Raw genomic sequence first — 51005 nt, forward strand, 5'->3', positions numbered from 1 at the left:
TCGGGCTGTCTCTCAGTGCGAACAGGGCAAGCCATCGTCCGCTTCGGGTACGGGTCGCCGCCACGCTGGCTGAGCTTGTCGAAGCCAGCCGACCCAGCATTGCAACCTCAATGCTCGCGTGGGTACCTTCAGGGCTCGCTTCGCTGAGGCACCCTTCGACAGGCTCAGGTTGCGTCAAGGCGATTCCATCGCTGCCGCCCTCGGACTCTTATCCGCCCTTCGGGCTGTCTCTCATTGCAACCTCAATGCTCGCGTGGGTACCTTCAGGGCTCGCTTCGGTGAGGCACCCTTCGACAAGCTCAGGGTGCGTCAAGGCGATTCCATCGGTGAGGCACCCTTCGACAGGCTCAGGGTGCGTCACGGCGATTCCATCGCTACAGCCTTCGGACTCTCATCCGCCTTTCGGGCTGTCTCTCAGTGCGAACAGGGTAGGCCATCGTCCGCTTCGGGTCGCACTGCGCCCCTTAGATCACGACACGCCGTTCCATCAGCCGTAGCGCGCTGTGCGGCGGGGCTCAGTTCTTTAGTCTGCAGGGCTTTGGGAGGTCGTGACAGGAGCAATGCGTAACTCCATTCCGAGGCGTCGGGCTAGTCCTGAGCCACACGGATGTCTTGACGTCGGCGTGAACGAGCGATCAACGGGACCTCTGCTGCCGCTTCGACGACTACGTCAGGATTCTCCAGCGGCATACCGATGACATGCACATTGCGGGAAAGGCATACCCTCATCTTGGAAGTCATCGATCCGAATCAACTATGGGTTCTGCTTGCCGCATGGCATCAACAACCAGCGACCCTCAAATGTGTTGAGGCGTCTACGCGAGGGTTCTCCGCAGGTTGAACTGCGTCAGTTCCGGATCCACTTGTGGCGCAGATTCGCTGACTGCGGAACCATAGTGTGGTTCTCAGGCACGAAAAGAAAACCCCGACCCACACGGAGGCGGGCCGGGGTTCCTCGACAACCAAACCTATGGTTCAGGCCGGGTCCGCCCGGGGCGTATCAACGCAGTGGATTGCCGTCGGCGTCCATTACCTTGACTTCGCCCAGCTTGAGATCACGAATGGCTTGCTCGATCTTGCCAAGGTCGCCGACCACCACCCAGGTCAGGGCGGCAGGCTGGATCGTCGCTGCGGCGGCCTGGACTGCGTCCAGGCTGATCTTCTCGTTGTGCTGCTTGTACAGCTCGACGTAGTTATCCGGGCGCTGGTAGCGCAGGATGCCGCCGATCTGGTTCATCACTGAACCGGCCGTTTCGTAGGCGCCGGGTAGTGAGCGCACGTTGTTGAGCTTGATTTTGTCGGCTTCGGCGGCGCTGATCTTGGCTTCTCCGCGGGCAAAGGCGCCAATGTCCTGCTTCAGCTCGGTCAGCGACTCGATGGTCTTGTCGATCTGCACCGGTGCAAAGGCCACCCAGGGGCGCTGACCGACTGCACCTTGAGTAAAGCTGTAGGAGCCGTAGGCCCAGTGCTTCTCTTCGCGCAACTTCATGTTCAGGCGTGAGCTGAACTCACCGCCGAGCACGCCGTTGGCGATGTCGAAGTCCAGTGCCTTGGCATCCTTGGTCGACGGAACCACCTGACCGACGAAGATATTCGACTGGATGGCGCCGGGCTGGTCGACCAGGAACACCCGCGAGTGCTGGGGCAGTTCGACCGCGGCCACTTCGGGCAGATCAAGCGTGGCGGCAGGCGCTTTCCAACTGCCAAAGCGCCGCTCCAGCAACGGGGTGATCTCGGCCATCGAGGTGTCGCCCACCACAATCAGGGTGGCATTGTCGGGGCGAATCACATCCTGATGGAACTTGACCAGATCATTACGCGTCAGCGAGGTGATCGAGGCCGCAGTGCCGGAGCCGCTGAGCGGCATGGCATAGGCATGCCCCTCGCCAAACAGCAGTGGCGGCATGATGCGCAGAGCCAGACTGTTCGGGCGGCTCTTCTCCTGCTCAATGCCGGCAATCCAGGTTGCACGCACACGTTCGATTTCTTTGTCGGCAAAGCGCGGGCGCAGGATCACGTCGGCAAACAGATCCAGCGAGGGTTCCAGCTTGTCCTTCAGTGCCGACAGATAGACATTGGCGCCATCCAGGCTGGCGCCGGCACCGATGTTGGCGCCCAGAGCATCGGCCTTGGCCGACAGGCCGAGCGAATCGTAGTCACCGGCGCCTTCGTCGAGCATGGCCATGGTGAAGCTGGAGGTTCCGAGCTTGCGCCCCTGGTCGGCGGCAAAGCCGCCGTTGAACTCCATGCTGAGCTGCACCACGGGCACCGCGCGCCGCTCGGCCAGCACCACTTCGATGCCGTTCGATAGCTTGGCACGCTGCAGCGTCGGGAAGCTCAGGTCGGGGAAGGTCGCGGTCTTCGGCACGCCCTGGCTACGGTCGACATCGGTCTTGACCGTCTTGAACGTGCTGTCGACCTTGCCCGGCTTCACCGCATGCACCTTGCTCGGCGTGGAGAAGGGCTTTTCTTCCTGCGCGCCAAGGGCCACTTCGCCCGGTTCGATCACCAGGGTGTGGTCTCCCTTGGCCAGCCACTTGGCCGCGACTTTCTGCAGATCGGCGGCGCTGGCCGCCTCGTAGTCGGCCAGATCCTTGGCATAACAGTTCGGATCACCGGCAAACACCTGGCAGCTGGCCAGGGCGTCGGACTTGCCGCCAAAGCCGCCGACCCGCTCGATGCCGCGAATAAAGCCGGCCTTGATCACCGTGCGCGCCTGCTCCAGCTCCTCGGTGGTCGGGCCATCCTTGATAAAGCGGGCCAACTCTTCGTTAAGTATTTGCTCGACCTTGGCGACCTCGGCATCCTTCTTTACTGTGATCATGAACATGAAGTTGCCGGAAATCTCCTGCGCCCAGCCGAATGCATTGGCGCTGTCGGCCAGCTTTTCTTCATGCACCAGCCGGCGCGACAACCGCGAGCTTTTGCCGCCGCCGAGGATCTGCGCCACCACGTCGAGCTGGTTGGCTTCGGTGGTATTGGTCGGCGGCGTATTCCACACCCGCATCACCCGCGGTTGCGGCACGCGATCGCTGAGTACGGCGCGGGTGGATTCCTTGCGCTCGGGCACCCAGGTCTTCATCTTCGGTACCGTGGCCGAGGCCGGAATGTCTCCGAAGTAACGCTCAACCTTCTGTTTCGCCGTGGCCAGGTCGATATCGCCGGCCAGTACCAACACCGCATTGTTCGGCCCGTACCAGTCACGGAACCATTGTTTGACATCATCGAGGCTGGCAGCGTTCAGGTCTTCCATCAGGCCGATCGTCGGCCAGCTGTATGGATGACCCTCGGGATACATGGTGCGGAACAGCTCGGTCCACACCCGGCGGCCGTAGGGCTGGTTCTCGCCCTGGCGCTTTTCGTTCTGCACCACGCCGCGCTGCTCATCGAGCAGGGCCTGATCGACCGCGCCGAGCAGATGGCCCATGCGGTCGGACTCCATCCATAGCGCCATGTCCAGGGCGGTGGTCGGCACGTTCTGGAAGTAGTTGGTGCGGTCGGCATTGGTGGTGCCGTTCTGCTCGGTGGCACCGACCTGTTCAAACGGTTCGAAGAATTCGCCCTGGTAGTTCTCCGAGCCCTGGAACATCAGATGTTCGAACAGGTGGGCAAAGCCGGTCTTGCCCGGCACCTCGTTCTTCGAGCCGACGTGATACCAGACATTGACCGCGACGATCGGTGCCTTGCGATCCTCATGCACCACCACGGTCAGGCCATTGGGCAGGGTGAAGCTCTGGTTGGGGATAAGCACATCGCTGTTCGGCTTGGCCGACAGAGCGGAGGTGATACCCAGCGCCAACAGGCTGACGGCAAGGCGTTGTTTCAGCTTGATCATGAGGACTCCTTGGGGTGTTCCATGCTCGGGTTCCGGCCGAGGCGAATTGTCAGCTTCGGCGCAGCGACGCGGCGAGCTCGGGCGCCGGCCAAGGTCATCCACGGCCACCGCCGTGGCCGACAGCGGCCCACGCTATCAACAGCGCTGCGAATGCTAACCGCCGCGGCATGACAATGGGTGTGCCAAAAGATACAGAGTGACCAGCAGCGGGGGTTCTAGCCCGGATCTTTCGGCGCGACCTCATGAAATATCCGGGCTAGCGGGCTGCTAGCCTGCGCGAATGGCATCCGGTCTGCGCCAGCTCAGGGAGGCCAGTGCCAGGGCGGTGCTGAAGGCGCCGAACAGAAAGCAGGCCTGACCCTCACCGATGTGCCAGGCCAGACCGGCCAGCAGGGTGCCGAGGACGCCGCCGAGGCCGAGGCAGGCATATAGCAGGCTTTGTCCGCGCAGGGCCAAGGGGCCGGGAAAGAACTCCATCACCCGCTGCATGCAGGCGGCGTGGAAGGCGGCAAAGCTCAGCGCGTGCAGCAACTGCATCAGCAGCATCCAGGTGAAGCTATCGGCCAGGCTGGCGACCAGGCTCCAGCGCAGCACGGTCAGCAGCAAACACACCCGCATGATGCTGAGCGCCGAGCGCGCGCCAAAGATCTGATTGACGAACCAGAACATCAGGATCTCGGCCACCACGCCAGCGCCCCACAGCAGCCCGATGGCGGTGCCACCATGGCCGGCGGCCTCCAGGTGGATGGTGAAATAGACATAGAACGGCCCAAAGCCGAGCTGCATCAGCAAGGCGGCTGCCAGAAAGCGGCGCACGCCGGCGCGCTGCAGCGCGACGCGCAGTGACAGGCTCGGTCCTCCTTCCTGCGGACTGATCGGCCGGCGCGCCGGCAAGGCCTGCACTGCCATCGCGCATAGCAGGAGCAGGGGCAGCATGCTCAGCGGCAGCCATTCGCGGCCGATCAGGTCGAGCAAGGGCCCCCAGCCAGTGGCGACCAGCAGAAAGCCAATCGAACCCCACAGCCGCGCGCGGGCATAGCGACCGCGATCGCCGTTCAGCTCGGTCAGTGCCAGGGTTTCGATCTGCGGCAGGATGACATTGGCGAAGAAGCTGAATACCGCCATGCACAGGCTGACCGACCACAGTTCGGTCAGCCACAGGAAGCCGACAAAGCTGGCCGCGCTGGCCCAGGCACCACCGCGCAGCCAGCGCTGCGGCTGGGCCGAGGCATGCACCCAGTGGCTCCACAGTGGTGGCCCCAGCACGCGGGTCAGATACCACAGGGCAATCACCGCGCTGGCGGTCTCGGCACCGTGGCCGAGCTCGCTGATCCAGCGCGGGAAGTACGGCATTAGCGCGCCCAGCGCGGCGTAGTACCAGAAGTAGGCCGCAGACAGGCGCCAGAAGGCGGAGGGCGAACCGAGGCTGGCCGTGCGCAAGGTGCAGCCTGTCGCTCAGGGATGGTCTCCCGTCCGAACCTCAGCGTACCGGAAAGGTCTCGGCCTCGCCGCTGGCACGCGTTTCGGCTGCGCTATCGGCAGCGGTTACGCCCTGGCCGACGCCGCCGCGACAGTTGAAGGCGATCCAGCGCTGTTCGCCGTTCAGCGGGGGCGCGACGGCCTGCAGGGTGTCGGCCTGCATGCGCGGTGCTTCGTTGCGCGCCATCACCTCGAGTTCGTCCTGCACCTTGATCGGATCACGGCGATAGAAGCCCACCTTATCCTTCACTTCCACCGCAATCTCGCCGAGGCGCTTGCACTGGCTGAGTGATTCGTCGGCGCCGGCCACGCGCACTTCATAGGCCTGATTTTCCATCTTGACCCAGGTGCAGGCCGAGAGGCTGGCAAGGCTGGCAAGCCCGAGGGCATGCACGAGATGGCGCGAAACTGACATGCGGAACTCCGAGTAGTGGGATCTGCGGATGAAAGGATGGCGTGTGCTGGCTTAACCGAGCTTGAGACAGCGGCTACGATCAAGGCGCATCTGCTTGGGTGAAGTCGCTGGCGAGTTGGTCAGGATTGCGGGATAGGCCCGATGGCGGGCGGGGCTTGAGGTGGGCGGCCAGCCCAAGACGACGGGCCAGGGCCCGCCTTACATTTCTACCTTGGGGTTCAGGCTGTAGCGGCCGAAGGTGGCGGCTTCGGCCAGCACGTGGCCTTGCATGGCGCGGTAGACATCGGCCAAGCGGAAGCCATCGGGTAGATCGAGCCGCTCGACATCGAGCGCGTACAGGCGAAAGAAATAGCGGTGCATCAGGTTATCGTTCCACGGTGGGCAGGGGCCGTCGTAGCCGTAGTAGTCGCCGCCCATGTCGGCATCGCCGGCGAACCAGCTGGTGTAGTCGTTGATGCCCTGGCGCGAGCCCGACGGCCCGCCCGGATCGCGCTTGCCGCGGGCGCTGACACCGTCGCTGCAGGCGCCGCGAGCGATTTCGGTCACCGTTGGGGGGATGTCGATCATCAGCCAGTGGGCGAATTCGACCCGCGGCAGGTCCGCCGGCACGCTGCGCTCGGGCTGATTTACATCGTCGGCTTTCGACGGAACATCCGGGTCGACGCACAGCAAGACGAAACTGCGTGTGGTGGGTGGTGCATCTGACCAGCGTAGACCGGGGTTGCGGTTGGCGGACAATACGCAGGGTTCTCCCTGATCGCCGCGGCGGCCAAAGGCAAACTCGGTCGATAGCAGTTCGCCTTGATTGAAGTCTGGACTTTCGATCTTCATCTCGAATCTCCGGTGTTCTGCGATTGAAGCGGCAATGCGAATCCTTGCAGGTGGCTGAAAAACTCCATCCCGGAATTCTTCAGCGCAACCGTTCGGCAGGCTCACGGCAAGCCGGTCGCGGCAGAGCCGCGCCAGCTTTGCCGAGAATCGAACAGGTGTCGGGTTCGATTCTCGTGCGCGCCATCCTTGGCGCGTCTCAACAGGCTGCTGAAAGCAATCGCAGCAGCCTGCTTGGGCTGGCCGAAACGCGAAACGGCCTGCGCTCAGGCGGCCCTCAGCGCTCGATACCGATATTGCACTGCGCCAGCAGGGCAAACTCGTCAGCGAAGGCCTTGTTGTACAGCTGCCAGTGGCCGGGCGCAAAACACAGCGGCGAGCGTCCCAGGCCGCGGCGAGTTTCGGCAAAGGCGCTGCTGCGCAGGGGCTTTTGCAAACCGAGGAAGTTGGCGACGCGTTTGGCCACCTGCTCGGGCTGCTGCTCCAGGGCGTCGGCATGAATCAGCAGGGTGCGATCCGCTGCTGCGCGCTGGCGCTCGGCCAGCAGGTCGAGATTGCCCTTGATGAACTGCGCCAGGGCCATCGGATCGGGTGCAATCCAGGGCTGCGGGCCGCCGAACACCAGGGCATTGAGAAACAGATCGCGGGGATCGGCAATCACCGCGATCAACTGATTGCCCGGCAGGCTGGCGTCGATCAGGCCGTCCCAGTGCGGCAGCCAGTCGAGCGCCGTGGCCGGGTCGATGTCGGCGCGCTCCAGCAAGTGACGCCAGCCTTTTGGCGTGGCGATACCGCCGTCGGCGCGTGGTGGCCACAGGCCATCCTGGCGCGGACCGCTGCCGAAACGATCGTCGAGCATGGCGAAGCCCTGGACTTCGCGCAGCGCGTTGACCAGTTCGAACACCCGGCTGCCCATCGGCCCCCACAGCAGGCGTGGCGCGATGCCGTCGTCGGCTGCGGCAGCCGGTACTGCACCGAGTGGGGTCAGGCCGGGCAGGCCGCGCTGACCCTCCGTGGCGGCCTGCGATTCACGCCAGCATTGGGCGGCTTCGTCACCCCGGCCCAAGGCATCGAGGGCAAAGCCGCGCCACACCGTGGCCAGACGCTTGCCCAGTTCCGATTCGGCCTCGTTGCCGAATTTTTCGGCATAGGCCAGGCAGGCCGCCGGGTCGCGACGCAGCAGGGCGCGCAGCTTGATCTGCAGTGGCCCGACCAGGCCGGGCATGACCGCCAGGCAGGCATCCGCGCTGGCTTCGGCGGCGTCCAGCTCGCCACCGGCCTCTTCGATCTGGGCCTTGGTGCCGCCCATGATCGGGCTGTTCGGGCAGGCCTCGCGCCAGCGCGCCAGTACCGCCAGCCCGGCTTCGAAATTGCCGCTTTCCAGAGCTAGTCGACGCTGCCACAGTTGGTCGGCCTGCGGCGTTTCCTGCAGCAACTCTTCGACTATCTGCAGGCCATGCTTGGCCTGACCGGCTCGGCTGAGCATTTCCAGCATGCCGTCGAGGGCGCCAATCGGTGGCTTGGCCGCCAGCAGGCGCCGATAGCTGGCCAGGGCTTCGTCGATCTGGCCGAGCATCAACTGATGGTGACCGAGCATCAGCACGGCACGCTGGTTGTCCGGTGCCTCACCGAGGATCGACTGCAGCTCGCGGATGACCTCGTCCAGGCGGTTCTGCGCGCGCAGCGCCTCGATCAATGGCCAGCGCAACGCCCCCATCGCCGGCTTCAAGGCGATCGAGCGGCGCAGGGCCTGTTCGGCAAAGGCGAACTGGCCCGAATGCAGGAACACCAAACCCAGCGAGGACAGGATCAGGGTGTCGTTGGGCGCCGCCTTGGAGGCGGCACTGAGCAGCTTCACCGCACGCTCCAGATCGCCGCGGGCGGCCGCCAGATTGCCCTCGACGGCGATGATCAGTGGGTGGTCGGGATTGACCCGCTGGCCAAGTTTGAGCTGCGCCTCGGCACCGGCCAGATCGCCACGGGAGATCGCTGACTGGGTGCCCAGCACGTAGGCGCTGAGTTGGTTCGGGTTGTGCTCGATGGCCTGGCTGAGGGCGATCTTGGCCGCTTCTGCGTCATTCTGACCCAGGGCCAGGGCGGCGCGGGTGACCAGGAAATGCGCCTGCTCAGGGGCCAGTTCAATCGCCTTGTCGAGCGCCGTCAGGGCTGCCTTGAGATCACCGCGGGCGCGGTGTACCAGGGCCAGAGCGTGGTGCAGGTCGGGCTCGTCGGCGCGTTCGAGCAGGGCTTGCTGCACCAGTTCGAGAGCGGCGGCCGCGTCGTGGCGCGCCAGAGCATCATGGATGGCTTGAAGCATAGGATTTCCGCTGGGCCTGAGGGCCGAAAACCATCGAGTTTATCAGGCCTCGGCCGGCTGCCGCTCAGGCCACTGCGACCTGAGCAAACTCGGCAGCGATGAAGTCCTCGGCATAGCTGCGACCGCGCAGGCCGGGCAGAAAGCCGCAGTGACCGCCGTGCGGCGCGATCTCCAGCCGCGCGCAGTCGGGCAGCTCAAGGCGCAGAAAATCCGCCAGCGGAATGATCGGGTCATCCGCCGCGGTCAGGATGCTGCTCGACACGCTCAGCGTCGACAACCGATCGCCGGCAATCGAATAGCCATCCAGATACTGCTCCAGGGTGGGAAAATCGGTGTAGCGCTGCACCAGCTTGCGGGTCAGCTCGCGCAGGTCGTCCTTGGCATACCAGTCGGTGAAGTCGAATGCCTTGGGAAACAGCTTGGCCTTGCGCGCCAGTGAGGCGCGCCATTTGCGCAGAAAATAGGCCTGATAGAACCAGGGTGCCGATTCGATCGCCTGCAATCCCGCCGCCGGGCTGATGACTGGGCAGATCGCCACCGCCTTGGCCAGCGGGATATGTGCCGCCGGTGCACGCAGGGCGCAGCGCAGGGTGAAATTACCGCCCAGCGAGTAGCCGGCCAGACAGATCGGCCGCTGCGGGAAGTAACGGGCGATCTCGCCCAGGGCGCCAACCACCTCATCGATGCGGCAGGAATGAAACAGCTCAACGTTGAGATGGTGGGTGTCGCCGTGATCACGCAGGTTGAGGCGGAACACGTCGAAACCTTCCTCCAACAGGCGCGCGCCGGTATGGATCAGATAGGTCGACTGCACGCTGCCCTCCCAGCCGTGCAGTAGCACGGCCAGCCCACGCGGCCGGTCGAGCAGACTTTGCCGGGTGTGATAGCCGAGCAGCCGCACACCGTCGCCGCAGTCCAGCAGCACCGCCTCTGCGGCGCCCTCGATACGGGCGCGGCGCCGGCTGGCCAAGGCGCGGCGCAGGCCACTGCTGGCCAGTACCGATTGCAGATGCGGGTTGCTGAGCCAGCCGCGTGGCCGGAACGGATGGGTGTCCTGAGTCATGGCCAGAACTTTAAATGATTGCTCGGGCGCATGAGGTGGCGGTCAGGTTGCACGGACGACCGCCGATCGGCCGCCTCAGCGGCTGCTCATGGCCTCAACGATGCGCTCGCGGCAGGTCTGGGCCAGGCGCCGGCGCCCATCGGCACTGGGCTGTACCGGCGGCAGGAAGTGCACTTCGGCGATCCGCGACGGTTCACCCAGAAGGCGCAGAAAGTTGGCAAGGAAACTCTCGCCCGGTGCGAAGGCGATGATGGTCTGGGCATTGCCGCCCTCGCCGTAGCGCAGGGCGATCGGCTGCACCGCGGCCTCGGCCAGCACCGCCGGCTGGAAGATGCGGGCGTGGAAGGTGCGTACCTCGGTGCCATCGGTGGTGCGGCCTTCCGGGAACACGCCCACCGCTTCGCCGCTATGCAGGCGTTCCAGCATCTGGTGCATGACCCCGTGCAGGCTCTCATTGTTGCCGCGGTGGTGGTAAATGGTGCCGGCACGGCTGGCCAGCCAGCCGACCAGCGGCCAGCGGCTGATTTCGGCCTTGGCGACGAAGCCGAGCACGCGCTGACTGTGGATCAGGGTGATGTCGATCCAGCAGATATGGTTGGCGACGAAGAAGGCCGAGCCGGGCAAGGGCGTACCGTAGCGCTTCACCCGAAAACCAAACACCCGCAGCATTACTGTCGACCACAGGCGAATCGCCCGATGATCGACGCGCTCGCCGCTGGCCAGCCGCCAACGCGCCGTCAACGGGTTGATCGCAAGCAAGGTCAGCGGCAGGGCGATCAGCAGATGCAGCAGCAGCAAGGGCGCTCGGATGGCGAAGCGAAAGGCGCGCAAGGGATCGGCAGACTCAGAGAGGATCGAGGACATGGGCAGACGATAGCCTGCCAATGGCCAATCCGGAAACGTACGGAAGCCGCCGCCTGTCGATCACTGCTTCGGAATCACCGCCAGGGTCAGGCGCGAGATGCAGGTCATCCGGCCCTCCTCGTCTTCGATTCTGATATCCCACACCTGGGTGTTGCGGCCGACATGGATCGGGCGCGCCACGCCGAGCACCGCGCCCTGGGTCACCGGACGCAGGTGGTTGGCGCTGATTTCCAGCCCGACGGCAATCTGCTGTTCATTGTCCAGGCAGAGGTTGCCGGCCAGGCTGCCCAAGGTTTCGGCCAGCGCCACCGAGGCGCCGCCGTGCAGCAAGCCGAACGGCTGGCGGGTGCGCTCATCGCAGGGCATGCGACCGCGGATGAAGTCTTCGCCCAGCTCGGTGACTTCCATGCCGAGCGCGGCCGACAGTGTCTGGGCGCACTGCGCGTTGAGTTCTGCAAGGGTTGGACGGCGGCGGAACATGGCGATCCCCTGGCTGGTCCGGATGCCTCGGAGCGGGCAAACGCAAACGCGCCCCGCAGGGCGCGTTGCTATGGTAACCCGGCCCGACTCAGCGAGTACGGAACAGGCCCGGCCGCCAGCTGCTGCCGGTGTGGTAGGTCTTGCCCGAGGCCCAACCGCTGGAGTCGCCGTAGCCCTTGCCAAAGCCGGTCTCGCGATTGCGTCGGCTGTGCATGCGCTCAAGCAGCTCGCCGCGGCGGCCTTCGAGGAATTCGGCGCGACCGATACTTGCCGGATCGAGGCCGCGCGAATCGGCCTCGCGTTGGCGGAAGTCGCAGAAGTCGTCGTAGGCCTCGATTTCATGCTTCAGCGCGCGGGTGCACAGCTCAATCATGATGGCGTCGTCGAGGAAGCCCAGTACCGGCACGGTATCCGGAATCAGATCTTTCGGATCGGCGAAGTAGACCAGGGCGGCCAGCACGCGCTTGCGATCCTCCTCCGGCATGGCCCAGCCATCGTCGCGCAGCATGGCGATCATGTCATCGAGCTTGGCCAGACGCTCGCTGATGAAATCCGGCACGCTGACCTGGGTCGCCTCGGCCAGCAGCTTGCTGGCTGCCTCGATGACGTCCTCGTCGCTGCACTTTGCTGAGGATTCGGCCGCTCTTTCCTGTGCCTTATGAAAATGTTCGAGGTCGCGTTCGGACAGTTCGATATTGATTGAAAAGCTCATGATGTCGGCACTGCAGCGTTTGGGAACAAGGGGTTCAGACTAGCACGTTGTTGCCAAACTGCCAGCCCGCAGGCGGCAATGGCAGTGGGCTGTGGGTTCTCGGGGTGTACCCGCTGGGGTGAGCCCGATCGCGGTGCGATCAGCCGCCCTCTTCACTTCTGGGCTCGATATCCGGCAGGGCAAAGAACTGTCGCGCGGTGCGCGTGCTGGCCTGGGCGGTTTCGGCCGCGGCTTCACCGCGGTCGCGCGCCAGCTCGGCGCAGATATGCGCCAGGTACATCGGCTCGTTGCGTCGATGGCTGGGCTTGGGGTGCACATTGCGCGGCAGCAGGTAGGGGCAATCGGTTTCGATCATCAGCCGCTCGGCCGGAATCGACTTGACCAGCTCGCGCAGATGCTGGCCGCGGCGCTCGTCGCACAGCCAGCCGGTGATGCCGATATACCAGTCGCGATCGAGGTAATCGAACAGCTCCTGCTTCTCGCCGGTGAAGCAATGCACGATGGCGCGCGAAATGCGCCCTTCGACCTGTTTCATGATGGCGAGAAAATCCGCATGCGCATCGCGTTGATGCAGGAACAGTGGCTTGCCGCTATCGACCGCGATCTGCAGCTGCCGCTCAAACGCCTTGTGTTGGGCCGGGCGCGGCGAATAGTTGCGGTGATAGTCCAGGCCGCACTCGCCGACCGCCTTGACCTCGGTGTGCCGGTGCAGGGCGCGCAGTTCGGCATCGGCCTCGTCGGTGTACTCAACCGCATGATGCGGGTGCACGCCGGCGGTGGCGTAGAGCAGGCCGGGATACTGCTGCGCCAACTGCAGGGCGCGCTGCGAACCCTCGCGACTGGCGCCGGTGACTATCAGCTGCACCACGCCATGCGCCTTGGCCCGCTCCAGCACGGTATCAAGATCGTCGCCAAAGCTCTCGTGGCCCAGGTTGGCGCCAATATCGATCAGGGGGGAAATCATCGGGCAGACTCAGTGGCAACGAAACGGCGGCCGCGATTGTAGGCCAAGCGGGCGGCATTGAAGGCCGCGGTGCGCCAAAGGCGCAGCCGATGACCCATAGGGTGCGTCTTGGACGCACCGAGAAAGTCGTCAATTCTGGTTGCCAACCTCTGCCGGCTGCGACGCCGACTTCGGCTTGCGCAGCCGCCGCCACAGCCCGCCGGTCGAATAGGCCTGCAAAGCCCAGCGCAGCCAGCCGAGCAGGGCATTGGCCAGCCACAGGGCCCAGATCAGCATGGCGCTGCGATAGGCCCACAGCGGCAGGCTGACCACGCTGCCCTGCGGCAGCGCGCCGTCGGTCTGGTCGGCAAACCAGCTCAGCCGATGGGCGCTGGAGCCGTTGCCGCTGATGCCCATGTTCGGCTCGCCGAGCAGGCCATACGGGATGGCGGCGATCAGGGCCACCAGGGCGGCAATACCGAGCCCGGCCAGGCCGATCTGCATCGCGTCGAAGGCAAACCGGCTCTCGATCTGCTGGCCCTGCCGCTGGCGCCAGCCCATCGCCAGCAGCCAGCCGGCGACGATGGCAAAAGCCGTCCAGGAGAACAGGGCAAAGCCCAGTCCCAGCAGCAGCCAGTGATGCCAGCGCAGTGGCGTGCAGCGCAGTCGCGACAGGGCAAAGGCCAGACCGAGCAGAACCAGCAGTTCGCCCCAGATCAACACTGCGGGTCCGTTGGCTGGGCCAAACGCCAGCCAGACCCAGCGATCCTGCGGCAACACCAGGTCAAGGCTGATATTGGCCGCCGGCAGGCCAAGCGCCACCATTGGCGTTTGCTGATACATGCCGAGCTCGGCGGTCTGCCGATAGCGGATCTCGAACTGCTGTTCGCCTGGCTGCACCGGTAGGCTGAGCTCACCGGCCTCCAGCCGCAGGCCCAGCGCCTGGCGGTCGCGGCTGACATTGGACAGCTCGGCCCCCTCGGGCAGCCGCAGCACCCGTTCGCCGCCCTGGGTGGCACGCAGGGTGAAGCTCAGGGTGTGATCGCTGGCACGGCGGCCGAGCTGACTGCGCTGAGTGACCCGGTCGATCGCCTGGGTCGCACCCTGCAGCGCCGTCGGTCGATGAAGCGTTATGTTCAGGGTCTCACCGGGCAAGGGATCAAAGCGGAATGTATGCCAGTCGTCGCCATCCTGGTCGGGCTCGGGCAGGCTCTCGGGCAGACCGCTGAACTCGGCCGACCACATCGGGCTGACCAGCACCCGCCAGGTCTCGGCATGATCGGCCAGCGCGCCGGCGCTCAAGCTCAGTGTGGCCTGCTTGTCCAGGGTCGAGTCCCAGCGCACCGAGTCTTCGCCATCGCTGACCGCGATCTCGATCCGGCCGTCGCGGACCTTGAACTGATTGCCGAACACCTTCTCACCCGGCAGCAAGGGCAGGCTGATGCTGAAGCCGCCTTCGCTGGGGGCGATGCGCCGTACCGTATTGATCGTCACCCAGTCGAGGGCGAAGTTCAGATGTCGCTCGACCCGTACGTAGGGCGGAAAACTCTGCGCCGGGGCGCTGCTGATCTGGCCGTCTGTCTTGCGCATGCGGCTGAGACGCAAGGTTTCGGTCAACAGACGCTGCTCACTGATGCCGGTGGCCAGCCAGTCCTCGGCCTGCAGCTGCAGCCGGTACGGCTTGCTCGGGAAGGCCAGGGCGATGCGATCGGCGCTGATCCGATACTCGACCTCCAGCACATGAACGCCGCGTTCCACCGCCACGCTGGGCTGCTCGTCGAGCCGGCGCACCGCCTGCAGTTCGCGACCATCAAGGCGCAGCCGATCGATCGATAGGCTAAGGGGGTCGGAGGGCAGGGCCAGGGTGCTGTGGCCGAGTGCGTGGATCTGCAGACGCAGGCGCAGGCGATCTTCATCGATGGCCAGGTCGGCGCGGGCCAGGGCGCTGCAATCCGGCACGCAGTCGGGAGCCCGGCCGAGGCGCTGGGCCAGCTCCTGCAACAAGGCCGGGTCGGGCGTGGTTTGCGCCTCGGCTGCGCCCCAAGGCAGGCCAGCCAGTAGCAGTACGGCGGCCGGGTTGATCAGAGCCTTCGGTCGCGGTCGCCCGAACAGCTGCCAGAGCAGACCGGCCAGACTCAGCACGGCGATCACCCTTAACATTCGGGTCAGCCAGGGCGGCGACAGCCACAGACGGACTTCCTGATCGGCCAGGATCGGGCCACTCCAGTGCAGCCGATAGCGCTGCCCGCTCTGCCATTCCGGCAGCCCACGACCAGCCTGCAGCACACTGGTGGAACTATAAGTTTCCCAGAGATCGGACTTCTTGATCCGGGAGCCGGTGACCTCGATGCGATCAAGCTGGGCAGCATCAGGTTCCAGCCGCGATGCTGCGCTGCCTGGCGCCTGCAGCGGGGCCGGCGGCGGTGGCGGCGGCGCCATCGGTGCCTGCTTGAAATCGGTCGCAAGTTCGAACGCCACGCCGTGGTCGGGAAGGCCCTCCCGCACCACCCAGCTGCCTTCCAGCTGCGGATGCAGGGCCAGACGCAGCTGGCCGGCGGCAAATGGCAGGGTCAGCAGCACCAGCAACACCAGCACGGCGGCGCGGCCGAATCGGATCAGGCCTTGCAGGCGGCCGGCCGGAAGGTTGCGCAATAGCAGACCGAGAATCAGCACCACGCCGAGACTCCATAGCGGTGCGTTGTGTTCGTCGTGACTTAACACCAGGTACAGCAGGGACAGAGCAGCGCCGGGTAGGCCGAACAAACGCCAGGCGAACAGGGTGATCAGGCTGACGATGAACAGCTCAAGCAGGTTCCAGCTCGCCAGCCAGCTGCCCTCGGCGCTATCGGCACCCGGCGCAGCCAGTAGTCTATAGCCAAACGGCAGGTTAAGGGTGGTGTCGATGCGATCGAAGCGGATGTCCCAGCCGCCGGCCGGCAGCGGTCGATCGGGTTGAGTATGGCGCAGACTGGCGCTGAGATTCACCCGTGGCGCACGCCACTCGACACCGGTCTGGCCGTCGGCGCCCTCGGTAATTAGCAGGTACTGTTCCTCGTCGTTGGCGGTGGCGCTCTCCAGCTGCAGCGGTGGGCGCACGTCGAGCCGCCAATCACGCAGCATCAGGCCCTGGATCTGATCGCGAAAGCTCCAGCCTTGGCCGTTGTAGTCGAGCCAGGCCTGGCGGCTGAGCTGCAGGCGATTGTCCTGTTCGCTGTCGAGGCCGCGCGAGCGCTGTTCAATCTCCAGACTATCGCCGGCGCCGAGGGCGAAGCTAGGTAGGTTCTGCCATTCGTCCGGCACGCCGGCCTGCAGTGGATCGACCTGCAACTTGCCGCGCGCGGTACTGCTGCGCAAAGTCAAATCCGGCTGATAGCTCCAGATCTCCTGTGCTGGCCAGGGCGCTGCCATGTTCGGCATGCTGAGCGAAACCAGCGGTTCAGTGGCGCGGGCCCGCAGGGTGATCTCGGCATAGTCGGGCTGGGCCTGAATGCGCAGACTGCCATCGGCCTGCAAGCGCACCGGCCAATCAACATCGGTTTCGAGGTCGATCGCCACATAGCCGGGCGGCAATAATGGCCCCAACACGATCTCGCGTGCCTCACCGGACACCGCCAGATCGAGACGGGTGTCGAGCTGCGCCGGCAGGCCATCGGCCAGGCGGCGGAACACCCGCAGATCGATCGCATCGGCCTCGGGCGCCTCGCTGGCGCCGCGACCCAGGACCAGTTCATCCTGCTCGCGCTGCACCGGGGCGATCGGTTGACCATCCACCTCGAGCCGGATCAGGGCGATCGCATCGGGGATGGCCAGGCTTTGCGGTCGCCGACTCCATTCGAAGCGGCCATCGAATTGATAGCGGCCAGCGGGCAGGAACAATGCTGGCTGATTTCGATGCTCCACCACCGCGGCGGGCTGGCCATTGATGCGCACGTCCTGCGGCCAATGCTCGGCGTTGCCCGGCAGGGTGATCCAGCCATCGCTATAGAGCTGCCACTGCAGCTCAAAGCGCGCGCCCTCGGCGCTGGCCTGCAGGCGCAGCTCACCGGGCCAGGCGCAGACGTAGTCGGCCCGGCCCTGGCCCTGGCTACTGGCCTGCAGCGGGCATTGGCGAAACTCCTGCTGATCCAGTGCCCAGGCTCGCCAGTCGCTCAGCGCCGACGGCAGGTCCACTGCCAGCGCCGATTGCAGCGCACATAACCATACGATCCCGCAGGCCCACTTGCGCATGCGTTTCCCTCATTGATGGCGCTGGTCTTACCCTGTGGCGAGTCGTGCCAGCCAGGCCATCATCGCGTGTCTGGCGTCGAACCGCTAGTTCAGCTGTGAGGCTGGTGCAGCCGTGCCGCGCAGATGTCGGGGCAGGTCAGAACGGCTCAGCCGAGCCGGCGAATCTCGTCGATCGCCTCCTTGGCCGCTTTCAGCCCGACCCCTTTGGCCTCTCGATAGAGCTTGATCGCTTCGATCGTCTTGCCCTGTTTGACCAGCGCCTGGATCGACAGCGGCAGGCCGTCGAGCGGGTCGTAGCGCAGGCCGGCATTGTCCAACAGCAGATCCAGCTTGCGTTCGATCCGGGCCAGGGCCCCGTCGCCGTCGGCGTTGGTCACCGCACCACGCAAGCCTGACCACAGTGCAAGAATCGCACCCAGCAGCAGAAGCGCTGCAATCGCGCCGAACACCACAACGAATTCCGTTGCCATCAGAATGCCTCCCGCGGATTGCTGCGGCGAATCATGCCTCGCCCAGCACCCGGTTGCGGCCGGAGCGCTTGGCCTCATACAGAGCTGCATCGGCGCGGGCGTAGATGGCGTCGGCATCGGCGTCGACCGGGCGTCGGCTGGCCACACCGAAGCTGGCGGTGACCCTGATCTCGCGGCCTTCGTCTTCCAGCTGCAGTGCTTCGATCGCCGCCCGCAGCTGCTCGGCCAAGGCACAGGCTTCGGCGTGATTGGCCGCCAGCAGCACAGCGAATTCCTCGCCGCCGATGCGGCCGGGCAGGGCCGGGGGCGGGCAGTGCCGGCGCAGGGTGGCGCCGACCGCGGTCAGCACCTTGTCACCGGCCGGATGGCCGAAGCGATCATTGATCGACTTGAAGTGATCGACATCGAGGGCGATCAGCGCCAGATCGCTGTGCTGAGTAAAGGCCCGCTCCATCTCGGCACGGAAGTGGCGGCGGTTGGCAATGCCGGTCAACACGTCCTTGCTGGCCTGATCGTGCAGCGCCGCGACCATGGCATTCTCAGCGCTGTTGGGGCCGAGCAGTTTCAGCATTAGATCACCGACGATCAGTACGTCGCCTTCCAGCAGCGGGCTGGACTTGACCTGCATGCCATTGATCCGCACCGGGTTGGTGGCGCCAAGATCATTGACCCAGAAGCCGCCACGCTTGCGGAACACGTGGCAGTGACGGCGCGAAACACTGGGTTCCGGCAGGTGAATCTCGGTGCCAGCCTCACGCCCGATGGTGACCGCATCGGCCAGTTCGAAGCGGCTGCCGACCATCGGGCCGGCCACCACCACTAGGCACCAGGGACGGTTTTCAGCGGCCAAGGTGGGCGCCTGCACCCGCATGGTGTGGTCGGTGAGGATGCGCGAGGGTACGGTCTTGGGCTCCACGATAAGGCTTCCCGGATGTTTCCTCGCCGATTATCACAAACCCGGCGAGGCTGTGCGATCACCATCCACAATCGCAGGCTGAAGGACTATCCTGGACAGTGCCAGGCAATCTCTGAATATGTTCAGAGATTCCCGCGGTGCAAGGATGCACCGCCGCGATCGACAACCTAAGTTGTTGATCAGCGTGAGTTCGGTCCTGTGCCGAACTCGGCGCGTCTGAAAAGTCCGGGATGGCTTGGTCAGACCTTCCCTAGCGGGCTGCTGAAATATTCATTTCAGCAGCTTGGTTTTTGCGCGCCACGGACGGCGCGCGCGGGACTCAAACACGCAAGTGTTTGAGTCCCGGCAAAGGTGGCGCGGCTCGGCCGCGACCGTTTGCGCTGAAGACCTCCCGGATGAGGTTTTTTGGCAGCCTACTAGGACACACAGCGGAGACCGGGCATGGGACGCGATCAGAGCTTCGAGACCGGACGTGGTCACCTGCTGCTGATCAATCAGGACAATGCCGAGCTGGCCACCCTGGCCGAAGGACTGGGGCGGCATCATCGGCTGCAGTGCATCGCCGACATCGAGCGCCTCAGCGCCCAGCTGAACAGCGAGCCGCCCGACCTGATCGTGCTCGATGCCGGTTGGTGGCAACGTCACGCCGCGGCGTTCGAGGACGACCTCGGACAGCTGCAGGCTGCGCGCCTGCCGGTGCTGATGTTCGGCGCCGCCAGCTCTGAGCAATTAAATACCTGGATCGCCCAAGGCGCTCGTGAGCATCTGCAGTGCGGCATACCGCTGACACTGGCACTGCGTCGCATCGCCAGTCAACTCGATCTGGACTTCTGCCGCGAGCAGCTGCGCTCGCGCTCCACCCAGGATCCGTTGACCGGTCTGGCCAATCGTGCCCACCTCGACGAGTTTCTCACCGCCACCTTCCTGCAGGCCAAGCGGCGCAATGAATCGATCGCCTTGATCATGTTCGAGATCGATCGCCTCAAACCGTATAACGAGGCCTATGGCTATGCCGCCGGGGATGATGTGCTGGTCCTGGTGGGACGCACCCTGTCGGCCCTGCGTCGACGACCGCTGGACCTATTCGCCCGCTATGGAGGCGATCAGTTCGCCTGTGTGCTGCCGAACACCGATATCGAGGGCGCGCGCACCGTGGCCGACATGCTCAAGGCCGATGTGGCGGCGCTGGCGATTGAGCATCGGCACTCTGATCTGGCCCGCCATATCACTATCAGCCTGGGCGTGGTGGCGATCGAGCCGGCGCCGCCTTCGCAGCCGCGCGAACTGCTCGATGCGGCTCTACAGGCCCTGGAGGATGCCAAGACCAATCGGCCATTGTGCTAACCCGGGTATTTCATGAGGTCGCGCCGAAAGACACCGCCAGCCCAGGCATCCGCGCCCCCTCATGAAATATCTTTGCTAACAGCCGCTGAAATTCCCCCATCGCGGAGGATTTCTGCGCAAGCATCGCGGCCCGGCGGCGCCGGCTTTCGTGTTGCAGACGTTCGTGCCGCGCAAGCCAAGTCGATAGAGAGGCCAGACACCCGCGCGACAACGGGCTTGTCAGCGCATCGCGGCGTACCCTGCTTACAGAAATTGGGTGAATCGCGACCAAACGCGCGCGACTGACGGTGCGCTTGATCGACGTGTATAGTCGATGCTCACATCGCCGAGGGGCTCATGACGCTCAATCTGGCCAGTCTGGTGTACCTGTTGCTCGCCGGCATGTTGCTGCAGGCCAGTCTGTCCTACCTCATGCTGGGGGTGCGCGCCGGCCATGATCGGCGCAAGGTATTGATCGCGGCGGTGAGCCTTTGTGCCGCCCTGCTGTTGGTTGGCAGCGTCTGGCGCGACGGCGCCGGCAGCATTGAAAGCATGGGCCAGGCGCTGCGCTTCAATGTCGCGGTGATTGCCCTGGGATGCGTCGCCCTGGTCTGGTTTGCGCGCGCCTATGCCGGATTTCGCTCGGTACTGTTCCCCTGGCTGTACACCCTGGCGGGAGCGATGCTGATCATCATCGATTTAAGCCGGCCAATGGGCATCACCTTTGAACAGATCGATTCACTGCGTGAACTGTCCGTACCGTGGGGGCCGCCGGTCAGGGTGCCAGTGGGCCAGCCGGGGCTTTGGCTGTGGCCGGCGACGATCTGGGGATTGATCGGTCTGGTGTATCTGGTCTATGCCAGCTTTTCGGCCTGGTATCGATATCGACAAAGCACGGCCCTGGCCATCATGCTGCTGACCCTGGCGCTGCCGGTCTCCTTGCTGCACGACGTTCTGGCCCGCACCGACAACCGTCCCACGCTGGTGATCGGTCCGGTGGCGCTCGCGGTTCTGGTGCTGGCCTTTGGTATCGTTTTCGGGCTGGAGCTGGGCCGGCAGCGTGCCCGAGTTCGCGAGGAGGTCGATGCCGCGCGTAGGCGCGCCGACGATCAGCGGGCCGCCATCTTGCGTCTGCTCACCATCGAGGCGGTGCAACAGGCCGACCTGCCTGGCGTGTTGAAAGCGATGACCCGCGAGCTGGCCACCACCTTGTCGGTGGAACGGGTAGGTGTGTGGCTGTATTCCGAGGACGGTACCCGCCTGCAATGCCGATCGCTGTACCACCTGGGTGGACAGCGCTGGCTGGAAACGCCGGTGTTGCGGGTAGATGACTACCCGAAGTACTTCGCGGCGCTGAATCAGAATGGCCGGATCAGCATCGAAGACACTTCGGAGGCAGACGAACTCAGCGAGATGTGGCAAGGCTATCTGCGTCCGTTGGGAATCGGTGCCTTGCTCGACAGTGGCATCAACCTGGGCGGTCGCTGGATCGGTGTGGTGTGTCTGGAACATGTCGGCTCCAGCCGTGCATGGCAAGCCGATGAACAGGCCTTCGTCGGTACCGCGGCGGCGATGGTCGCCGAGTTGGTCGCTGATGCCGAACGCGCGCGCACTGAACGTGCCATTCGATCGATTGCCGCCGGCGTGGCTAACAGCCCGCAGGACCGCTTCTTCCTGCAGATCGTGCGCAACCTGGCCGAGCTATTCGAGGCCGAAATTGCCTATGTTGGTGTGCTCGATGGCGATCGTCAGCGGGTGACTACCCTGGCCTGCTGGCTGGATGGCAAGGCGCAGGACAACTTCAGCTACGACCTTGCGGGTACGCCCTGCGAACGGACCCTGACCGACGGCGGCTGTCTGTACTCATCCGGCGTCTGCATTCGCTTTCCTGACGACACCATGCTGCAGGAGATGCAGGCCGAGGGCTATGTCGCCGCGCCGTTCTTCGACGCCGACGGTGGCAATCTCGGTCTGGTCGGCGTGATCAAGCGTACCCCGTTGGACGTCAACGACAACACATCCGGCATCCTCAACATCTTCGCCGCGCGCTGCGGTGCCGAGATTCGCCGCCAGCGCTCCGAAGAGCACGTTCGGCAGCTGGCCTTTATCGACTATCTCACTGGTTTGGCCACCCGGGCGCGTATGTACGAGTACCTCAATGGCCTGCTCGACAAGTTGCGCAACAGTGGTGAGTCGGCAGCCCTGCTACTGCTTGATCTCGATCACTTCAAGACCATCAACGACGCTCTGAGCCATGACATCGGCGATGATGTGCTGCGCTCGGTCGGGCGCCGCCTGCAGTCGGCAGTGGAACAAGATGTGTTGGTGGCGCGGCTCGGCGGTGATGAGTTTGCCCTGGTCAAGCGCTCGCGCAGCCGCATGCGCAAGCAAGCCGAGCGCGAGGCCCTGGAGTTGGCGCAGCGCCTGCTGGCCACGCTGGAAGAACCCTTGTTCGTCGGCGAACGCAGCTTCAACCTCGGCGCCAGTCTGGGTCTGGTGGTGTTCCCCGACAATGGTGAGAACACCCGCGACCTGTTCCGCCATGCCGAGGTTGCCCTGTATCGCGCCAAGTCGTTGGGCCGCGGCCGACTGCAGATGTACCTTCCGACATTGCAGACCGCCGCAGCCAATCGCCTGAAGCTGGAAGAAGGCCTGCGCCGCGCCTTGGCCGAGGCGCAGCTGGAGCTGTACTTCCAGCCCAAGGTCGACGCCACCGCCCGGGTGGTCGGGGCCGAAGCGCTGTTGCGCTGGAGTCATCCTGAGCTCGGCTCGGTATCGCCGGCTGACTTCATCCCGGTGGCGGAAGAGACCGGCATCATCATCAGCATTGGTCGCTGGGTGCTGGACAAGACCATGGAGTCGATCGCCAAATGGCAGCGCAACGCGGTGCCCTTCGAGGGCAGCCTGTCGGTCAATATCAGCGCCTGGCAGCTGGCACAACCGGACTTCGCCGAGATGGTCAGCGACTGCGCCCGCTTTCACGCCGTTGAACCCGGTCGGATCACGCTGGAGGTCACCGAAACTGCGGTGCTGCAGGACATGCGCGATGTGGTGCAGAAGCTCAAGCAATTGCGCGAGCAAGGTTTCCGCGTGTCGCTGGACGATTTCGGCACCGGCTATTCCTCGTTGTCCCATCTGCGCGATTTGCCTCTGGACGAGATCAAGATCGATCGTGCCTTCGTTATCGAAGTGGAAGATGAAACCGCGCACCCGCTGGTCGAATCGATGATCGCCATCGGTGGGCACATGAATCTCGATGTGGTGGCCGAAGGCGTGGATAGCGAGGTCAAGCGCGAGCGATTGATCCGCATGGGCTGTCGGCAGTTTCAGGGCTATCTGATCAGTCGGCCGCTGCCCGAGCAGGCCTTCCTGTGGTGGCTGGCCGACCGCGCCGCCAGTCTGCGCTTGAGCGGCTAGCCAATACGATGAACGCAGCCGGCCTCGACGTGCTGTTGCATGCGCCACGCAGCCCCGAGCGCTGGCTGCAGGCGCTTGCGGCGGCAGCGCCGCTGCACCGCTTTCATCTGCAGCTGCCGGAGCATCCGGAGCGGATTCGCGCCTGGGTTGGCTGGGCCGCGCCTCTTGAACACTTCGTTCCAATGACCGGGCTGGCGCTGGTGCTGCCGCTGGGTGCCGGTGTCGATGCCCTGGTCGACCGCCCCGATCTGCGCTCCGAGGTGCAGATCGTGCGCCTGGTCGACGCCGGCATGGCGGAACAGATGGTGGAGTACGCCTTGTATGCAGCCCTGCAGTATCAACGCGGCTTTGCCCGCTACCGCGAGCAGCAGGCGCGGGGCGAATGGCAGCCGCTACGGCGTCGCTCGCGTGGCTCGGTGCAGATCGGCGTGCTCGGGCTGGGCGCATTGGGCGCTGCGGTGGCCGGCGAACTGGCCAGGTTCGGTTATCGGGTGGCCGGCTGGAGTCGCAGCGCCAAGTCGTTGCCGGGGGTGCAATGTCTGAGCGGTGCTGCCGGGTTGAACGATATGCTAAGGGTGTCCGAGGTGCTGATCGATCTATTGCCCAGCACCGCCGACACCCGCGGGCTGCTGGATCGACAGCACCTCGCCCTGCTGCCAGCGGGGGGCCAGCTGGTATTGGCCTCGCGCGGCGATCGTTACGACAGCCGCGCGTTGCTTGAGTGCCTGCAATCCGGTCAGTTGGGCGGGGCGCAGATAGATGTGTTTGCCCACGAGCCGCTGCCGGCCAATGACCCGCTGTGGCGGTGCCGCGGCGTAGCCATCACACCGCATGTGGCGGCGATGACCGTGCTGGAAGACTCGGTGGCGCAGATCGCCGCCAATCTCGATCGCTTCGTCAACGGCCAGCCCCTGCTCGGCCTGGTCGATCGACAACGTGGGTATTGACGCAATGCCTGTCCAGCGCACAGCGGTGCGTCAATACGCACCCTATGCTCGGGTTACCGCCACGCCGATGGCCATAGGGTGCGGTTCACCGCACCATTCGACGGGCGCGAGTTCACCAAACGCTCGTGTGCATAGCCAAATGTTCCACCGCGAGGTCCAGCCAGCGCCTGCACGCAGTCAGCGCAACGATCAGCGCGTTCTGCGCGCCGCCTCCAGGTCGACCCGGCCCAAGCACCAGGCGCCGGCGGCAAACAGCAGCAGGATCGACAGGATCGATAGCCGCGGGCTGCCACTGAGGTAACTGACCGCGCCAACCAGCAGCGGGCCGAGGATGGCGGCGAACTTGCCGAGCACGCCGTAGAAACTGAAATACTCGGCGGCGCGATCGCGTGGCAGCAGGCGCGCGTAGAGTGAGCGGCTCAGGCTCTGCACCCCGCCCTGCACCAGGCCGATGGCCACCGCCAGGCCATAGAACTGCGCCTCGTTGCGCAGCAGGCTGGCGGCCACGGTAACCGCCATGTAGATCGCGATGGCGACAAAGATGCCGGCCTTGGGCCCGAACCGGTCACCCAGCCGGCCGAACAACAGGGCCGCCGGAAAGCCGACGAACTGGGTCAGCAGCAGGGCGCTGATCAGGCTTTGCTGGGCCAGGCCCAGCGCCATGCCGTAGTCCACCGCCATCACCACCACCGTGTTAACGCCATCGATGTAGAGCCAATAGGCGAGCAGGAAGTACAGCACAGCCGGCTGTTGCGGCAGCTCGCCCAGGGTGCGGCGCAGCTGCCGCAGGCCGGCGCGGATCGCCGCCCAGCGGGTTTCCCGGTAGGGCGCTGCCGGTTCGTCGACCAGCCACCACAAGGGTAGGGAGAACAGCGCCCACCACAGGCTAACGCTGACAAAGGCCCAGGGCACCGCCTCCGTGGCATCGGCCAGACCGAACCAGGCCGGCTGCAGCAGCATCAGCACATTGAAGGCGAACAGCAGGCCGCCACCGAGGTAACCCAGGGCAAATCCCAGCGCCGAGGTGCGATCCAGCTCGTGGTCGGCGGCCACCTCCGGCAACAGGGCGTCGTAGAAGATGTTGCCGGCCAGAAAGCCGACGCTGGCGCCGATATACAGACCCAGCGCCAGCCACCACTGGCCCTGGGCGACGCAGAACAGGGCGCCGGTCATCAGCATGCCAAGCGCGGCAAAACCGGCCAGGAAGCGCTTCTTGCGCGCTGTGCGATCGGCCACCGCGCCGAGGATCGGCGCCATCACGGCCACCAACAAGGCCGCCGAGCTATTGGCCAGGCCAAGGCGGAAGCTGGACAACCCGGCCTCCGCGCCGGCCTGCCAGTACTGCTTGAAGAACAGCGGAAAGAAGCCGGCCATCACGGTGGTGGCAAAGGCCGAATTGGCCCAGTCGTACAAGGCCCAGGACAGCTTTTGGCGATCGAAACGCATGGTCTTCCTTGTCGGCGGATCAGTACGAATCGTTGTGCTTGCGCTACCTGCCGGGCAGGGATCGCTATGCTAAGCCAATCGGACGAGCTGAGGGGCCGATGATTCCATTCTGGTTAACACTGGGTTTCAGCCTGTTCGTGGCGTTTACCTTGCTGGTCTACCGGCGTCACTACGGCTGGCAGAACTATCTCTGGTTCTCCGACATCGCCCTGGTCACGACCGCGCTGGGACTGTGGTTGCAAAGCCCGCTGCTGATCGGCATCACCGCGCTGTCGGTGCTGATTCCGGATCTGTTGTGGAATATCTCCTACTTCGGTCGACTGATCGGCGGCAAGCGGCTATTGGGGCTGACCGACTACATGTTCGATCGCCGGCTCTCGCGCCCGCTGCGCGCGTTGTCGCTGTTTCATGTCGGGCAGCCGTTGATCCTGATCTATGCCCTGGCACAGCTCGGCTACGATCCACGCGCCCTGCCCCTGCAATGCCTGATCGCCGTCGCCGTATTGCTGGCCAGCTATCGCTACACGCCGCCGGAAAAGAACATCAACTGGGTGCTGGGCCTGTACGGCCAGGTGCAAACCCGCTTCCATCCATGGCTGTATCTGCTGCTGTTGTACCTTGGCTTTGTGCTGCTGGTGTATGCGCCGACCCATGTCGTCCTGGTGATGGTGTTTGCTGTTGGGCTTTGGTGAAGGACGGTGGGCCACGCCCACCCTACGCTTGCTGCCCACCCATGTGGTGCTGGTGTGGTTGTTTGCTGAGGGGGATTGGTGGTGATGGTGGGCCACAGGCCCACCCTATGAGGCAAAGCGAAACCTTGTGCTGGACGCAGCATAGGGTGGGCGTGTCGCCCACCGCGACGTACATTCAACTGTCCCGCTCGCCCACCCAATCTAGTCGATACAGATGCGGCAGGCGATCTTTCATCGTGGTTACCGTACCGTGCTCGTGCAGGGTCTTGAGCAGATCGAGATTGACCTCGGCCACCAGCAGGGCTTCAGCATTCGGCGCGGCTTCGGCGATGATCGAGTCACTGGGGAAGGCGAAGTCCGAGGGCGTGAACACCGCTGATTGGGCGTAGTGGGTATCCGAGGCCTGCACCTTGGGCAGGTTGCCGACCGCGCCGGCGATCGCCACATAACACTCATTTTCGATTGCCCGTGCGCGGGTGCACAGGCGCACCCGCTGATAGCCGTTGAGCATCTCGGTCAGGAACGGCACGAACAGAATCTGCACCCCTTGTTCCGCCAACAGCCTGGGCAGCTCGGGGAATTCGCTGTCGTAGCAGATCAGGATGCCGATCTTGCCGCAGTCGGTATCGAAGGCGCGCAGATGCTTGCCCGGCCGCATGCCCCACCAGCGGCGTTCACCGGGGGTGATATGGATCTTGCGCTGATAGCCGCGCGAGCCGTCTCGGCGCAGCAGATAGGCGGCGTTGTACAGGCCGCCATCTTCCAGTTCGGGGAAGCTGCCGGCGATGATATTGGCGTTGTATTCCACCGCCATCGACGACAGCTTGTCGATGATCTGCGGGGTGAACTCGGCCAGCTTGCGGATCGCCACCGAGGGCGGCACATCGCCGAACTGCGCCATCAGTGGCATATGGAACAGCTCGGGGAACAGGATGAAGTCCGAACGCACCGAGGCCAGGGCGTCGACGAAGAATTCGGTCTGCTTGAGCAGGCTTTCCAGGCTGTCGATCGGGCGCATCTGCCATTGCACCAGGCCGATCCGTACCAGCGAGCGCTGCCGCTTCAGCAAATCGGGCTTTTCCTGGTAGTAGATATTGTTCCACTCGATCAGGGTGGCGTAGGCCTTGGATTCCTTGTCGAAGTGCAGGTAATTGGTCAGCACCTTGCGCACATGAAAGCCGTTAGCGATCTGAAAGCTCAGCACCGGGTCGTACAGATCCTTCATCGACACCCGCTCGATGTACTGCTTGGGTGTCAGTGAATCGGCATGTTCAGCGTAGCCGGGAATGCGTCCGCCGGCGACGATGGCGCGCAGATTGAGGTTCTCGCACAGCGCCTTGCGCGCATCGTACAGCCGCCGCCCGATGCGCATGTTGCGATATTCCGAATCGACCATCAGATCGAGCCCGTACAGCACATCGCCGTCGCGGTCGAAGGTGGAAAAGCTCAGCTTGCCGGTGATGTCCTCGTAGCTATGGGCGTCGCCGAACTTGCCATAATCGACGATCAGGGCCAGGGCAAAGCCGACCGGCTGGCCGTCGACCGTGACACAGAGCTGGCCCTCGGGAAACAGGTCAAGCAGCTTGCCGATATGTTGCAGGCCCCAGGGCAGGCCGCCGATGCCGGCATAGGCACGACGGGTGACCTCGGCCATCGACTCGTAGTCTTCCAGCTTCAGATTGCGGACTTCGACCCGAGTTTCGCGTCTGTCTTCGTGGGCATGGATGGTTTCGCTCATCGCTGTCCTCCGCCTCAGGAAACATGCAGCGCCGCGCATGGCAGCGCTGAGGATGGTCGACGGCGAACAAGGCCCACCACGTGGCGATCGCCGTGCGGTTCTTATCAACGGGGCAACCTGAAGCTTGAACATCCTGATTAACTTCAAGTCCCGCGAATCCGGTACAGGCCCGGACTCGCGGGCGCTGCACGGCGCCCGCGGCGCTGTTCACGCGCAGCCCATGCATGGGCTGTGATATTGATCCGGGATCAATAGCTTAGCAGGCAGGGCCTGTACAAACTGTCAGCACGCGGTGGTCGTGCGCTCGGCCATAGGCATCGGGTATGCTCGGGATTCTGGTCAAACGGCGGTTTGGCAGTGCAGGGGGCATGCGCCTGCGGCCAGAGAACGGACATTGCGGAGGTCGAGTACTTGCGACAGGCAGGCGACGCACGACCCACAATCTGCTGCCCCGACCGCAGCCCGCCCAGGGCTGAGACGGCGCTCTGTGCGGCCGGGTGGCTGCCATGAGCAATCCGATCTATCAGTGGTACTTCGAATTGCAGCGCCGCAAGGTGTTTCAGGCCGCGCTGGCCTATATCGCCGGCGGCTGGTTGCTGTTGCAGGTCACCGAGATTCTGGCCGAAGCCTTTGATCTGCCCAGCTGGACGATACGGCTGGTGTTCGTGTTGTTGGCCCTTGGCTTTCCGCTGGTGCTGTTTCTGGCCTGGGTATTCGACGTCAGCCCGCAAGGCATGGTGCGCACCAGTGGCCGAGCTGGAAATAACGAGTGGCTGGCGGCGGTGCTCTGGCTGCATTTGCCGCCACAGCACGACGAAGTGGGCAATCGCGTACGGCGCCCGCTGGCGCGTTTTGAGCGTGCCGTGCTGACAAGGTCCAGTCTTTGGCGCCACTGGGATGGCGAGCAGGGCCAGCTGGTGATGAGCACCGCCCGCAAGGCCATGCATGCTGCCCAGCTGCTGCAGAAAGTGGCTGCCCAGGACGGTGTTCCACTGTCGATCGGGCTGGCGGTGGGCAGCGTGCACCAGGACGGCGAGCAGATCGACGGCGAGGCCGTGCAGGTGGCGCGCGAGCTGGCCTTGACCGCCCCCGGCGGCGAGATCCGAGGCACCGAGCAGATTCACGACGAGTTGATCAATGCCAGTGAGCTGGAGGGAGAGTTTGTTGGCCCGGTCAGCATCGCAGCGCTGGCGCATCCGGTGCGCAGCTACCGGCTGCGTTGGCAGGAGGCGGCGACGGCCGAAGGCGAGCGCCGCGCCGGTGGGCGACGGCAGGAGGATCTGCTGCCGTCGGTGCCAGCGCGAAGCCGTCGCTGGATCGCTGTGTTCGGCTCGATGACAGTCGCACTGGTTCTGTTGCTCGGCGCTGGCTGGTGGTTGAGTCGCGGTGACAGCGAGTCCGAAGCACGCAGTGCGGCCGAACTGCCGACGCTGGAGAATTCCGCGTCATCGGCGCGCTATGTTGAACTGTCAGCGATCGCCGATCCGCAGCGTGTGCTCAGCGAATCCGAGCGTCATGGCCTGCAGGCAGCGGTGCAGCAGATCTTCGAATATCTGCCCGGGCTGTATGCGGCGGATCAGGCGATTCCGGTCGATGCGGCGCTCACTCTTAGCAGCTCGATTGATCGCAGTGCCGAACGCTATCGCCTGCAGATGGTCATGGCTGCTGACGAAGACTCGGCCATCCAGACGCTGGAGCTGGCCAATCCCAGCCTGCAGCGCTTGTATGCCGAGATGCAGGATGCCTTGATCGCGATGTTGGCGGCGCGCTTTTCGATACAGCCTGAATCGATGCCGCATGAAGAACCGATGCCGCCCGAGCTGTATTCAATGCTGCTGGAGGCGCAACACGCACTGACCGCGGTACCCAGCCTGGAGCGAACCGAGCGCCTGCAGACAGCGCTGGAGCCCTACCTCGATCAGCAGGCCAACAACCTGCTGCTGCATACCACCTACTGCGATCTGATGACCAGCAAGGCGCAGATGCTGAAGGACGCGGCCGTGCTGGGCAAGGGTGAAGCCAGCTGCAGCCGCATCGCCGGCAGTGCGCAACCGACGGTGGAAGCGCGCTTGGCGTATGCGCGCTACCTGCAAGTGCGTGGCCGCACCGCTGAAGCGATTCGCGAGATCTCGCGCGCACTCAGCATCAACCCGCGCAATGCCGATGCCTATGACCTGCTGGCCCGTGCCTATCAGGATCAAGGCAATGCCTTGCAGGCCGAGCACACCTTGCTGAAAGCCATCACCATGCAACCGGGCTACTGGCGTCCGTTGCGCAGTCTGGCCCTGCATCAGTTCGAACACAGCCGCTATGCCGATGCGGCCAAGACCTACCGCCGCTTGCTGGAGTTGGCACCCAACAACGGCCGCGCCTGGAGCGATCTTGGCGCTGCCCACTTCATGGCCGGCAATATCGGCGAAGCGGCCAACGCCTTTCAGCGTGCGGTGCAGCTGGAGCCGAATCAGGCCGCGCTGTCCAACCTCGGCACCATGTACTACTACCTGGGGCGCTTTGAGGACGCCATTCGCAACTACCAGCTGGCCCTGCGGCAGGCGCCGAATGATTTTCGCCTGTACGGCAATCTGGGCGACGCCCTGCGCGTGCAAGGGCAGACCGAACAGGCGCAGCAGTACTACCAGCAGGCGCTGGACAAGCTCAACGACTATCTGCAAACCGCCGGCGAGGATATCGATACCCAGAGTCTGCGGATTCTCTACGAATACCATCTAGGCTCGCGCCAGCATGCCTATCGCGACATGCTGGCGCTGGCCCAGCAGTCACCGAGCAACGCTGAGCTGCAGCTGTATGCGGCGATTCTGGCCAAGCCACTGCAGGACAACGGTCTGGTGTTGGAGCATCTGAGTCGTGCTGTCACCCTGGGCTATGGCGCTGCCATCATCAGTGTTGATCCGGAGTTCACCTATCTTGGTGGCGACAGCCGATTCAGCCGGCTGGTGTCGAATCAGGGTGTATGACCACAACATATGGTTTAGTCAAACAGGAGAGACCGCGATGATGGCAGTTCTGATGTTCTCGGCGCTTTCAGTGCAGTGCGTGGATGGCCTGGCCACCGTCGATCCGGAGGTCTACGAAGCAGAGCGCAACGAGGTGATCGAGTGGCAAGCCGATTTCGCCTTCCGGCTCTCCTTCGACAGCGAGGGCAACGGCAATCTGCCTTCACACAAGAAGGACGGCAAGCACGTGCGCACCTTGCCGGCGGCGCGTCTGCGGGTGGGCGAAAATACCTACAGCGTTGAATCGGACGACTGCTTTGGTGACCCGGTGATCATCGTGCGCTGATGCGCCGCTGGTCCTCCGACACGCCTGACTACTGGCGCAGCTGGCGGGCGTTGAGCGGCTGCAGGGCGGCGTGGCTGGCGCGAAACGGGTTGATATCGATGCCGCCGCGCCGGGTGTAGCGCGCGTACACGGCGAGGTGGGTCGGTTCAAGCAGCTGCCAGAGATCGCAGTAGATCTGCTCGACGCAATGCTCGTGAAACTCGGCATGTTCACGGTAGGCGATCAGGTAGCGCAGCAAGGCCGATCGATCCAGCGCCGGGCCGGCATAGTCGATCTGCACACTGGCCCAGTCGGGCTGGCCGGTGACTGGACAATTCGACTTCAGCAGATGCGACAGCAACACTTCGCGCACCTGATGGTGCCGGTCGCAGCGCAGCATCTCCGAGCTTGGGTGTTCGTATCGCTCCACCTCGAGCGGCAATCCATCGATGCATTCACCGCGCAGCGGTTCGAACACTGCGCTGGCCTCATCCAGGCCCTGCACACGCACCTTCACTGCATCGCCGGCGGCAGCACTGAGGTCGCTGCGAATCAGCGCAGTCACCGCCTCGGCCGACTCGAAGCGGCTCTGCATGAAGCCGTTCAAGTACAGCTTCAGTGATTTCGATTCGATCAGGTGAGTCGATTCGGCGGGCACCCGGATCTCGGCGATCGCCACCGCCGGCTTGCCCTGCGTATCGAGCCAGCTCAGCTCGTAGGCGTTCCAGACATCGACGCCAAACATCGGCATCGCGGCGTGGCGCTGCAGTTTGGCGCGATTCTCTGCCCGCGGAATGGCAAACAGCCGGCCCGGATCATACTGGCCCGCATAACTTACGGTTTGACCAAGGCTGGAATGGTGCACGCTGGGCGTGTTTGGCGAATCGTTGCTCATTGCAGGCAGGTCGAACGGAAGTCGGGCAAAGTGTCGACGCAAAGCGCCCTCGGTTCAATCCTCGCTGAGCCGAGCCCTCAGCTCGGTTTCAGCACCATCAAGGCGAAGATCGCAATCACGCTGACAAAGGCCGGCCAGCCGAGCGCAAACCAGTAGCGGAACAGGCGCCGATAGTCATCCCCCAGTGCGTTGCCCGAGCGCTGGGCGGTCAGGGCGAGATCCCGCAGACGCGCCTGCAGCCACAGCACCGGTAACCAGCACAGGCCAATCAACAGGTAAAGGATCAGGCTATACAGAATCCACGGGGTGCTCAGTGAGAGCCCCAGGCGATCGATCAGCAGATAGCCGGTGATCGGCTGCAGCACCACCGCCGGCCAGGTGAACAGGTTGTCGGCCCACACCACATGCCGCCAGGTGTGGGCGATGGTGGCGAGATCACCGCTGCGATGCGCACTCAGGGCAAAGAAGGCGGTGCCCAGCCCGGTGCCAAACAGCAGGGTCGAGCTGAGAATGTGGAGCAATTTGAGCGGGAAGTACCATTCCATCGGGGCGTCATGCGGCATTCGGGTGATCGAACCGGGCCAATTGGAACATCAATTGGCCGGGTCAGCGTCGATCCGCCAGGACCCAGGCGATCAGCAGCGCTGGAACCAGCGGCAGATTCTTCAGCAGGGCGCCGAACGGGTCCAGCCACAGCGCCGGGGCGGCCAGGCCGAGCAGCAGGGTGTAGCCCAGGGTGGAGGCCAGCATCAGCAGCAGTACCGGACGCTTCCGCCGGCCCAGCAACAGTGCGCCGCCAAGTAGCAGGTCGAGCCCGGAGGTGAGGTGCGCTGCCAGCATCGCCGAGCCTCCGCTCAAGCCCAGAGGTGCGCTCATGCGCTCGACCGTGGCCAGATCAAGGCTGAGCCCGGTGATGCCCGAGCCGATCCAGAGCAGGGCCAGCATCAGGTTCAGCAGCGGCGCCAGCAGCCACAGCCGCGCCTGCCAGCGGTCCTGCAGCTGTGCCGGATGCAGGTCAAGCACCCGCTCAAGCGGCGGCGGGCTCAGCCCGAGTCGTTCGCCCTGTCGCTGCCAGGCGTCGGTGGCGGCCACATTGCCGCGTTGCAGCATGCCCCAGATGGTCCGACCCAGGGCGCCTGAGCCCCACCACTCGCCGAGCAGGCTGGCCAGGCCTATCAGCGGCAGTGGAACCTTCAGTTCAATCAGGGTCGGGTAGCCCAACCAGCGTCGCCACGCACGCAGATAGTCAGCCAGACTCAGCACGTCCGGGCCCACCAACTCGATGGCGGCGTCGTCGCCATGACCTTGCTGTATGCGCTCGACCGCCCGCAGCACGCCCTCGCTCAGACTGGCAAGATCGATCGGCTGAATCTGTTGCTGGCCGTCGCCAGGTAGGCCAAGTACAGCCGGAAACGCCGCCAGGGCGCGCAGCAGGGAGGTGCCGCCGTAGGAGCCGGCGGAGGCATACACCACCGAAGGCCGCAGCACTATGGCCGGCAGCGGCAGGCGCAAAAGCTCGGCATCAAAGCGATGCTTGGAGGCGATGAACTCACCGTCGGTATCGTTGCCCAATGCCGAGATCTGTACAAAGCCCTTAACCTGTCGATCCACGCAGGCGCCGGCCAGAGCCAGTGGCGCGCGGCAGTGAATCGTCTCGAAGCTGTCGTTGCCGCGTGGCCGCAGGATGCCGGCCGCATTGACCACCACCTCGATGCCCTCTAGCCAAGGTACCCAATGCTGCGCCTGGCTCATCCGCGCCAGATCAAGCTCACGGCGGCCCGGTGCCAGTACCCGGTGACCGGCGCCTCTCAGACGGGCAGCTACGCTGCGGCCGATAAAGCCATGACCGCCGAGCAGCAGGATCTTCATTCGGCGCAGCGCTCCACCACCAGTTTGCCGCGGGCATGACCCTTCATCGCTTCAGCCATCGCCTGCGGCAGCTGTTCGAACCGGAAGCGTGAATCGATCTGCGGCTTGATCCGGCCCTGCTCGACCAGACTGATGATTTCCTTGAGCTGCTCGCCATTTGGCTCGGTGAGAAAGCGAAAGTAGCGATAGCCGCTGCGCTCGGCGCGCTTCCAGACCTTGCCGGCCACCAGGGGCATCAGCAGCTTCAACCACCAGCGCAATCCAGCCTGCTCGGCGAACTGCCGGTCCGGCGGGCCGGCGATGCTGACCACGGCCCCGCCCGCCTTGAGCAGGTCGAAGCTGGCCAGAGTGTGCTCGCCGCCGAGCAGGTCGTACACCAGATCAAAGCGCTGGGTAGTGGCGCGATAGTCCTGACGGTCATAGCAGATGACTTCATCGGCACCCAGCTCGCGTGCCAGTGCCTGGTTGCGCGAACTGCAGGTGGTGGTGACATGCAGGCCGATCGCCTTGGCGTACTGCAGGGCAAAGCTACCGACACCCCCGGTGCCAGCCTGGATCAGGATCGACTCTCCGCGCCGGGCAGCGGCACGCTGGCTCAGGCCCTGCAGCGTGGTCAGACCGACCAGGGGCAGCGAGGCGGCCTCGGCGAACGGCAGTGCCTCGGGCAGCCTGGCCACCCAGGCGGCCGGAATGCAGACCTGCTCGGCAAACGCGCCCAGGCGCTGCCGATCGCTGCGGGCCAGCACTCGGTCGCCGACGGCAAAGCCGGACACCGCGGGCCCGCATTCGAGCACCACCCCGGCGAGATCAAAGCCCAGACAAACCGGAAAGCGCAGCTTCTGCACGCTACGCAGCTCGCCGCGGGCCATCTTGTAGTCGATCGGATTGATGCTGCTGGCGCGTATGTCGATGCGCAACTCGTCCTCGCTCAGACGCGGCGCCGGACACTCGGCCAAGCGCAGTGCCCGGCGCGGGTCAGCGTACTGATCAAGCAGCCAGGCGCGCATCGGTCATATTAGCCCAAGGTTCCACTGCCGGGATGGCTCATTCGGGCGGCCCCGGTCGGTGCGACTCCTGGGTCCACTCCTGCACTTTCAGCATCAACAGGTCGGCATCGATCGGCTTCGATAGATAGTCGTTGCAGCCGGCGTCAATGAAGCTCTGTGCTGCCCCGGCCACCGCATGTGCGGTGAGCGCTATCACCGGCAGGTCGGAAAGCACCGGGTCGGCTCGAATCTCACGAATCGCCTGACGTCCGTCCATCACCGGCATTTCCATGTCCAGCAGCACCAAGTCGTAGTGAGCCTGGCGCAGGCGCTGCAGGCCTACGGCGCCGTTCTCAGCGACATCGTGGGCGAAGCCGAACTTGCTCAACAGTCGATGCATCAACTGTTGATTCATCTCGTTGTCCTCCACCACCAGGACCCGGCATTCGCGGCTCGGTGCCGCGTAGTCGCCGGCATCGGCTGGCTGCGAGCCCTGTTCGAGGTAGCGGCGTGAGATGCAGTCGGTGTGGAAGAAGATCTGCAGGGCCTGCTGCCCGATTGCCAACCAATCGACAGGTTCAGTGCAGGCCAGGGTGTCGATCCGCTCAGCCGGCTGATAGACCTGCTCCATGCGCAGTGTGCCGACCCAGCCCTTGAGGCTATGCGCTGCGCGATGCAGGTCGACAGCGCTGCCGCCTTGATTGAGCAGCTGGGCTATCTCCTCGACGGCGCGCAGCAGACGTGAAATGCCATTTTCGACCAGCTGCACCAGTTCCGGCATCGGCTGGCTGTCGCGCCATTGCTTGATCAGAAGCTCGCCGCGTGCGGCGCGGCGGGCCTGGCGGCGCAGTGCTTGGGCGATGCGCTCACGGCCGCCGCCATTCTCGCGGCGCGCTGTCGTCGCAGTTCCCAGGGCACGGGCCAGTTGGGCAGCGGCCTCGGGGGTTGCCAACAGCTGCGGGGGTGCCTCGCCTTGCAGCCAGGTCACCAGTTGCGGCATCCAGGCCTGCAGCTCGGGGCCGGCTGCACTCAGCAGCAGAAAATCCGGTGCGCTGGCCGCCGGCGCGCGCCCGGCCAGGCTCAGCTGCAGCCAGGGAGACAGCAGGGCGGTGAACGCCTGATGATCGTGGTCAGTGCCACTCAGGGCCGGACTGGGGCCGATCAGCAGGGCACTGCCCTGGCCGGGATCGACTAGCCGGCCTAGCAGTCGTCGGGCCCAACTCAGGGCGCCGTCTTCGGCCTCCATCAACCAGCCATCGACCAGGGCCAGATCGTCGTATGGGCGGCCGTACAGCCATAGCCAGGGAATATTGTTCAGCAATCGGGCCTGACGTAACGAATGGCTAAGTGCTTGCTGCAGCAGGCCGGCATCGAACAGCAAGGCGTCAGGGGGGTTGCGGCTCAGGACAGGCAGCGGATCGGGCTGCAGCGGGTGAGATTGCGCCACGAAGCGCCATTCACGCAGCCGCTCGAGCAGCGGTGCGCGTTCGGCAGCCTGCTCCAGCAGCAGGCTGACCCGGCCGCGCGGCATGCGCTGTTCGGCGCCCTCCAGCTCGCCGACCTGCGCGGCGCTGGCGATTGGCAGCGGAATATCGAGGCGAAATACCGAACCCTGACCCAGGGCCGAGCGGACGTCGATGACGCCGTCCATCAGCTCGATCAGGTTCTTGCAGATCGCCAGGCCCAGGCCGGTACCGCCATATTTGCGTGTGGTGGAGCGGTCGGCTTGCTCGAACGGCTGGAACAGGCGCTGCTGCTGCGTTTCGCTCATGCCGATGCCCGAATCGCAGATTTCCAGCTGGAATCGGCCCGCGGCAAACCCCGCACTCAATACGATCTGCCCTTGCTCGGTGAACTTGATGGCGTTGCCGACCAGGTTGGTGATGACCTGAAACAGGCGCTGATCATCGCCGATCAGATGCCGCGGCAGCGCATCATCCAGTTCCACCGATAGCGTGAGCTGCTTCTCGCGCGCTTTCAGGGCGAACAGGTCGGCCACGCGCTGCAGCAGGGCAGCGACATCGAACGCCTGCGGCGACAGCTGCAGCTTGCCGGCCTCGATCTTGGAAAAATCCAGAATGTCATTGATCAGGTTGAGCAGGCTGACGCCGGCGGTGCGGATGATGCGCAGCATCTCCTGCTTGGCCGGGTCGGTTTCCTCGTCGACCAGCAGCTCGGTAAAGCCCAGGATCGCATTCATCGGTGTGCGAATTTCATGCGACATGGTGGCGAGGAAATCGCTCTTGAAGCGGCTGGCCTCCTCGGCCTGGGCCCGCGCCTGCTCAAGTTCGCGATTCTTGGTCTCCAGATCGGCCAGCAGCCGCGCCCGCGCGTCGGCCAGGGCCTCGGCGGCGCGCCGCTCCGCCAGTTCCACCGTTTGCCGATGACGCCGGCGTTCGTTGCGACGCGCTTCATCCTCGAACTGCTTGCGTCGCAGTTGCGCGGCCAGACGGCTGCGCAACACATCGAGATCGCTGGACTTGACGATGTAGTCATCGGCGCCGGCATTCAGGCCGGCGATCACTGCATCCTGCTCCTGGGTGCCAGTGAGGATCATCACCGGCGTCTCGCGCAGTTCGGTGTTGCGCTTGATCAGTCGGCACACATCCAGGCCGGACAGGCCGGGCATCATCAGGTCGAGCAGCACAGCATCGACGGATTGCTGTTCGAGATAGCGCAGCGCTTCTTCACCGGAGCTGGCGGTCGCCACATCATAGCCATCGGTGCGCAGATCATCGGCCAGGGCGTTGAGAAAGGTTGGGCTGTCGTCCACCGCCAGCACTCGGCGTGGCTGCACCTTGTTGGCATCGGCGGCGGCCTTGCGCGCGGCGGCGTTTCTTAACAAAGCACTTAGTCTAGCCAGCAACAGATCGAAGCTGTCGCTCTTCTGCAGATAGGCGTCGGCGCCGGCGTCCAGACCTTCGACTTCACTGACCGCGCCGACGGTGCCAGTCAGCAGCACCAGGGCGGTGGCGCGCAGCTCAGGATGGACGCGCAAGCGGCGCACCACGGTGGCGCCGTCGATGCCAGGCAACTGGCCGTCGACGACCACCGCAGCGGGGCGCCGGCGTGCGGCCATGCGCAGGCCGTCTTCGCCGTTGTCGGCCGTGATCACCCGAAAACCGGCGTCGGTCAGCGCTTCTTCGGTCGCATGGCGAAAAGTGTCGCTGTCTTCGATCAGCAGCACCAGGGGGCGGGGATCGCTATCGGTCTGCTCGGATGGCTCGCGCAGAAAGTCGGCGGCACGGTCACAGACCTGGGCGGTGTCGTAGGGTTTGCCCAGGTACTCGTCGGCGCCGGTTCGCAATCCGCGGATGCGCTCGCCTACTTCATTCTCGGTCGACAGCAGCATCACCTTCAGCTCGGCAAAGCGCGGCTCCTGGCGCAGTTCCTGCAGGAATGCGATGCCGTCCCCGTCAGGCAGATGAACATCCAGAATCAGCAGGCGAAACTCACCGTTCAGCAGCGCATGACGCGCCTCCTGCAGGGTGGACACGGCGCGATTATCCAGCCCGGCATCCGTCAGTGCCTCACCGAGATCCATGCGCACGGTCAGGCTGTCGTCGATGATCAGGATGCGTGGGCCCTCAACCATCATGGGCCTCCTCCGGCTGCGCCGCTTCGATCAGATAGCGCGGCAGCTCGGCCAGAGAGACCACCCGCTGCACGGCTCCCAGGTCGGCGGCAACCTTGGGCATGCCATAGATCACCGAGCTGGCCTCATCCTGGGCCAGGGTCATGGCGCCGGCGCGGCGCAATGCCAGCAGACCGGCCGCACCGTCCGAGCCCATGCCGGTGAGGATGATGCCCAGGGTATCGCGCGGTTGGCTGCGCGCCAGCGATTCGAACAGCAGGTCGGCCGAAGGACGACAGGAGTGTCGCTCGGGGCCGCGGCTGAACTGCAGCCGACCGCCTTCCACCAGCAGGTGACGATCGGCCGGTGCCAACAGCACGCAGCCGTGTTGCGGCAAGGGCTCGTTTTCGATGGCCATCCGCACCGGCAAGGGCGACAGGCTGTCCAGCCACTCGCAGAAAGCCTGTTCAAAGGCCGCATCCAGATGCAGCACCAGCAGGATCGGTAGCGGAAAGTGGCGCGGCAGTTTCGGCAAGACCTCGGCCAGGGCAGCCGGGCCTCCGGTCGAGGCGCCAATGGCGATCAGTCGCGTCGCCTGCTGTTGCCGCCGCGGCGGCTCGGGCAGCGGCTCGGCTTCGCCAGCGTTGAGCGCCCGGCGGCGGCCTCGGCGGATCACCTTTACTCCGGCAACCAAGCGCAGCATGCGCCGATAGCGATCAATCCATTCGGCGTCGTCGTGCAGGCCGCTCGGCTTATCCAGTACTTCCACTGCGCCAGCACTGAGGGCATCCATGGTGTGAAACAGCTCGCCGCGATTGCGCGAGGCGGACACGATCAGGATCGGGCAGGGGCAGCGCGCCATGATTTCGCCGGTGACTTCGAGCCCGTTCAGGCCGTGCAGCACGATATCCAGCGACACCACATCGGGGCGCAGGCGCTCGCACAGCTGCACACCTTGCTCACCGTCGCCGGTTTGCCCGACCACTTCAAACTCCGGCACGTCCAGGGCATCGGCCAGATAGCCGCGCAGGGTGGGCGAATCTTCGATCAGCAGTACGCGCAAGCGCCGGTTCATCCGAGCAGCCTCGCCACGGTGCTCAAGAAGCGCTGTTGCTCGAACTCGCTCTTGACGATGTAGTCGGCGGCGCCAGCTTGCATGCCGCGCTGCTTATCCTCTGGTTTGTTCAAGGAGGTCACCAGCACCACCGGCACCTGACGCAGATCGGCATCCTCGCGGCTCAGGCGGACAAACTCGAAGCCATTCATGCCCGGCATTTCGACATCGCAGACAAACAGGCCGTAGCGGCGAGCGCGGGCCATCTCGAATGCCTGCTCGGCGCTTTCTGCCAGATCAACCTCATAGCCGGCTGACTCCAGTATCGACTGCTCCATCATCCGCGTGGTGAGTGAGTCGTCGATCACCAGGATCGGCGGCAGCACCTGTACCGGGCGGCGCTGGGTGGGCGGCGCCTTGTCAAACACAATCGCCTGGATCAAGGCATCCGGGTTGAAGATCGGCAGCGGATCGCCATTCAGATCGGGGCTGGCGCCGGCCACCAGCTGCAGGTTGCCGAGCACCGCGGGCAAGGGTCGCACCACCGCTTCGCGGGTGGCAATCAGTCGATCGACCTGAAGCGCGGCGCGCGCCTCGCCGGCGCTCAGCAGCAGAACGCTGCAGAACGGCGCGCTGCTGGGTTCGACGGCACTGTGAAAGCTGTGCAGGCGGCGCAGCGGGTACAGCTGCTGATCGATCACGATGCGGTCGCCGCTGTCGCTGTGCTCGATGGCACTGCTCGGCAGGCGCAGGGCCTGACGTACGTTGTGCAGGGGCAGGCAGGCGCGCAGGCGACCCGACTCCACCACCAGCACATCCACCGCCACCAGGGATGGCGGCACATCGAGCAGGAATTCGCAGCCACGTCCGGGATGGCTGCGGATGCTCAGCTCGCCGCGCGCCCGGCGCACCGCCTCGCGCACCAGGTCGAGCCCGACGCCGCGGCCGGCAATCGCGGTGACCTCGCGTGCCGTGCTCAGGCCGCCATCGAGCAGCAGGGCATACAGCTGGGTCTCGCCGGCTGCACTGGCCTGTTCCGGGCTCAGCCGACCCTTGCTGATCGCCGCCTGGCGCACGGCGTCCAGATCGATGCCGGCGCCATCGTCGCGGACATGAAAACGGATACGGTCGCCGCGCCGCTCCAGGCTGACCTCGATGCTGCCCTCGGCAGGCTTGCCGCGGGCCTGGCGCAGGGCAGCGTCTTCGATGCCGTGGCTGGCGGCATTGCGCACCAGCTGAATCAGCGCATCGCGCAGCGGCAGCAGCACGTGGGCATCGAGTCGGAACTCGCCGCCGCGAATGCTCAGCGAAATCCGCTTGTCCAGGGTCTGGCAGGCATCGTCCAGCGTCTGCTTCAGCGGCTCGAGCACCAGGCTGGCCGGCAGCAGGCGCAGCTCAGTGGCTTCGCGGCGCAATGCATCGAGACTGCCGCGACTGCGTTCGGCGGCCTGACTGAACTGGCTGCTCAGACGGCGCAGTTGCCCGGCCAATGCATCGAGTCGTTCCGCCCGCAACTCGCCGCTGGATTGCTCCAGGCCTTGGGCCAGCTCGATCAGCTGCAGCACGCCCAGATCGACCTGGCCGACCGGCAAGACCGCCTCGGCCACCGATTCGAGCAGGCGATCGAGCTGGCCGATCTCGACGCGCAGGGTTTGCAGCGACTCGGCCAACGGCTTGCTCGCCGTGCCGGGGGGCGGCGTCTGCGCCGTCGCCTGCTGTGGCAGGCCGGCGATAGCTGACGCGTGCGGTGCCGCCTGCCCGAGGTGGTCGAGCTCGCGTCTGAGTCCGCTCAACAGCGCTACGGCCTGTTCAAGGGCCTCGGTCGGCGGTGGCCCGGGGCCATCGCGAAACGGTGCCAGCAGTGATTCCAGGCCATGCGCGGCCTCTGCCATGCTGATCGCCTTGACCACCCGCGAGGCGCCCTTCAGGGTATGCGCCGCGCGCAGCAGCCTGGCCATCAAGTCTGCCGCCGGTTCGCCCTTGGCCAGCCCCTGCACCTGCAGCTCCAGCGCGTCGAGCAGCTCGCGCGCTTCGATGCGGAAGTAGCGGTAAGGGTCCTTGGCGGCCATCTGTGCGCCTTTAGCGTCGATTTCCGCTGGTCATCCGGACCAGGTCACGGGCCAGACGGTTGAGATACTCGACCCCTTCCAGGGTCTGCCGAGTGCCGGCGTCCGATTCCTTGGCCGCCTGGGTCAGATCGGCCAGGGTCAGATTGACCTGTTCAACCGCGGTGACTTGCTGCCTGGTGCCGAGCTCGATCTGTCGCGAGGCCTCACTGGCGCTGTCGACCATGCGGCGGATTTCGGCCAGCTGAGTCGCCACCTGGGAAAAGCTGTGCATACCGGCATCGACTGCCTTGGAGCCGTCTTCGGTCACCATCACCGTGGTGTTGGCGGCCGAGCGGATCTCGTCGACCAGATTGCGAATCTCGCGGCCCGAGGCGGCTACCCGGTCGGCCAGTTTGCGGATCTCTTCCGCCACCACGGCAAAGCGCTTGCCAGCCTCACCGGCCCCGGCCGACTCGATGGTGGCATTGATCGACAGGATATTGGTCTGCTCGGCCAGCTCATTGATCAACTCCTGGATCGAGCCGATCTGCTGCGATTTCTTGCCCAGCTCGACCATGTGCGAAACGATCAGATTCACCTGGCGTTGCACCGACTCGAAAACGCTCTGTGCTGAACTTACGGTTCGATCGCCCAGCTTGGCGGCTTGCGAAGTGTCGTCAGCCGCGCGCGACACCCGCTGGGTGGTTTCGGCCATCTGTCGGGCGGTGGCGACCAGCTCTTTCAGTGTGGTGCTGACTTCGTTCATCGCCGTAGTCTGTTCGCGGCTGCTGGTGGCTTGCTCATTGGCGGCGGTCTGCAGCTGAGCCGAGGTCGACTGCAGTTGCGCCACTGCGCTGCCCACGCGCTGGGTGACATAGCGGGTCAGGTACCAGCTGATCAGGATCGATAGCAGCACGATGCTGATCGCCAGTACGGTGAGATTGCGCTGGGCCGCGGCCAGATCCTGGCTGACCTCGGCTTGCTGCTGGGCCGTGTGGTCGCGGACGAAACTGCGGTAACCGATCCAGGTCTCATCCCAGTGCATCATCAACGGTGTGGCGCGGGCATCGAACGCATCCAGCATGGCGTTGCGGTCATCGCCATCCAGGCTAAGCAGATGCTTGAACTCGGTGTGCAGGGCGGCCTCGGCGGCTTCGGCTTCCTTGACATAGGCCTTGCCCTGGTCGGTCACCATGCGGCTGCGCAGCGCTTCGATGGTGATGCGGAAAGCGCGCCGCTCCTCTTCGGCTTTGTTGAGCAGATCGGTGTCGCGGGTGATCAGATAGCCACGCATGGCGGTGCCGTGGGCTATCAGGGTTTCGTGCGCTTCGGCGGCGAGGCTCTCGTTGCGCGCCATTACTTCGATCAGGAAATCCTTGCGTTCGGTGGCATGGTTGAGCGTCCACAGGGCGATCAGCGCCAAGGTCGCCACCAGGACGGAGGTGAGGATGAAACCCGCCGCAATTCGGCGCCCGACAGTCCAATGTTCAAGCATGCTGGATGCTCCGGTGTGGCTGGGCCGCGTCGTCCTGGCCCAAGGCAGAAGAAATGGAGCCGATGTCGATCAGGCTCAGCGTATGCCCTTGTTCGATCAGGGTCTGTTGGTGCGCGCGCCCGCTGCTGCTGGCCGCATTCAATACGCCAAGCTCGATCCGCTGCAGCGCCTGCAGTTCAGTAAACGCCAGGGCGTAGTCGAGCTCCTTGCCAACCCCGACCAGCCAGGCGGGCGATTCGGAGGCTGGCAGATCAAGCAGCTGGGCCAGGCAGAACACCGGCACTACGCGGCCGCGCACACTGCACAGGCCGAGCACCTGGTCTGCGGCGCCCGGCAGTGGCCGCACCGTCGGCAACCGCTGCAACAGGCTCAGTGCATCGACCCGGACCAGATGCGAGCCCTCTTCGCGGCCCACCTGCAGGCGCAGGACTTCGATGCTCTCCTGCGCGGTGGTCTGATGGGCACGCTGAAAGCTGCGGTCGAACTCCTGGCGCAGGCGATCAACCCATTCGGCTTGCGCGCTGTCGCTCATTGGCTGCCTCGGCAGGCACGAATCTGATTGTCACAATACTCAATCATCGCCTGCCGACCAAATCCGCCGGACAGCAGCCGCAGGCGGCGCATCTGTTCCTCGGGAAGGCGTTGCCGGGCGATGCTGAATTCCTGCAGCGCAGCGGCCTTCTGCCCGGCCTTCAGCGCCATCCGACCGAGCAGCACATGCGGCAAGGCAAACTTTGGGTCGAGATACGAGGCGCGCCGCGCATGCTCCAGCGCCAGCTTGGGCCGTCCGCGTTGCTCCATGCACATCGCCAACAGCTGGTGCAGCTCGGCATCGAGAAAGTACTCGCCCAGCAAGCGTTCACAGCGCTGCTGCGCTTCGTCGATGCGATTGTTGACGAAGCACAGCTGCGCCAGCAGCACCTGGCTGCGGCGGTCGGATGAGCCGGCGGCGCGCAACTGCTGCTCGGCGGCGCTCCAGTTCTCCTGCCGCAGCAGATGTTCAACCTCGCCCGCTGCCGAGGCCTCGTTGTCGCGCGTACTTGGTGGTGCTGTCGTCTCGCTGGCCGTCACCCTGGTGGTGGGTGCCCATTGCCAGTCGGCGCTGGCCGCCGGTCTGGGCAGCTCGACCTGCAGTTCGCCCTGCACGCCGGCCAGCAGGGTGTTCAGATCGGGCTGGGTCGCTTCCGGGCGGAAACCGCCATGCTTGCGATAGAACACGGTGCGCTCGGTCGACTCCAGTTCGATGCCGGCACAACCGGCCTGCAGCGCCTCGGCGTGGCCTAGAAACAGAAAGCCGCCTTCCACCACCAGGTCGGCCAGCTTCTGGACCACGCTCTCCACCACCTGTGGCGAGAAATAGATCAGCACATTGCGGCAGAACACCGCGTCGTAGGCTGGCGCCCGCCACAGTGCATGCTGTGGATCCAGCAGGTTACATTCCTGGAACTGCACGCGCCCGCGGATGTGAGCGTCGAGCTCGAACTGACGACCTTGCTGACGAAAGTACTTCTGCCGCACAGCCTCCGGGGTGTCACGCAGGGACCAGGGCGAGTACAGACCGGCCGCGGCGCGTTCCAAGGCGCGCGGATTGACGTCGACGGCATCGATCCGCACCCGTGAGGCCATGCCCAGCTGATCGGCGATCATGGCCAGGCTATAGGGTTCCTCGCCGCTGGAGCAACCAGCCGACAGCACCCGCCACCGCCGTTCGGCCGGCTCGTCCATCCAGGCTTGCCGCAACACCTCGAGATGGTCGGCGCCGCGAAAGAAATAGGTTTCGCCAATGATCAGCGCATCGGCCACCGCGCGCAGTTCGGCCGCCGCCAGGTCACGATTGGCCAGTCGCTGCTGGTAGTCCTCCGGCTTTCTGATATCCAACACCTGCATACGTTCCGCGACCGCCTGCGCCAGCCGATCGCGGTCACCGGCCTCGGCATGAAAGCCCAGGCGCTGCGAGAAGTCGTCGACCAGGCTGCGCAGCGTGCTGTTGTGCTGGGTCGGTTTCATTCAGCAGAGGCACCCTTTTCGAGCCTTCGCCACAGCGAATCGGGCAGCAGTCGCATAACATTGAGTTGCACGTATAGCTGCTGATCGCGCTGCGCGACCTGCTGCACCACGCGGGCGGCGTCGCCTTCAAACAGGGCTGGCAGCGGCTGCCAATCGAGCTGGTCGAGGTGCTCGACGCGCCCCACCGAGGGCACCGCCAGCGCCAGACGGCGCGGGCCGACGCGCAGATGCAGCCAACGCCCGATCGCCTCGCCCGGCTGCCCCAGCAGGCGCGGTAGGTCGAGCACGGCGACGGGCTGTCCACGCAACACCGACAGGCCGAGCAGATAGGCAGGCACATCGGTCAGGGCATCGATTGGCAGCGGGCGCAGCACTTCGATCACCGCATCGAGCGGAACGGCACACGGGCGACCGGCCGCCTGCAGGGTGAGAAAGCCCTGCTCGTAGCACTCGGATCGTTTGCGGTTGACGCTGGCCTGCATCTCACGCTCCAGAAGGGTCGAGTCGCCGAAGCGGCACATTGAGCGGCGAGCGCACGCCCAGGCCGTCGGTCGCCCTGGGATTCGCGCTGCCACGCACCGCGGCTATCAATCTAACCAACCTTGACCTTGCTGGCGAGTCGGCCGGTGTGAACTCGACCTTGACGTGGCCGAGCGCAGGGCTGGGAAATTCAGCGGCCTGCGCTGATAATCGGCCGCTGACTTCCAAGCCCTGTGATGATGTCCGACTCTGCCGCCATCCGATTTACCGGCGTCCGCCTGGCCCGCGGCAGTCGCACCATCATCGACGAGGCCGACTTCTGTCTGCCGCAAGGCTGTGTCACTGCCGTGATCGGTCCCAGTGGTGCCGGCAAGTCGACCCTGCTGTACGCGATCACCGGCGATCTCAACCCCAGTGCCGGCAAGGTCGAGGTGCTGGGCAAACAGCTGCCATTGCGCAGCACCCGCGAGCTGTATGCACTGCGACGACGGATGGGCGTGCTGCTGCAGGGCAACGGCCTGCTGACCGATCTCAGCGTGTTCGAGAACGTGGCCCTGCCGTTGCGCGTGCACGCCGACCTCGATCGCGACGAGCTGACCGAGCGGGTGTTGGCGAAACTGAAGGCGGTGGGGCTGGAGGAAGCCGGTGAGCTGATGCCGCAACAATTATCCGGTGGCATGGCGCGCCGGGTCGCCCTGGCCCGCGCCCTGGCGCTGGACCCGCCGCTGATGCTGTACGACGAACCGCTGACCGGGCTGGATCCGATCGCCTGCGGCTTGATCCTCGATCTGATCCGCCGCTTGAACGATGAGTTTGGTATGAGCTCCCTGGTGATCACCCACCATGTGCGCGAAACCCTGGAGATGTGCGATCGGGTGGCGATCATCGCCAATCACGGCATTGCCTTCGAGGGCACTCCGAGTGAACTGGATACGGTTGACGACCCACTGATCCGGCAGTTCATGGAAGGCCGGCCGGATGGTCCGCTGACCTTCGACTACAAGCGCGCCGGCAAGGAGTCAGCGGATGCTTGAACAACTGGCTTCACTGGGTCGCTTTGGCCTGTTCCTGTTTCGCATTCTCGGCACGATCACCCTGACCCGCGGCCAGTTCGGTGACATCGTGCGGCAATGCTATTCAGTCGGCGCGCGGTCGGTGCCGATCGTTGCCGTTGGCGGCGCTTTTGTCGGTCTGGTGATGAGCCTGCAGGGCTACCGCACCCTGGAGACCTTTGGCGCCGGCAATGCGCTTGGCACCCTGCTTGGTCTGTCGCTGTTCCGCGAACTCGGCCCGGTGCTGGCGGCGATCCTGTTCTGCGGCCGCGCCGGTTCGGCGATGGCCGCCGAACTCGGCCTGATGAAGGCCACCGACCAGATCAAGGCGCTGTCGATGATGGCGATCGACCCGGTTGGCAAGGTCGTGGCGCCGCGCTTTATCGCCGGCGTGATCAGCGTGCCCCTGCTGACCATGGTGTTCTGCGCCTTCGCCATTCTCGGCGGCTACGTACAGAGCGTGATCGTACTCGGCATCGACGGCGGCTACTTCTGGGGCAGTCTGCGCAACAGCGTCGATCTGTGGGAAGACTTTGGCCAATGCCTGGTCAAGGCCAGCTTCTTCGGCTTCGCCTGCTCGCTGATCGCCACCCATGTCGGCTACCACGCCGAACCCACCATCGAAGGCACCAGTGTCGCCACCACCCGCTCCGTCGTCCACGGCTCGCTGATGGTGCTGTTTCTGGACTTCATTTTGAGTGCAACGTTGTATTAAGAGCCGTGATCGGTGATTGGTGATTGGTGATTCGTAACAGCCAGAGCTCGCCGAACTGACCATGGCGCGAGCTCGACACCCTGCCTTGAACCAATGTTCAAAGCGCGCACTCAACTCCGCCTCTGTCCGCTCTAACGAATCACCAATCACCAATCACCAATCACCGACCGGAGGTCACAATGAACAGCAAAGTTGAATGGAGTGTCGGTGCCTTTATCCTGATGGGCTTCGCCTGCGCCTTGGTGTTGGCATTTTCCTCGACCAATTCGCAGGATCGCATCGGCGGTGGCGGCTATCTGCTGACCGCTCGGTTCTCCAATCTCGGTGAGTTGAAGACCCGGGCGCCGGTGAAGATCGCCGGGGTCAAGGTCGGTGAAGTTGCCAAGGTGGAACTTGATGCTCAGAAGTTCGAGGCTGTGGTCACCCTACGTATGACCGAGCGCTCCGGCGAACTGCCGGCCGACTCCTCCGCCGCCATCTATACCAGCGGCCTGCTCGGCGAGCGCTATATCGGCATCACCCCGGGCGGCGAACTGGACGTGCTCGGCAACGGCGATGAGATCCTGTTCACCCAGAGCGCGGTGGTGCTGGAACAGCTGATCGGCAAGTACATGTTCGGCAATGCCGAGGGAGATAAGGAGCCGTGATTGGCTGAGAGCCGGGATTCGGGGTTCGGGATTCGGGATTCGGGATTCGGGATTCGGGATTCGGGATTCGGGATTCGGGATTCGGGATTCGGGATTCGGGATTCGGGATTCGGGATTCGGGATTCGCAAGAGCAAGAGCAAGAGCAAGCTCGCCCAGCGGTGTGCCAGACCTTAGGTACTCGGCACTGAACATTCGGTCAGAGTGGCAGGCCGACACTGCCTCAGTCCGCTTTTGCGAATCTCGAATCCCGAATCCCAAATTCCGGCTCTTCACCCGGCAACTCAAACCAGAACAAGCAACCGCCGCCCTCGGCGGGTTCGGCACCAGCGTCGCCGCCGAGCCTGGTCAGGATGCGGGCAACGATGGACAGGCCGATGCCATGGCCTTCGGCGCTGTCGGGGTTGAGGCGGGAGAAGGGTTGAAATAACTTGGCATAGTCATCGCCGGTGATTCCGGGGCCGTGATCGCGGACCCAGAACCGCACGCGGCCATCAGCGGTCTGCTTAGCATCGAGTTCAATGGTCGGCGGCTTGCCACCGTACTTGATGGCATTCGATACGTAGTTGGTCCACACCGCCTCGACCCAGTCGGCGCGACCGACCGCCACTGGCCAGCTCTCAGGCTGGGATATGCTCGCGCCGCTGCGTTCGATCATCGGTTGCAGGCGGCTCAGGCATTCGTTGACGATCTTGCCGCTGTCCAGGGCCTGCGGTTGCACTGGCCGATCGCTGCGCAGGCTGGCCAGGGTCAGCAGGGCGTCGATAATCTCGGCCATCTTGCGTGAGGTGCGGTGGATGGTCTGCAGTGACTCGCCGATCTGCTGCTCGGGCAACCTGTCACGCATCTCACTTAACAGGCCGGCCAGTCCAACCACCGTGGTCAGCGGAATCTTCAGGTCGTGCGCCACGGTGTGGGCATAGGCCTCCAGATCGCGGTTCTGCACCCGCAGCTCATCGGTCTGGCGTGCCAGTTGCTCCGATTGCAGCTGCAGAGCCCGGGTTCGCTCAGCGACTTGATCCTCCAGTCGATCCTTGTGTTCAGCGAGCTCTCGCGCCTGACGCCGCTCAACGGTCAGCAGTTGGCCGATCCGCTCGCGCATCTGGTTCAGCGCCTGGGCGACCGAACCCAGTTCGTCCGATCGCTCACGGCGCTGCAGGCGCAGCGGCTGGTCCAGGCTGTCCAGCTGCATTCGCCCGGCGTAGTCGGCCATCTGCTGCAGATGGCGGGTGACCCAGCGGCGGAACAGGTAGGCCAGCAGAACGGCACTGGCGAGCAAGGCCATGCTGACGCTGAGCAGGATACGAATCGATTCCTCGACCAGCCCGGCACGCAGCCGCTGATCGCTGAGTTTGACCCAAAGATGGCCCAGTGCGATTGGCTCGCTGCCGCCGAGCAGCGAGCGTTGCAGTGGAAAACTGCGCTCGGCCAGCGGTGGATCGTGCAGTTGGCCGACTTGCATGCGCTCACCGTGCGGGGTCTCCAGCACCACTTCGGCGACGCCCTCGATGGCGCCGATGCCCTTCAGTTGCGTCTCGACGCGCGCCAGGTCCACCGCCCATAGCGCCTCTTCCAGGCCGGCCAGATAGACCTGCTCGATATCGCTCAAATGGTTGATCAGCACGGCGCGCTGCTGCGCGTAGCGGGCCTGCACCTGCAAGGCGGTGATCAGCAACGCGCAGAGAAGTCCGATCAGTACGCTGGCGAGCGCCAGGCGGCGTCCGATGGGTTGGCTGACCGGGCTGACCGAAGGATTCATAGTTTGCCCTCGTCAGGGCGGAACCACAGCGCGGATTCAGCCACGGGCGTGCGTTGCGGCAACAGCGGATTGGCCAGGGAGAGTATTCGCCGGTCGGTCAGTCTGGCGCGCTCGATGGCAGACCCGAATTGCTGGCGAAACAAGGCCAGAAAGCTGCCGTCGGCCAGCGCTTGGCGCAGACCACGCTCGATCGCTTCAGCCAGTGGCTGGTTGTCAGGGTGCACAAAGAAATACAGCGCCGACGGATAGTGCAACACCAGGGTGTTCTCCAGCGCCATCGACTGGTCTTGGCGCAGGGCCAGTTCGGCCCAGACTTCAGCGACTGAGCGGGGAAAGTAGTCGATATGCCCGCGGGCGAGCATGGCAAACAGTCCCTCGTAGTGCGGCGCTGTCTCAATCTTCAAACCCGCTGATTCGAGAACAGGCGTGTCTGGCCAGTCGTGTCCCTGGCCGCCGCGCAAGCCGGCCAGCGCGTGCAGACTGTCGATACGATCAAAGCGCGCTTGATCGCCCTGTCGAATCAGCAGTAGGCGCCAGCCAAACAGTCCACGATCAATCGGAATGCGGATCGGCCGCAGATCGCGCTCGCGCTGCTCCGAGGTGACCGTCCATAACACATCGATTCCCTTGCGTTCGGCCAGCAGCAGCAGGTTGCGCGATTGCTGCGCATGAACTTCGCTGGGCATGGCGATGAAGGAATGGCCAGCACGCTGCAGGGCCAGTTCGAGCACCTGTACCGGGTAGCGGCTGCGGGGATCGCGGCTGGATTCGCCCGGCGGGTACAGCACGACTTGGCCACGCGGCGACTCGGCCCGCAGCTCGGGGAGCAACGCCAGCACCGCGAGCAGGATCCACAGTCCGTTGCGCACCCAGGCCTCGAGTCGGTGTGAACTTCCGCACATTATGGCCCGAGCGTGGCGGCTTGGGTGAAGGAGGCTGAGATTCGGGTTTCGGGTTTCGGGTTTCGGGATTCGGGATTCGGGATTCGGGATTCGCAAGAGCAAGAGCAAGAGCAAGAGCACGCTCGCCCAGCGG

At 64.7% G+C, this 51005-nt stretch carries 37 protein-coding genes; 9 read left to right on the top strand and 28 right to left on the bottom strand.

Going from position 1 to position 51005, the window contains the following annotated elements:
• Positions 1 to 1000: 1000 nt before the first annotated feature.
• From IFO71_RS13455 to IFO71_RS13515, 13 genes are all read right to left on the bottom strand, one after another.
• Complete coding sequence (locus IFO71_RS13455) at positions 1001 to 3835, bottom strand: M16 family metallopeptidase (protein ID WP_192030164.1); 2835 nt, start codon at positions 3833 to 3835, stop codon at positions 1001 to 1003.
• Between the two features lie 267 nt (positions 3836 to 4102).
• Complete coding sequence (locus IFO71_RS13460; protein WP_192030165.1) at positions 4103 to 5275, bottom strand: MFS transporter; 1173 nt, start codon at positions 5273 to 5275, stop codon at positions 4103 to 4105.
• Positions 5276 to 5315: 40 nt separating this feature from the next.
• Entirely contained in the window at positions 5316 to 5729 is a 414-nt protein-coding gene (locus IFO71_RS13465) for a DUF4156 domain-containing protein (protein WP_192030166.1), read from the bottom strand.
• A 198-nt stretch (positions 5730 to 5927) separates the two neighbouring features.
• Entirely contained in the window at positions 5928 to 6560 is a 633-nt protein-coding gene (locus IFO71_RS13470) for a YbhB/YbcL family Raf kinase inhibitor-like protein (protein WP_192030167.1), read from the bottom strand.
• Positions 6561 to 6834: 274 nt separating this feature from the next.
• Positions 6835 to 8874: a tetratricopeptide repeat protein gene (locus tag IFO71_RS13475; protein ID WP_192030168.1), complete on the bottom strand. Its 2040-nt coding sequence runs from the start codon at positions 8872 to 8874 to the stop codon at positions 6835 to 6837.
• 64 nt (positions 8875 to 8938) lie between these two features.
• Positions 8939 to 9937: a YheT family hydrolase gene (locus IFO71_RS13480; RefSeq protein WP_192030169.1), complete on the bottom strand. Its 999-nt coding sequence runs from the start codon at positions 9935 to 9937 to the stop codon at positions 8939 to 8941.
• A 75-nt stretch (positions 9938 to 10012) separates the two neighbouring features.
• Positions 10013 to 10801 carry a lysophospholipid acyltransferase family protein gene (locus IFO71_RS13485; RefSeq protein ID WP_192030170.1) on the bottom strand — a complete coding sequence of 263 codons (789 nt, stop codon included), beginning with the start codon at positions 10799 to 10801 and terminating at the stop codon, positions 10013 to 10015.
• Positions 10802 to 10861: 60 nt separating this feature from the next.
• Complete coding sequence (locus IFO71_RS13490; RefSeq protein ID WP_192030171.1) at positions 10862 to 11281, bottom strand: hotdog fold thioesterase; 420 nt, start codon at positions 11279 to 11281, stop codon at positions 10862 to 10864.
• Between the two features lie 88 nt (positions 11282 to 11369).
• Positions 11370 to 11993 (bottom strand): YkvA family protein, encoded by a 624-nt coding sequence (locus IFO71_RS13495; RefSeq protein WP_192030172.1) that lies wholly within the window; start codon positions 11991 to 11993, stop codon positions 11370 to 11372.
• Positions 11994 to 12132: 139 nt separating this feature from the next.
• The gene (locus tag IFO71_RS13500) at positions 12133 to 12957 is read right to left on the bottom strand and encodes a TatD family hydrolase (protein WP_192030173.1); all 825 of its coding nucleotides are present in this window, start codon (positions 12955 to 12957) and stop codon (positions 12133 to 12135) included.
• A gap of 129 nt (positions 12958 to 13086) precedes the next feature.
• Positions 13087 to 17163, bottom strand: a complete 4077-nt coding sequence (locus IFO71_RS13505) for a hypothetical protein (protein ID WP_192030174.1) — start codon at positions 17161 to 17163, stop codon at positions 13087 to 13089.
• A 146-nt stretch (positions 17164 to 17309) separates the two neighbouring features.
• Entirely contained in the window at positions 17310 to 17633 is a 324-nt protein-coding gene (locus IFO71_RS13510; RefSeq protein WP_192030175.1) for a hypothetical protein, read from the bottom strand.
• Positions 17634 to 17664: 31 nt separating this feature from the next.
• On the bottom strand, positions 17665 to 18549 hold the full coding sequence (locus tag IFO71_RS13515; protein ID WP_192030176.1) for a diguanylate cyclase: 885 nt from the start codon (positions 18547 to 18549) through the stop codon (positions 17665 to 17667).
• Positions 18550 to 18990: 441 nt separating this feature from the next.
• Here IFO71_RS13515 and IFO71_RS13520 point away from each other — a divergent pair, with 441 nt between their 5' ends.
• From IFO71_RS13520 to IFO71_RS13530, 3 genes are all read left to right on the top strand, one after another.
• On the top strand, positions 18991 to 19893 hold the full coding sequence (locus IFO71_RS13520; protein ID WP_192030177.1) for a diguanylate cyclase: 903 nt from the start codon (positions 18991 to 18993) through the stop codon (positions 19891 to 19893).
• 336 nt (positions 19894 to 20229) lie between these two features.
• Positions 20230 to 23289 (top strand): EAL domain-containing protein, encoded by a 3060-nt coding sequence (locus tag IFO71_RS13525; protein WP_192030178.1) that lies wholly within the window; start codon positions 20230 to 20232, stop codon positions 23287 to 23289.
• Between the two features lie 8 nt (positions 23290 to 23297).
• Positions 23298 to 24236, top strand: a complete 939-nt coding sequence (locus IFO71_RS13530) for a 2-hydroxyacid dehydrogenase (protein WP_192030179.1) — start codon at positions 23298 to 23300, stop codon at positions 24234 to 24236.
• Positions 24237 to 24425: 189 nt separating this feature from the next.
• Here the strand turns inward: IFO71_RS13530 and IFO71_RS13535 are convergent, their stop codons facing one another.
• Positions 24426 to 25682, bottom strand: coding sequence for an MFS transporter (locus tag IFO71_RS13535; RefSeq protein WP_192030180.1), 1257 nt, complete (start codon positions 25680 to 25682; stop codon positions 24426 to 24428).
• 98 nt (positions 25683 to 25780) lie between these two features.
• Here IFO71_RS13535 and IFO71_RS13540 point away from each other — a divergent pair, with 98 nt between their 5' ends.
• Positions 25781 to 26374, top strand: a complete 594-nt coding sequence (locus IFO71_RS13540) for a membrane-associated protein (RefSeq protein ID WP_192030181.1) — start codon at positions 25781 to 25783, stop codon at positions 26372 to 26374.
• 175 nt (positions 26375 to 26549) lie between these two features.
• Here the strand turns inward: IFO71_RS13540 and IFO71_RS13545 are convergent, their stop codons facing one another.
• Positions 26550 to 28112 carry a bifunctional GNAT family N-acetyltransferase/carbon-nitrogen hydrolase family protein gene (locus tag IFO71_RS13545; protein WP_192030182.1) on the bottom strand — a complete coding sequence of 521 codons (1563 nt, stop codon included), beginning with the start codon at positions 28110 to 28112 and terminating at the stop codon, positions 26550 to 26552.
• A 506-nt stretch (positions 28113 to 28618) separates the two neighbouring features.
• On the opposite strand from IFO71_RS13545, the gene IFO71_RS13550 reads away from it, so the two are divergent.
• Together IFO71_RS13550 and IFO71_RS13555 are read left to right on the top strand one after the other, a co-directional pair.
• Entirely contained in the window at positions 28619 to 31087 is a 2469-nt protein-coding gene (locus tag IFO71_RS13550) for a tetratricopeptide repeat protein (RefSeq protein WP_192030183.1), read from the top strand.
• A 37-nt stretch (positions 31088 to 31124) separates the two neighbouring features.
• Positions 31125 to 31412, top strand: a complete 288-nt coding sequence (locus tag IFO71_RS13555; RefSeq protein WP_192030184.1) for a hypothetical protein — start codon at positions 31125 to 31127, stop codon at positions 31410 to 31412.
• A gap of 28 nt (positions 31413 to 31440) precedes the next feature.
• Here IFO71_RS13555 and queF read toward each other — a convergent pair whose 3' ends face one another.
• The 11 genes from queF to IFO71_RS13610 form a co-directional block, all read right to left on the bottom strand.
• Entirely contained in the window at positions 31441 to 32286 is an 846-nt protein-coding gene (gene queF, locus IFO71_RS13560) for an NADPH-dependent 7-cyano-7-deazaguanine reductase QueF (protein ID WP_192030185.1), read from the bottom strand.
• A gap of 77 nt (positions 32287 to 32363) precedes the next feature.
• Positions 32364 to 32849 carry a DUF2269 family protein gene (locus tag IFO71_RS13565; protein WP_225444634.1) on the bottom strand — a complete coding sequence of 162 codons (486 nt, stop codon included), beginning with the start codon at positions 32847 to 32849 and terminating at the stop codon, positions 32364 to 32366.
• A 43-nt stretch (positions 32850 to 32892) separates the two neighbouring features.
• Positions 32893 to 34155: a DoxX-like family protein gene (locus tag IFO71_RS13570; RefSeq protein ID WP_192030186.1), complete on the bottom strand. Its 1263-nt coding sequence runs from the start codon at positions 34153 to 34155 to the stop codon at positions 32893 to 32895.
• Complete coding sequence (locus IFO71_RS13575) at positions 34152 to 35162, bottom strand: NADP-dependent oxidoreductase (RefSeq protein WP_192030187.1); 1011 nt, start codon at positions 35160 to 35162, stop codon at positions 34152 to 34154. Before IFO71_RS13575 ends, IFO71_RS13570 begins: the two co-directional genes overlap by 4 nt.
• A 37-nt stretch (positions 35163 to 35199) precedes the next feature.
• Positions 35200 to 38739: a response regulator gene (locus tag IFO71_RS13580; protein ID WP_192030188.1), complete on the bottom strand. Its 3540-nt coding sequence runs from the start codon at positions 38737 to 38739 to the stop codon at positions 35200 to 35202.
• Positions 38729 to 39790, bottom strand: a complete 1062-nt coding sequence (gene cheB / locus IFO71_RS13585; RefSeq protein WP_192030189.1) for a chemotaxis-specific protein-glutamate methyltransferase CheB — start codon at positions 39788 to 39790, stop codon at positions 38729 to 38731. Before cheB ends, IFO71_RS13580 begins: the two co-directional genes overlap by 11 nt.
• Positions 39787 to 41838, bottom strand: a complete 2052-nt coding sequence (locus IFO71_RS13590; RefSeq protein WP_192030190.1) for a hybrid sensor histidine kinase/response regulator — start codon at positions 41836 to 41838, stop codon at positions 39787 to 39789. The genes cheB and IFO71_RS13590 overlap by 4 nt, the downstream gene beginning before the upstream one ends.
• Before the next feature lie 10 nt (positions 41839 to 41848).
• Complete coding sequence (locus IFO71_RS13595) at positions 41849 to 43312, bottom strand: methyl-accepting chemotaxis protein (protein ID WP_192030191.1); 1464 nt, start codon at positions 43310 to 43312, stop codon at positions 41849 to 41851.
• Positions 43305 to 43844, bottom strand: a complete 540-nt coding sequence (locus tag IFO71_RS13600) for a chemotaxis protein CheW (protein ID WP_192030192.1) — start codon at positions 43842 to 43844, stop codon at positions 43305 to 43307. Before IFO71_RS13600 ends, IFO71_RS13595 begins: the two co-directional genes overlap by 8 nt.
• Positions 43841 to 45319, bottom strand: coding sequence for a CheR family methyltransferase (locus tag IFO71_RS13605; RefSeq protein ID WP_192030193.1), 1479 nt, complete (start codon positions 45317 to 45319; stop codon positions 43841 to 43843). The genes IFO71_RS13600 and IFO71_RS13605 overlap by 4 nt, the downstream gene beginning before the upstream one ends.
• Complete coding sequence (locus IFO71_RS13610) at positions 45316 to 45801, bottom strand: chemotaxis protein CheW (protein WP_192030194.1); 486 nt, start codon at positions 45799 to 45801, stop codon at positions 45316 to 45318. The genes IFO71_RS13605 and IFO71_RS13610 overlap by 4 nt, the downstream gene beginning before the upstream one ends.
• Positions 45802 to 46035: 234 nt before the next feature.
• On the opposite strand from IFO71_RS13610, the gene IFO71_RS13615 reads away from it, so the two are divergent.
• The 3 genes from IFO71_RS13615 (at position 46036) to mlaD (ending at position 48213) form a co-directional block, all read left to right on the top strand.
• Positions 46036 to 46833: an ABC transporter ATP-binding protein gene (locus IFO71_RS13615; RefSeq protein WP_192030195.1), complete on the top strand. Its 798-nt coding sequence runs from the start codon at positions 46036 to 46038 to the stop codon at positions 46831 to 46833.
• Positions 46826 to 47566, top strand: coding sequence for an MlaE family lipid ABC transporter permease subunit (locus tag IFO71_RS13620; RefSeq protein ID WP_192030196.1), 741 nt, complete (start codon positions 46826 to 46828; stop codon positions 47564 to 47566). Before IFO71_RS13615 ends, IFO71_RS13620 begins: the two co-directional genes overlap by 8 nt.
• Positions 47567 to 47745: 179 nt before the next feature.
• The gene (mlaD, locus tag IFO71_RS13625) at positions 47746 to 48213 is read left to right on the top strand and encodes an outer membrane lipid asymmetry maintenance protein MlaD (protein ID WP_192030197.1); all 468 of its coding nucleotides are present in this window, start codon (positions 47746 to 47748) and stop codon (positions 48211 to 48213) included.
• Between the two features lie 221 nt (positions 48214 to 48434).
• On the opposite strand, the gene IFO71_RS13630 is transcribed toward mlaD, so the two are convergent.
• Together IFO71_RS13630 and IFO71_RS13635 are read right to left on the bottom strand one after the other, a co-directional pair.
• Positions 48435 to 49970, bottom strand: coding sequence for a sensor histidine kinase (locus tag IFO71_RS13630; RefSeq protein ID WP_192030198.1), 1536 nt, complete (start codon positions 49968 to 49970; stop codon positions 48435 to 48437).
• Positions 49967 to 50839 carry a type 2 periplasmic-binding domain-containing protein gene (locus tag IFO71_RS13635; RefSeq protein ID WP_192030199.1) on the bottom strand — a complete coding sequence of 291 codons (873 nt, stop codon included), beginning with the start codon at positions 50837 to 50839 and terminating at the stop codon, positions 49967 to 49969. The genes IFO71_RS13630 and IFO71_RS13635 overlap by 4 nt, the downstream gene beginning before the upstream one ends.
• Positions 50840 to 51005: the final 166 nt, after the last annotated feature.

This window comes from Pseudomarimonas arenosa (assembly GCF_014841215.1).
GTDB classification, from domain to species: Bacteria; Pseudomonadota; Gammaproteobacteria; order Xanthomonadales; family Xanthomonadaceae; genus Pseudomarimonas; species Pseudomarimonas arenosa.

Bases quoted from the DNA above. Each gene is read 5' to 3' on its own strand.
- IFO71_RS13455 (WP_192030164.1), bottom strand. From the start codon at position 3,835: ATGATCAAGCTGAAACAACGCCTTGCCGTCAGCCTGTTGGCGCTGGGT.
- IFO71_RS13465 (WP_192030166.1), bottom strand. From the start codon at position 5,729: ATGTCAGTTTCGCGCCATCTCGTGCATGCCCTCGGGCTTGCCAGCCTT.
- IFO71_RS13470 (WP_192030167.1), bottom strand. From the start codon at position 6,560: ATGAAGATCGAAAGTCCAGACTTCAATCAAGGCGAACTGCTATCGACC.
- IFO71_RS13475 (WP_192030168.1), bottom strand. From the start codon at position 8,874: ATGCTTCAAGCCATCCATGATGCTCTGGCGCGCCACGACGCGGCCGCC.
- IFO71_RS13480 (WP_192030169.1), bottom strand. From the start codon at position 9,937: ATGACTCAGGACACCCATCCGTTCCGGCCACGCGGCTGGCTCAGCAAC.
- IFO71_RS13485 (WP_192030170.1), bottom strand. From the start codon at position 10,801: ATGTCCTCGATCCTCTCTGAGTCTGCCGATCCCTTGCGCGCCTTTCGC.
- IFO71_RS13490 (WP_192030171.1), bottom strand. From the start codon at position 11,281: ATGTTCCGCCGCCGTCCAACCCTTGCAGAACTCAACGCGCAGTGCGCC.
- IFO71_RS13495 (WP_192030172.1), bottom strand. From the start codon at position 11,993: ATGAGCTTTTCAATCAATATCGAACTGTCCGAACGCGACCTCGAACAT.
- IFO71_RS13500 (WP_192030173.1), bottom strand. From the start codon at position 12,957: ATGATTTCCCCCCTGATCGATATTGGCGCCAACCTGGGCCACGAGAGC.
- IFO71_RS13505 (WP_192030174.1), bottom strand. From the start codon at position 17,163: ATGCGCAAGTGGGCCTGCGGGATCGTATGGTTATGTGCGCTGCAATCG.
- IFO71_RS13510 (WP_192030175.1), bottom strand. From the start codon at position 17,633: ATGGCAACGGAATTCGTTGTGGTGTTCGGCGCGATTGCAGCGCTTCTG.
- IFO71_RS13520 (WP_192030177.1), top strand. From the start codon at position 18,991: ATGGGACGCGATCAGAGCTTCGAGACCGGACGTGGTCACCTGCTGCTG.
- IFO71_RS13525 (WP_192030178.1), top strand. From the start codon at position 20,230: ATGACGCTCAATCTGGCCAGTCTGGTGTACCTGTTGCTCGCCGGCATG.
- IFO71_RS13530 (WP_192030179.1), top strand. From the start codon at position 23,298: ATGAACGCAGCCGGCCTCGACGTGCTGTTGCATGCGCCACGCAGCCCC.
- IFO71_RS13535 (WP_192030180.1), bottom strand. From the start codon at position 25,682: ATGCGTTTCGATCGCCAAAAGCTGTCCTGGGCCTTGTACGACTGGGCC.
- IFO71_RS13540 (WP_192030181.1), top strand. From the start codon at position 25,781: ATGATTCCATTCTGGTTAACACTGGGTTTCAGCCTGTTCGTGGCGTTT.
- IFO71_RS13545 (WP_192030182.1), bottom strand. From the start codon at position 28,112: ATGAGCGAAACCATCCATGCCCACGAAGACAGACGCGAAACTCGGGTC.
- IFO71_RS13550 (WP_192030183.1), top strand. From the start codon at position 28,619: ATGAGCAATCCGATCTATCAGTGGTACTTCGAATTGCAGCGCCGCAAG.
- IFO71_RS13555 (WP_192030184.1), top strand. From the start codon at position 31,125: ATGATGGCAGTTCTGATGTTCTCGGCGCTTTCAGTGCAGTGCGTGGAT.
- queF (WP_192030185.1), bottom strand. From the start codon at position 32,286: ATGAGCAACGATTCGCCAAACACGCCCAGCGTGCACCATTCCAGCCTT.
- IFO71_RS13565 (WP_225444634.1), bottom strand. From the start codon at position 32,849: ATGCCGCATGACGCCCCGATGGAATGGTACTTCCCGCTCAAATTGCTC.
- IFO71_RS13570 (WP_192030186.1), bottom strand. From the start codon at position 34,155: ATGAAGATCCTGCTGCTCGGCGGTCATGGCTTTATCGGCCGCAGCGTA.
- IFO71_RS13575 (WP_192030187.1), bottom strand. From the start codon at position 35,162: ATGCGCGCCTGGCTGCTTGATCAGTACGCTGACCCGCGCCGGGCACTG.
- IFO71_RS13580 (WP_192030188.1), bottom strand. From the start codon at position 38,739: ATGATGGTTGAGGGCCCACGCATCCTGATCATCGACGACAGCCTGACC.
- cheB (WP_192030189.1), bottom strand. From the start codon at position 39,790: ATGAACCGGCGCTTGCGCGTACTGCTGATCGAAGATTCGCCCACCCTG.
- IFO71_RS13590 (WP_192030190.1), bottom strand. From the start codon at position 41,838: ATGGCCGCCAAGGACCCTTACCGCTACTTCCGCATCGAAGCGCGCGAG.
- IFO71_RS13595 (WP_192030191.1), bottom strand. From the start codon at position 43,312: ATGCTTGAACATTGGACTGTCGGGCGCCGAATTGCGGCGGGTTTCATC.
- IFO71_RS13600 (WP_192030192.1), bottom strand. From the start codon at position 43,844: ATGAGCGACAGCGCGCAAGCCGAATGGGTTGATCGCCTGCGCCAGGAG.
- IFO71_RS13605 (WP_192030193.1), bottom strand. From the start codon at position 45,319: ATGAAACCGACCCAGCACAACAGCACGCTGCGCAGCCTGGTCGACGAC.
- IFO71_RS13610 (WP_192030194.1), bottom strand. From the start codon at position 45,801: ATGCAGGCCAGCGTCAACCGCAAACGATCCGAGTGCTACGAGCAGGGC.
- IFO71_RS13615 (WP_192030195.1), top strand. From the start codon at position 46,036: ATGATGTCCGACTCTGCCGCCATCCGATTTACCGGCGTCCGCCTGGCC.
- IFO71_RS13620 (WP_192030196.1), top strand. From the start codon at position 46,826: ATGCTTGAACAACTGGCTTCACTGGGTCGCTTTGGCCTGTTCCTGTTT.
- mlaD (WP_192030197.1), top strand. From the start codon at position 47,746: ATGAACAGCAAAGTTGAATGGAGTGTCGGTGCCTTTATCCTGATGGGC.
- IFO71_RS13630 (WP_192030198.1), bottom strand. From the start codon at position 49,970: ATGAATCCTTCGGTCAGCCCGGTCAGCCAACCCATCGGACGCCGCCTG.